This window comes from Stenotrophomonas maltophilia (genome assembly GCF_023518235.1).
GTDB lineage: Bacteria > Pseudomonadota > Gammaproteobacteria > Xanthomonadales > Xanthomonadaceae > Stenotrophomonas.
The window spans coordinates 3,762,470-3,818,326 of the sequence record NZ_CP090423.1 but is presented as its reverse complement, the minus strand read 5'-3'; the positions used below and the strand labels follow the sequence as shown (position 1 = coordinate 3,818,326).

Sequence of the window (55,857 nt, the reverse complement as noted above, 5' to 3'; positions counted from 1 at the left end):
GCCAGCGCGTCGCGGGCCAGTGCGCTACGACGCGCGTAGTGGGCGGTCAACGCGGCAAAGGCCTGGAAGCCCGCATACAGCAGCACCACCAGCAGCGGCTGGATGAAGCCGCTGCGGCGAAGCACCGCGTACAACGCCAGGTTGGCCAGCACCGCAACAACCAGCATGAAGCGCGCCGGCCAATGCTCGGCCAGCTGCGCGACCAGCACCACCAGCAGCACCGGTGCCGTGCCGGTACGCGGCTGCAGGGCGACCAGGGCGACCGCCAGTACGGCCTGCAGCAGCGCGGCGAACGCACGCGCACCGGTCGGCATGGCGGCCCAGCCATGCACCACGAACAGCAGCAGGAACGCGGCAAGCAACGCCTGGCTGAAGCCGGCGGCGGGGCCCTGCGCGCCGAACGACAGGCCCACCACCAGCACGGTGACCAGACCGGCGAGGCTGAGCGGACGCAACAGGTGGCGGAACAGGCTGGGCATGGCCAGATGCTGACGGGCGCGCCCGCAACCGGCAATGGGTCCGGCGCAGAAAGTGACTTCTGGCACGTCGAATCGATGACCACTGGCCCTGAACCCGGCACTACGCCCCGCGCAGACTGGCCCCACACCACAGCACACCACCCACTTCCGGAGCCACCGCCATGATCCGCACCGCCCTGCTCAGCACCGCCCTGACTGCCCTGGCCCTGGCCGGCAGTGCCCATGCCGCCGATCTGGCAGTGACCGTGCATGATGTCCGCGCGCAGACCGGCACCCTGCGCGTCGCCCTGGTCGACAGCGCCAGCGCCTGGGACGGCAAGGCCGCACCGGTGCAGGCGCAGCAGGCCAGGCCCAGCGGCGACAGCGCCCACTTCGTGTTCAAGAATCTGCCGGCCGGCAGCTACGCGGTGCTGCTCACCCACGACGAGAACGACAACGGCAAGCTCGACACCAACCTGGTCGGCATGCCGGTGGAAGGCTATGGCTTCAGCAACAATCCGCAGGTGATGCGCAAGCCCACCTTCGACGAAGCGCGCGTCACCGTGCCGGCTGCCGGCACTGCCATCGACATCACCCTGCGCTGATTCCTGCATCCAGACCCGAGGCCACCATGGACCGTCGCCGCTTCCTCCGTACCCTGCTCAGCAGCAGCGCCTGCCTGGCCCTGGGCGCCACCGCACTGCGCAGCGCACCGGCCTTCGCCGGTGACCCGGCGCGTTTCGCGCAGGGCCTGCAGGCGCATCCGTGGCTGCTCGGCTGGCGCAGCGTCAGCAGCGAATGCCTTGGCCCTGCAACGGTACAGCTGCAGGGGCGGCTGCCGGTCGGCCTGGCCGGCACGCTGTACCGCAACGGTCCGGCCTGGACCGAGCGCGATGGCTTCCGCTATGACCACTGGTTCGACGGCGACGGCATGGTGCATGGCTGGCGCTTCAACGGCGATGGCAGCCTGACCCACCACGGGCGCATGGTGGCCACGCCGAAGTTCAGCCGTGAACAGAAGGCCGGCCGCTTCCAGTATCCGGCGGCCGGCACCCACGTTCCCGCTGCGCTGCCCGTGCGCAACAACGATGACGCCAACGTGGCCAACACCTCGGTGACAATGATCAACGGCCGCCTGTTCGCACTGTGCGAATCCGGCTCGGCGTTCGAAGTGGATCCCGATTCGCTGCAGACCCTTGGCCCGGTCACCTGGCGCCCGGATCTGGCGGCGTTGCCATTCTCGGCCCATCCGCTGCCGGACCGCGATGGCAGCGTGTGGAACTTCGGTTCGATCAGCCTGATGGGGGGTCACGGCCTGCTGGTCTGGCACATCGGCAAGGACGGCCAGCTGCGCAGTGCCAATGTGATTGAAACGCCGGAGCATGGCTACCTGCATGCCTTTGCGATGACCGGGCAGCACCTGGTGTTCGTGCTGATGCCGTTCGACTTCACCGGCACCGGCGGCAGCTTCTTCGAGCGCATGCAGTTCGCGCCGCAGCGTCCGGCACGCATCGCGGTGGTGGCCAAGGATGCGCCGGACAAGGCGCAGTGGTTCGAGGCGCCGTTCGCCGCGATCTATCACTTCGGCGATGCCTTCACCCGCGAGGGTGGCATCGTGCTGCGCGCGGTGCGCCACAATGACATCAACGAAGCGCGCTCGCCGATGAAGGAGGCGATGGCGGGCGATGGCGCGCACGCCGCGAACAGCGGCGCCGGCCTGGTCGAACTGCATCTGGACCTGCGCCGTGGCCAGGCACGCTGGGAGTCATTGGACATCCGCGCGGTGGAGTTTCCGCTGTTCGACCGGCGTTCGGCCGACACGCGGGGGGCGCGGCTGTACGCACCCACCATCGACGGCCCGGCCACCGCACCGTACTTCAACGCGGTGGCGGCGTTCGACATCGAGCGTGGACGCCGCCAGCTGTGGCACTACGGGCCGGACATCATGGCCGAGGAACATGTGTTCGTGCCGCGCCCGGGCAGCCGCAACGCCGACGACGGCTGGTTGATCGGCACCCTGCTCGATCCGGTGAACCAGCGCAGCGGTCTGGCGGTACTCGACGCGCGCCACCTGGACGATGGCCCCCTGGCACAGGCATGGCTGCCCTACGCGGTGCCATTGGGCTTCCACGGTACGTTCGCTGCACACGGCTGAGTCCACGCGGCGCGGACGTCCACGCTGGCATGCTGGAGCTCCCCTTCCCGCGGAGCCCTGCATGTCCCTGGCCGACCATCGAAGCGCGCTGGCGCCGCAGGGATTCCTGCGCGTGGCGATCAATCTCGGTAATCCCGTGCTGGCACAGGGCGATGCACGCTCACCGCGCGGGCCGTCACTGGAACTGGCCACCGCGTTGGCGCAACGGATGGGTGTGCAGGCCCGCTTCACCTGCCACGATGCGGCGGCTTCGGTGGTTGCCGCGGCTGCCGAAGATGCCTGGGATCTGGCCTTCCTGGCCATCGATCCGGCACGCGCCGACCACATCGCCTTCAGTGCACCGTATGTGGAGATTGAAGGCACCTACCTGGTGCGCGAGCACAGCCCGGCACAGCAGGTGACCGATCTTGACCGCGACGGCCTGCGCATCGCAGTCGGCCGCGGCGCGGCCTACGATCTGTTCCTCAGCCGCGAGCTGCGCCATGCCGCGATCGAGCGCGCGGAGACTTCGGCTGCGGCCATCACCCTGTTCGACCAGCAGCACCTGGATGCCGCCGCCGGGGTGCGCCAGCCGCTGGCAGCCTGGGCGCAGGCGCATCCCGGCCACCGCGTGCTGGCCGATCGTTTCACCGCGATCCAGCAGGCGGTCGCGGCACCGGCCTCACGCCCGGCCGAGGCATTGCGCGCCTTGTTCGACGAGGTGGAAGCGATCAAGGCCGGTCCGTTGCTGGGCGAAGCGTTCGCGCGTGCGGGACAGGCGGTCACCCTGGTACGGTGAATCCGTGGCGTCGGGCGTGCTCGACTGCCCGTGCGTAGAGTCGAGCGTGCTCGACTGCTGTGCACGAAGAAAGTCGAGCACGCTCGACGCTACAGATGCACGCCGGCCATATGCCGCACATGCTCGGCCGCCTGCGCGTGCAGCCAGTCGCGGAAGGCAAGGAAACCACGGTGATGGGCCGAGCGTGGCGGGTACACCAGCCAGTGCGGCCAGTCGGTCTTCAAACGCTGCTGGGACAGCGCGACCAGCTGGCCGGAGTCGAGCAGCAGGCGCGCACGCGTGACCCGGCCCAGGGCGACGCCCACACCGTCCAGCGCGGCCCGATGATGCGCTTCGGAATCATCCAGCACCGCCACGAAGCGGGGCGGCGGGCTCTGCCCACTCAAGGCGAACCACGCGCCCCACGCACCGTCGGGATCACCCAGCAATGGCCATTGCGTGAGCGGGACACGGTCGATGCCGCCCATGCGCTCGATCAGTGCCGGGCTGGCCATCGGCAGCAGCCACTCATCGAACAGCGGCTCCACCACAAGCCCTGGCCAGTTGCCACTGCCCAGCCGCAGCGCGGCGTCGAACTGGCGCTGGCGTTCGAAATCCACCAGCCGTTCGCTGGACTGCAGATTGATCTCGATCTGCGGATGGGCGGCCACGAAGTGCCCCAGTCGTGGCACCAGCCACGCACTGGCCATCGACGGCACCGCGCTGATCGTCAGCACGTGCTCGGCACGCGCCGCATACGGCTGGAAGGCTTCGTTGATCGCATCCAGATGCGGGCCGACCTGGTCCAGCAGGCGCTGACCTTCCAGGGTGAGGGCGACGCCGCGCGCCTGGCGGACCAGCAGCGGCTGGCCCAGGCGCTCTTCCAGCTGCCGCATCTGGTGGCTGAGCGCGCTGACCGTGAGGTTCATCGACGCCGCCGCGCGCGACAGGTTGCCGAGCCGGGCGGCAGCGACGAAGCCCTGCAGGGCATGCAAGGGTGGGCGGGTCACAAGGCTTGAACCTCTTTCAAGTCAGGCTTGCGGAAATGTCGCTTTTTGCCCCTCCATGCTGCCCGTATCGTGCAATCCACTCAAGTGGAGGCACGCTCATGAACATCTTCGGCAGCCTGTTGTTCCTGCATGGCCACATCGCCAGCGCCGAGCTGGCGCGGCAGCTGGCCAGCCCCTCCCCGGCTCCGCCGCCAAGCGGCACCCCTGGTAGTGCCGGCCGCTGGCCGGCAACCTCACCGATCGGGCACCCCGCAGCTGCCGGCCAGCGGCCGGCACTCCCCTAGCGTTGCAGCGCTTGCTGCACGGCGGCTGCCACATCGGTGTTGTCGATGTAGCGGCCGTCGTTCCAGCGCACATGCTGGCGGTAGCCGGCATCAACACCCCGCACGCGCTGGCCCAGCAGCTCAGCGCCGGCGCCCTTGGCCCACAGCGGCACCAGCGCGTTGGAGTGGTTGCCGGTGGGGCGGAAGCTCATCCCCGGCATGCGGCCACGGCCGTTGTTGCGCACCGGTTCGAACGCGATGTTCTGCGCATCCGGCCCCATCGGCATGCTGTTGTCATGGTCGGTGGTGACGATCAGCAGGCTGCGTTCCCAACCGCCGTTGTGCTCGATCCATTCGACCACCGCCGCCACCGCGTCGTTGAACTCCACCGTTTCCTCGATCAGCCGCCCGTACTGCGGCTGGTCGCTGCATGAGCCGTAGTGCCATTCGGTGCCACAGGCGCTGGTGTGCGCGGCCCAGTCGGTGGCGCCGCCTTCCACCATCAGGAACAGGCCCTTGGCCGAACGCTGCTGCAGGAACCGCAGGGCGCCACGGGTCATGGTCGCCAGATCGGGCACGCTGTCGATCCTGCGCACGCCCGAAGGCGTGCTCGCATCCTGGCCCAGCACCGGCAGCTGGCGTGCCTGCTGCAGCGTATTGGCCACGCGCGGCACGCCGATCAACGGACGGTCGGTCGGCAGCCGGCCCTCCGCCAGCGCAAGGAAGTCCTCCTTGCTGCGGATCAGGCGCCACGGCCCGGCCGGGTTGCCGCCGATGGTGCTGCCCGCTTCCAGCTGCTGCCAGTCCTGCTGCGAGACCCACTCCCACGGATTGGCGCAGCCTTCGGCCGGCGCAGCCGCCGTGCCCTGGCCACAGGCGCGTCCATCCACGCTGTAACCCGGGCCGCCGGTGCCCATCACCAGGTCCATATGCCCCTGCGCCAGCATCTGGTGCGCGATCGCGTGATAGTTGTTGCGCGAGGCGTTCTGCGCAGCGAACGCGGCCGGGGTGGCGTGCGCGAACGGCACTGAGGTGACCACGCCGGTGGCCATGCCCAGGCGCTTGGCGCGCAGGGTGTTGAAGTCAACCGCCCTGCCATCGTTGTCCACGTTGATGGCGTTGTTGTAGGTCTTGATGCCCGCAGACAACGCGGTACCTGCCGCCGCGCTGTCGGTCGCCACTGCGGCCAGGTACTGGTAACCAGCGAACGGCAGGTCCAGCGCGGGAACCGCCTCGGTGTCCCACGCCCTGGCCGCGTCGTAGCCGAGGGTCTGCGCAGTGTCGCCGGTCGGCTGGCTGCTGGAATTCAGAGGGAAGGTGGTCACGGCCAGGCGCTGCGGGAACGCCGCATAGGGTGCACCCTCGCGGCTGCCGTACTGCCAGTAGGCGGCCGCATCCCAGGTGCCCCAACCGGCACCGTCGTTGATCATCACGATCACGTTGTACGGTTGGACCGCAGCCGGCGCCGATGGACCGGCGCGCAGGTTCGGCTGGCAGCCGCCGACTGCAGCCAGTGCAGCCAGCAGCAGGGCATGGCGCCCGCGACGTGGAAGGAATGAACTCATCGTGGGTCCTGTCGGGCCACCTGCGGCTGATGACCACATGTTATATAGTTTCAATGTTGCAGCTTCATGCAGTCGCTGCGCGCTACCCTGCGCAGCTACCGTTGCCATCGCTGCACCCATGCCGACTTCCTCTCCGGCGCGCGCGCCGCTCTCTGCGATCACCATTGACGCTGCAAGCCGCGCGGTGATCCACCAGCACAACGCCGACACCGTACGGCCACCGGCATCGCTGACCAAGCTGATGACTGCCTACGCGGCGTATGCGTGCATCGCAGAGACCGGGCGTTCGTGGGACGAAACGGTCACCATCGCCGGCGACGACGTGCACGCGGTCGCCGCTGATGAAACGCGGATGGGCCTGCTGCCCGGCGAAACGGTCCCCCTGGCGCGCCTGCTGGAAGGAATGATGATCGTCTCCGGCAATGACGCCGCGCTGGCGATCGCGCGCCACCTGGATGGATCGCAGGGCGCGTTTCTGCAGCGCATGAACCACCACGCACGCCAGCTTGGCCTGCGCGATACCGGGTTCGCCAGCGTATCGGGCATCACCACGCCACATCATGCATCCAGCGCGCGCGACATGGCGGTGCTGGCGGCCCATCTGCTGGCCGACCATCCACAGATCCTGGCCATTACCGCGCAGCGTGCGTTCGCGCATGGCCGCTTCAGCCGAACCAACCAGAATGCACTGCTGGGCGATGAAGGCGTGGATGGATTGAAGACCGGCTACACCCAGGCGGCCGGCTTCTGCCTGGCCGCCACCGCCTGCCGGGGGCTACCCGGGCAGGCGCAGCCGGTGCGCCTGATCACGGTCGTGCTCGGTTCGGACAGCCGCCAGGCGCGCGACGCGCGGGTGCGCGAACAGTTGGCCACCGGCTTTGCAACGCTGGCCGGCGCCGTCATCGAGGCCTGAGCCCGGTCAGCGTCGTTTGACCGTCGCCACGATCAGGCGTTGCAGCTCGGCTTCAGCTACGGCCTGGCCCAGTGCGCCGGCGGCCACGGCCTCGGACAGGCTTTCGGCCGCGCCCAGGATGGCCCAGCGGCCGGCCAGCGGCACCGTGCCGTCCGCAGCAAACCGGCCCAGCCACACCTCGCAGTTGTCGATGAAGTCCTGCTGGTAGCAGCGCCGCACCTCCTGCAGTTCCGGCGCGCCGACCAGTGCCGACAGGATGCCCTGCACCTCGCTGCCCTGGCTGAGGATGCAGTCGATGTAGCCCGAGGCGATGGCAGCGGCGCGATCGCCCAGCCGCGCCCGGGCGCGATCGATGCGCTCGTGGAATACCTGCGTCTGCCGCGCGTCGTAGTCGTGGTACAGCGCCGCCAGCAGGCCATGACGGGTCACGAAGTGATCGTAGGCCACCGGCTTGGTCACGCCCGCCGCTTCGGCCAGCCTCCCCAGCGTCAACGCGTCGGTGCCTTCCTCACCGACCAGCGCCCAGGCCACATCCAGCAGCTGGCGGGCACGTTGCTCGCGGGTCAGGCGGCGGCGCGTGGGGGCGGCGTTGGCAGGCATTGGCGGAACACGGCGATCAGTGCATCGGAGTACCGATTTTACGGCCGATTTCCACTACGGTCTGCAGATGCGCGGCGGCCGCACCGCTATCGGCATCGAGCAGCAGTTCGGACGACAACACGCGCGCGCCGCAGTAGTCGAAGATGCCCATGTCGATCTGGGTCTTCATCGCCGCGCCATAGCCGCGCCGCTCGATCATCGCCGCGCCGGCCCCGCCGACGCCGACCAGATGCACGCGCAGGCGCTGCAGCTTCTTCTGTACCTTGCCGTCGGCGCCGTCCTGGTAGGCCCAGCCCTGGGTGAACACGCGGTCGATCCACCCTTTCAACAAGGCGGGGAACGACCACCAGTACAGCGGATAGACCAGCACCAGCGTATCGGCCAGGTCCAGCCGTGCGTGCTCGGCGGCAACATCGGCCGGTACCGCACCGGTGCCGCGGAACAGCGCCTGGTCTTCGCGGTTGAAGCGCGGATCGAAGCCTTCGGCAACCAGGTCGGCATGGGTGACGGTGTTGCCAGCGTCGGTGGCCCGGATGGCGTCGCCGATGCGCTGGGCGATGGCATGGGTGAGCGATCCGGTTTCCGGATGGGTGGTGACGATGAGGCTGTGCACGGGTGAATCTCCAGGAATCATTAACTACTAATAGTAAGTAGCAATATCCGGATCACCAGCACCATCGATGGGACGCTGTTTTTGCCTTCACCGTATAGTGCGCCCCATCCCGTGGAGATCGCCGACGATGCGCCGACGCCTGTTTGCCCCTCTGCTGGCCGTGTTGCTGTGCGCGGGCGCCCCCGCCACCGCAGGCGAGCTCAGCCCCGATGATGCGGCAGCCCTGCGCGCGGAGGTGCGCGCGATGGTGGCGGCCTTCAGCCGTGGCGATGCGGCGTTCCTGATCGCGCGCACGCACCCCAGCCTGAAACGGCTGGCCGGCGGCGACGAAGCCTTCGCGCGGATCGCCGGTGATGCGGCGGCCCAGCTGCGCAGTGCGGGCGTGGAGATCGTCAGCGAGGACGTCGGCATCCCCGGCCGGACCTACGCCGCCGGCGAGGAGGAAGTGTGTTTCGTGCCGCGGCACTCACTGATGCGGGTGCGCGGAACGGCGATCCGCAGCACCACCTTCATGGTGGCGGTGCGCCGCGTTGGTCATCCGGGCTGGACCTATCTGGATGGTTCCGGGTTGCAGGACAACCCGGGCCTGCTGCGCCAGCTGCTGCCCGCACTCGAGGCCGGTGTCCCGCTGCCCAAGCGGCAGATCGAAGCGTTGTAGGCGCCAGCCGATCCCTCCGCGCAGGGGGACCTACTGGAACAGCGCGTTCAACGTCGCGCCCGGGGCCGCCTGTTGCAGTCCGTCGAAGCGACCGTCCTGCACGATCGGCCGGGTGGCCTGTATCAAGCCTCCCCACGCGGCGCGGGCCAGTGCACCGCCCAGGCTGACCCGGCGCACCCCGAGTGCGGCGATGTCCTTCAGGTTGAGCGGCGTGGGCCCACCGACCAGCAGGTTCACCGGTGTGGATCCTGCCGCGGCAACCACCGCGCGGATCTGTTCCGGCGTACTGATGCCCGGCGCATACAGCACATCGGCACCGGCCTCGGCATAGGCGCGCAGGCGCCGCAGCGTGTCGCGCAGATCCGGTACGCCGACGAAGAAGTTCTCGGCACGTCCCACCAGCAGCACCTCGCCCCCCGCCTGATCAATGGCGGCGCGCGCCGCACGCAGGCGCGCCACCGCGTCATCGATCGGGCGCAGCGGCGCGTCGGCCACGCCGCTGGCGTCCTCGATCGACAGCGCGGCGATGCCGGTGTCGATGGCCGCCGCCACCGCCTCGGCCACCTGGGACGGGGACGCACCGAAGCCATCTCCGAAATCGGCGTTCAAGGGCAGCGGCGTGGCCGCGGCCATCAGCCGCAGGTGCTCCAGCGTGGCCTGCAGCGAAACCGCGCCATCGGGCCGGCCTTCGCTCCAGGCGCAGCCGGCGCTGGTGGTGGCCAGGGCCAGGAAGCCCTGCCGCTGCAGATAGCGCGCACTGCCAACGTCCCAGGGATTGGGCAGCACGAAGCAGCCTTCGGCGTGCAGCTGGCGGAAGGTCGCGCGCTTGCGCCGGGTGTCGGCATCGGACAGGGACATGGCGGGCTCCGGGGCGGTATCCCTGCACCCTAGCCCGGCCCGTGCCCAGGCTCAATGGCATCGGCGGGAACCTGCATGAGGTGATGCCGCCTGCTTATTGGACGCCACCGGCCGGCCTGCCCGAGCGTGCCTTGTCGCCCCCCGCGCTGCCGCCACGGAACCGCTCATGCACCCTGACCTGCCTGCCCCGACCAACGTCGCCATCGACGCTGACGACGACGACGCCCAGTGGGCCGACCTGCTTTCGCCCAGTCGGCGGCGCCTGATCGCCTCGGCCGGGTTGGCGGCCGGCGGCCTGGCCAGTGCATCAACGGCGGCGGCAACGCCCCCTGGCGACGCCACCGTGAACACCACCGAGCCGGGCCGTCCCGGCTTCCGCGCCATCGTGCCGCCGGCGCCCAAGGGCCGCAGCCCCTGGGGCGAGGCGACCGCGGGCGAACCCACCCCGCGCCCGGCCAGTGTGCGCCCCGGCGAAGCCACGTTGCCCCGCACGCCGCGCCCCTACACCGACATCAAGAGCTATCACGCGCACATCTACTTCGATGAGGACAGCTTCGAGAAGGCCGCGCTGCTGCGGCGCTGGGCGGCCGAGCGCTTCCCGGTGGAGCTGGGCAACTGGAACCTCGAACCGCGCGGGCCGCACGTCACCCCCTCGTTCTACTTCGGCTTCACCAACGATCTGCTGCCGGTGCTGGTGCCGTGGCTGCAGCTCAACAGCCTGGGGTTGACCATCCTGATCCACCCGAACACCGGTGATGGCCGCGCCGATCACCTGTACTACGCGTTGTGGGTCAACCGGACCCAGCCGGTGAACGCCTACAGCTGGCCGGCGCCGGCGCCGGGCGAGCGGGAGCTGCTGGAAGAGGTGTTCCCGAACGTGGTGCCCACGCTGCCGCTGGAGACCTGACCCGCCCTTCTGGTGGGTGCATGCGCCCTCCTGGTGGGTGCGTAGCTTGCTGCGCACCGAACTCCTTCATCCACGCATGGCGCAGATCCACCGACCTGCCGCCATCATCGGTCTACGTGCACATATCCCCCGCCCACACGACGTTCAGCGCGCCTTGATCCGGCGCGCCGCATACGGCCACAAGCGCTTCGGCGAATTTCAAACGAACGATTGAAACGCGCCAAACTTCGCCGAACTGGACAGCATCCACCGCTTCCGCCAGACTGCCGCCCTTTCCCGTCTTCCGGATCCCATGGCGAAGCTGCTGGTCCTGCACGGCCCCAACCTCAACCTGCTCGGCACCCGCGAGCCGGAGGTCTACGGCCACACCACGCTGGCCGACATCGACCAGGCCCTGGCTGCCCAGGCATCGGCCGCCGGGCATGCCGTCGAAAGCCTGCAGTCCAACGCCGAGCATGTGCTGGTGGACCGCGTGCAGGCCGCGCGCAACGACGGAACCGCTTTCATCCTGATCAACCCCGCCGCCTTCACCCACACCTCGGTCGCCCTGCGCGATGCGCTGGCGGCGGTGGCGGTGCCGTTCATCGAGATCCACCTGTCCAACCCGCATACCCGCGAACCCTTCCGCCAGCACAGCTACTTCAGTGACAAGGCGGTGGGCGTGGTCTGCGGCTTCGGTGCCGACAGCTACCGCTACGCAATGGATGCGGCGCTGCTGCGGGTGTCCGTCAACTGATTGTCGACCCGGGCGCCACACGGCGCTCTCCTCACCTAGATAGATATCAAAGAGGCCCTCATGGATCTGCGCAAAATCAAGAAGCTGATCGACCTGCTGGAAGAGTCGAACCTGGCGGAAATCGAAATCAAGGAAGGCGAAGAGTCGGTGCGCCTGTCGCGCGCCCCGGTGGCCGGCTATGCCGCCCCGGTCGCCGCGCCGGTGTATGCCGCTCCGGCCGCCCCGGCGCCGCAGGCGATGCCGATGCAGTCGCCGACCGAAGCCTCCACCGGCGGCACCGCCAAGCCGGGCCCGGCGCTGCCGGAAGGCCACGTGCTGCGCTCGCCGATGGTCGGCACCTTCTATGCCTCGTCCGCTCCGGACAAGCCGGCGTTCGTCAGCGTTGGCCAGCAGGTCAAGGAAGGCGAGACCCTGGCCATCATCGAAGCGATGAAGATGTTCAACCCGATCGAAGCCGACAAGTCCGGCACCATCGTCGCCATCCTCGGCGAGAACGGCCAGCCGGTGGAGTTCGACCAGCCGCTGTTCGTGATCGGCTAAGGGGCGGACGCCATGCTCGACAAAGTCGTCATTGCCAACCGAGGGGAGATCGCGCTGCGCATCCTGCGCGCGTGCCACACCCTGGGCATCCGCACGGTGGCCGTGCATTCCACGGTCGACCGCAACCTCAAGCACGTGGCCATGGCCGACGAGTCGGTCTGCATCGGCCCGGCACCGTCGCCGCAGAGCTACCTCAACATTCCGGCGCTGATCGCCGCCGCTGAAGTCACCGACGCGCAGGCGATCCACCCGGGCTACGGCTTCCTGTCGGAAAACGCCGATTTCGCCGAGCGCGTGGAAGAATCCGGCTTCATCTTCATCGGCCCCAAGGCCGACACCATCCGCATGATGGGCGACAAGGTCGAAGCCATCCGCGCGATGAAGTCCGCCGGCGTGCCGTGCGTGCCCGGTTCCGGCGGCCCGCTGGGCGATGACATCGTGGCCAACACCAAGATTGCCCGTGAGATCGGCTACCCGGTCATCATCAAGGCGGCTGGCGGCGGTGGCGGCCGCGGCATGCGCGTGGTGCACGCCGAAGCCTCGCTGAAGACCTCGATCGAAACCACCAAGAGCGAGGCCAAGGCCGCTTTCGGCAATGGCGAGGTCTACATGGAGAAGTTCCTGGAAAATCCGCGCCATGTGGAGATCCAGGTGCTGGCCGATGGCCAGGGCAACGCCATCCACCTGGGTGAGCGCGACTGCTCCATGCAGCGCCGCCACCAGAAGGTGGTGGAAGAAGCGCCGGCGCCGGGCATCACCGCCGAACAGCGCGAGCAGATCGGCAAGGTGTGCGTGGAAGCCTGCATCCGCATCGGCTACCGCGGCGCCGGCACGTTCGAATTCCTGTACGAGGACGGCCGCTTCTACTTCATCGAAATGAACACCCGCATCCAGGTGGAACATCCGGTCACCGAAATGGTCACCGGCATCGACCTGGTGGCCGAGCAGCTGAAGATCGCCGCCGGCCAGAAGCTGTCGATCAAGCAGAGCGACGTGGTGCTCACCGGCCATGCCATCGAGTGCCGCATCAATGCCGAAGACGCTGAAACCTTCGTGCCGAGCCCGGGCACCATCACCGGCTTCCATCCGCCGGGCGGCCCCGGCGTGCGCGTGGACACCCACATCTACAGTGGCTACCGCGTGCCGTCGAACTACGACTCGATGATCGGCAAGCTGATCGTGCACGGCCCGGACCGCGAAACCGCCATCGCCCGGATGCGGGTGGCGCTGAGCGAGATGGTGGTCGACGGCATCAAGACCAACATCGCCCTGCAGCAGCGGATCATGCGTGACAAGGGCTTCCAGGCCGGTGGCCAGAACATCCACTACCTGGAAAAGCGCCTGGCCGAACGAAAGAACAAGCCGATCGCGCTGACCTGATCGGCAGCAGACGCAGGACATGAAAAGGGCGGGGATTTCCCCGCCCTTTTCTGTTGCTGTAGCGCCGAGCCCATGCTCGGCCTTACCGAAAGCACAGCCGAGCATGGCTCGGCTCTACAGCAGGCGCGTCAGCGCTTGTCGGCCGCCGTCGCCGGAATCTGCGACTTCGCCAGCGGGCGTACGCCGTTGGGTGAGCTCGGATCGACGATCACCATGGTCTCGGTCGAGCCATCCGGCCACACCACCTGGAAGGTGCTGCCCGCCGGGAGCGAGGTGAACGGCATGCCGGTCTGCGCACGATAGACCGCGGCCACCTGGCTGGCACCGGCGCGGCGTACGTCTTCTGGCGTCTTGACCGTGGTCAGTTCCACCTTCGACAGATGCCGGTAGCGGTCCTCATAGGTATCGATCATCAACAGGCCAACAGCACCGGCCGAGTAGGCCACAAACAGCGCCACCCAGAACCAGAACTTGGCCCCGTGCAGGAATCGACGGTAGTTCATCGCCCGTCCCTCTTTCCAATCAATCGCTTGATCCATTCCTTCATCTTCCCAGCACCTTGCGGTGATACCGCAGCGTCATATACGAAATCGCGGAAATCCTGCGTCCCATCCTGCGAACAGATCCCTCCGTTCGCACAAAAACTGTTGACCAGCACACTGTCGGCCCCACACGGTAGACCGAGTTCGCAGGCCGCAAGCCGCCAGGCCAGTTCGCTCAGCTGCTCGCCGGCCACCAGGCCCTCCAGTGCGCTGTCGCCGGCCGCACGCACGCCCATGCCCGGCGCGATGGCCATGTAGGCCTCCGGGTCACGCGAAGTACGCACGCGCTCGACCAGGTCACGACGGTATTCGGGAGAGTCATGCAGCGGTTCGCCTTCTGCGAACAGCGACGCCTCGGCAGCCAGGTTGCCCTGTGCGGCGGCCTTGCGACGTTCGGACAACACCAGCGCCGCCCCCAGCTTGTCGCCCGGCACGAAGCCAGCGCATCGCTGCGCGACGCGCTCGCGTGCCTCGACCATGGCCGGCGCGGCGGTCAACCCCAGTCCACTCAACACGTTGTTGTCCAGGCGGTAGCCGCCGGGGTCCAGTGCGTACTGCGCGCAGTAGTCGTACACCCGGCTGAGCATCCAGCGCGCCTCGTGATTGCCGCCATCGGCCTGGGCACGCAGGCGCTGCGCGTAGGCGTACAGGTCGTTGGCGTCTTCGATGTCGGCGCGCAGGTCCAGCGGCAGGCCCGACGGCAACGCATCGCTGCGCTCGAAGGTGGCCAGCCGGCGCGCCAGCGCCTCGGGCACCACCGGCAACGCAGCGGTGTGGTCCACCGCCGAAACCACACCCGGCGCATCCGACCGCACGGCGGACGGCGCCACCGCGTGGCCGCTGGCCCGATACCCGGCCACGCCCAGCACGGCCACCGCCGGCAGCACGAGCAACCAGGTTTTGAGGGTCGGAGCCAAGGCCATCAGCAGCGGTGATCGTTCACGGCGCACAGGAAAGCGCCGAGTTTAGCAAGGCCCGGCAGGCCTGTCTGAACCGGCCCCGTTCATCGGGCAGCAGCATCTCAGGCAATACGGAGACGCCCCGATGGTCTAGCATGGCCCCCTTTCCGCCATTGCCCCCACCGCCATGCCGTTCCTGGAACTGACCCTGCGTTGCACCGAAGCCACCCAGCCCCGCTATGAGAACGCGCTGGAGGACGTGGGCGCACTGGCGGTCACGCTGCTCGATGCCGAAGCGGACACCAGCAACGAACAGGCCATCCTCGAGCCGGGCGTGGGTGAGACGCCGCTGTGGGACACTCTGGTGCTGAGCGCACTGTTCCCCGCCGACAGCAACGCGCTGCTGCTGCTGGCCGCGCTGGAAGCGTTCGACCCGGAGCTGGACTGGAGCGGCGGCAGCTTCCGTGCCGTCGAGGACGAAGACTGGGAACGCGCCTGGCTGGACCAGTTCCAGCCGATGGATTTCGGCAGCCGTACCTGGATCGTGCCGTGGAACCATGACCTGCCGGACGCCGCGCAGACCGCCGACGCCGCCGTGGTACGGCTGGATCCGGGCCTGGCCTTCGGCTCGGGCACCCACCCCACCACCGCGCTGTGCCTGCGCTGGCTGGACCAGCTGGCCGTGGACGGCCTGCTGCAGGGCCAGCGCGTGCTCGACTTCGGCTGTGGCTCGGGCATCCTGGCGCTGGCCGCGCTGAAGCTGGGCGCGGCCGAAGCGATCGGCGTGGACAACGATCCGCAGGCCCTGGTCGCCACCGCCGACAATGCCGAACGCAACGGCGAGCAGGCACGCATGCACGTCTACCTGCCGCAGGACGAACCGGTCACCACCTATCCGATCGTGGTTGCCAACATCCTCGCCTCGGCCCTGGACGCACTGGCCGAACTGCTGGCCGCGCGCGTGGCCCCGGCAGGCCGCATCGCGCTGTCCGGCATCCTGCACGGCCAGGAAGGCGAGCTGCTGCAGCGGTATGCCGCCTGGTTCGACGACCTGCAGGCCACCCAGGATGGCGACTGGATGCGTATCACCGGCGTGCGCCGCGCCTGATCGTGGTTGAATGACCGCTGGATCCGAGCCCGCGCCCTGAGCATGTCCGAGCCGAACCCGCCGCGCCGCCCCCTGGCCACGTTCCTGCACGCCACGCCGGAGCGTACCGCCGCACCTGCCGGTGATGCACACGCACCGGACCCGGTGGCGAATGACACGCCGGCCAGCACCCCTGAGGCGTCGCCTGGGGCGTCGCTGCAGGTGGCCGACGCGCTGCACGCCGATGCGGCGGTCATCGAAGACGATACGGCGCTGGGCCCGCCCGATGTCGCGCCGACACCGGTACCGGCAGTCGTGCGCGACACCCCGAGCTTCCTCGGCACCGCGCGCCCCCGTACTCTGCCGACGCCGCGCTGGCACTGGGCACTGGTGGCCGGTCTGGCGCTGCTGCTGTTGCTGCAGAGCGTACTGGCCGATCGCGCGCGGCTGGCCGCCGACGCCGGCAACCGCGGCTGGTTGAGCGCGTTGTGTGGTGTGCTGCGTTGTGACCTGCCGGCCTGGCACGAGCCTGCCGCGTTCACCATGACCAGTCGCGAGATCCGCCCGCTGCCCGGGCAGCCCGGCGTGCTGCAGGTGCAGGCCAGCATCCGCAACGATGCACGCTGGGCACAGGCGTGGCCGGACCTGCGCCTGTCGCTGTCCGACGCCGATGGTCGGGTGATCGGCAGTGGCGTATTCGCACCGGCGCAGTATCTGGGCGAGAGCCCAGGCGCGGCCCTGTTGGAACCCGGCCAGAGCGCACGCATCGCCTTCCGCGTGCAGGAGCCGGCAGCATCCACCGTCGCATTCACCTTCGACTTCCTGTGACAGGTCAGAGACGACCGGCCGTGGCAGGTCGGGCACGCTCGCGCTAGACTGGCCGTCACCACCTCGTCCGGCCGCGCGCCCCGCGCGCACGGGCAACACAGATCGGGAACCCCCTTGAACGCTGTCCTCTCTCGTCCTGACAACAGTCGTGGCGCTCCCCGGCCACCGCTGCGTGAACACGTCGCCCAGTCCGTGCGCCGTTACCTGCGTGACCTTGATGGCTGCGACGCGGACGATGTCTACGAGATCGTGCTGCGCGAGATGGAAATCCCGTTGTTCGTGGAAGTACTCAACCACTGCGAAGGCAACCAGAGCCGCGCCGCGGCGATGCTGGGCATCCACCGTGCCACCCTGCGCAAGAAGCTGAAGGAATACGGCATCAGCGCCTGAGCGCCGCCCGCCGGGCATGGCCCGGCGCAAGCGATGCCGGGTCCACCGGGTTCCGGTAGATCCACGCCATGCGTGGATGGAAGCCCGGCCGAATCACCCGCCGCCGCCCGCCTTCCAGTAATACCGCACCACATGGAAGAACACCGGCGCGGCGAAGCACACCGAATCCAGCCGGTCGAGCATGCCGCCGTGGCCCTCGATCATGTGGCCCCAGTCCTTGATGCCACGGTCGCGCTTGATGGCCGACATCACCAGGCCGCCCCAGAATCCCATCAGGTTGATCAGCAGCGACAGGCCGAACGCCTGCAGCGGCGTGAACGGGGTGATCCACCACAACGCCGCGCCCAGCGCACTGGCACTCAGCACCCCGCCCACGAACCCCTCCACCGTCTTCGACGGCGACAGCTTCGGTGCGATCAGGTGCCGGCCCAGCAGCTTGCCCCAGATGTACTGCAGCACGTCCGAGGACTGCACCACGATCACCAGGAAGGCGAACAGCAGCACGTTGCGCGCCGGGTCGTGGCCGGGCACATGCAGGTTCAGCAGCAGCGGCACATGCGAAATGCAGAACACGCAGATCATCAGCCCCCATTGCACCTTGGCCGTACGCTCCAGGTAGTGCGTGGTATCGCCACCAATGGTGGACAGGATCGGCAGGAACAGGAACGCATAGACCGGAATCAGCAGCGTGTACATGCCATACCAGTCGATCCAGACCAGGTAGTACTGCCACGGCAGCACGATGTAGAACGCGGCCAGCAGCGCGTAGTAGTCGCCCGAGCGGGTCGGCGCCAGGGTGATGAACTCGCGCAGCGCGAACAGCGAGATGATCGCGAACAGCACGATCACGCCGGCACGGCCGAAGAACAGCGCCAGCCCGACCACGATCGCCATCACCCACCACGCGCGGATGCGTGACACCAGGTTGGCGATGACCGCGCTGGGCTGCCCGCGCTGGCGCCAGCGCAGGGTCTCGGCCACCAGCGTGGCCAGCACCAGCACCGCGCCGACACCGGCGAACAGCAGGCCGGTCTGCTGGCCCACGCTCTGGGTTGCCAGGTCGCTGGAAACATCGATCAGGAAACTCATGCACGCCCCCCATTCGGCGCCAGATCCAGCAGCGCCTGGCGGCTGCGCGCCAGGAACGCGGCCTTGTCCTCATCGGCCTGCAGGCGCAACGGCGTACCGAAGGTGGCCGTGCACAGCAGCGGCAGTGGCAGGAAGCGGCCCTTGGGCATCACCCGCTTCAGGTTGTCGATCCACACCGGCACGAACTCCAGTTCCGGCCGTTGCCGGGCCAGGTGGTAGATGCCGCTCTTGAACGGCAGCAGGGGTTCATCGCCCACGTTGCGCGTGCCTTCCGGGAACAGGATCAGCGAACAGCCTTCATCGACCGCTTCGCGCAGCGCCTGCAACGGGTCCTGCTGGCGATGCCCGGCCTCGCGCTCGACCAGCACGCCGTTGAACACCGCATCGATCAGGTAGCGGCGCAGGCCATCGCGCTGCCAGTACTCGGCCGCCGCCACCGGACGCACCTGGCGGCGCAGGGCCGGTGGCATCGACGACCAGATCAGCACGAAGTCACCGTGGCTGGCGTGGTTGCCGTAGTAGACGCGGTGCTCGCTGGACGGCGCGCAGCCGATCCACAGCGCACGCGCGCCGGTCACCACGTGGATCGCACCACTGCAGGCGCGCGCAATCAGTTCGGCGAACATCCATCCCTCCCGTTCACGTCTGCGGCCACAGCACAGCCAGCAGTACCAGCACCAACTGCACCGCCGTCAGCAGGTACTGGCGCAGCAGCAGGCGGCGCATGCCGGCCCAGCGCAGATCCCAGCCCCGCGGCGGTTCCGCGTCCGGTGCGCGGCGCAGTCCAGTGTCATGCAGCAGCCGGTCGATGCGTTGCGCCGCGGCCTCATCCTTCAAGCCTTCATCGCGCAGCAACCGCAGCAGGCTGGCATCCAGCGCCACCCGCCACGCGTGATAGGCCTGGGCGATTCCTGCCACCACGCTGAGCAGCAACAGGCCGGCGGCAAGCATCGCCAGCCCCGGCTCGATGCCGAGCAGCAGCAATGCCGCCAGCAGCAGCCCCTGCGACAGGCTTGCCGGCCAACGCCCCAGCCGCAGCAGCAGCTGCATGGCCGCAATGTCAGGCGTCGCGCTCATGCAGGGTCTCCGGCGGCAACGGTGATCGCGCGCAGGTGCGCTTGGCCCAGCACGATGCCCGGACGTGCTGCACGCACGATCGCGACGGCCGCATCGGCGTCGACGGCGCGGCCAGTAAGCAGCAACCAGGTCGCCACCGAGGCCGCACTGCGCGAGTAACCCAGCGCGCAGCACACCAGCACCGGCCCGTGCGTGCGCAGGCGCTCGATGGCCTCGGCCGCTTCGCGCAGCTGCTCCGGCTCTGGCACCACCAGATCCAGCATCGGCACGCGGAAACAGGTGGCGCCCGGTGCGTGGCAGGACAGCTCGGCGCAGGCGTCCACCACGCCTACCAGCGGCGGCGGCAATGCGCCGTGGGGAATGCGGCCCAGCCACACGCCGTCCAGCACCGGCACCGGCTGCGGCGCGCGTCGCGTCCACAACCGCGAATTGATCCATGCAGCTGCCAGATAAGGTGCCAGCAGCCAGCGCGCGGCCATGCTCAGGCGTCCATCGGCGCGTTTCTGGAACACCGCCGTGCCCAGCCCGGCATAGGCCAGCGCCACCAGCAGCAGCGACACTACCGGCCACAGCAGCCACAGCGCGGCACCGTGCAGCACCACCACCGGCACCAGCAACGCTGCGGCCCCCAGCAGGTACAGCGCGGCCAATCGCCACCGTTTGGCATCACGCACGGTGCGCCAGGCCCGCAACGGTGGCGTGCCCCGCTCCGGCCACAGCCAGACGCACAACCAACCGGCCAGCAAACCGGTCGGGATGTCGATGAAATGGTGCTGGAACGTGGTCAGCACCGAAACGCCGATCAACAGTGCCCACACGTGCAGCACCCAGCGCCACACGCCGTGCAGGTACTGCGCGAACTTCACCCACAGCACGATCAGCAGCACGATGTGCAGCGACGGTGCCTGGTTGAACGGCTTGTCGAAGCCCAGCAACACGTCGAACAGCCAGCCGAACACACCACCGATCTCCGGCCGCTGGAAACTGAAACGCAACGGCCACAGCAGGAAGCAGGTCACCGCGATCAGCTGTGCACTGAGCAGGCGCAGCGCATGCCGGTCCAGTTCCAGACGTTGCCGGCACAGGAAGAAGGAGACCGCGTAGAACAGGTCGATCGACCAGTACGGCACGATCGTCCACGGCACGAAGGGAATGCGCGTCTCCCAAGCGAACGCCATCACCGGCAGTTCGGCATGGCGACCGGCCATCCAGTTGGCGAAGCCGTAGCTGGCAAAGAAGAACGGCCCCAGCAGGGCCAGCCACAGCAGGGCGCGCCGCCAGGGGCGCCCCTCCACAGCCATCGGGGTTGCCGCCAGCGTCACCATCACGCAGCCCGACGTGCCAGCGACACGGTGAAGATGCCGAAGTCGTCGATGCGCTGGGCCACCTTCTCGAAACCAGCCAGGCGCACCAGCTCATCCATCTCCTGCTGGGTACGGCGGCGCATCACCCACGCGGCGCCACCGCGATGGCTGGTCAGCGCGCGGGCGATGAATTCCAGCTGCGGGTGCCAGGGCTGGCCGGTGTAGGCCAGGTAACCGCCCACCGGCACGGTTGCGGCAATGCCCCGCAGCGAGCGCAGCACCGCGTCGTTGTCCGGGAACAGTTCGTACAGGCCCGACACCACCGCCAGCGTCGGCGCCGGGTCCACCTGTGCCAGCTGCGCCGGATCGAACGCATCGCCCTGCTCGAAGCGGGCGATATCGGCCGCCCCCAGGCGTTCAATCAAGGCCTGGCCCTGGGTCACGTTCAGACCGCTGAAGTCACGCAGCACGATGCGCTCGGCGCGCTGTTCGCCCTGGCCCAACGCTTCCAGCACATAGCGGCCATGACCGGCGGCGACGTCCAGCACACGCACCGGCGTGCCCTGCCCGCGCAGGCGCTGGGCAGCATCGCGCAGCAGTTCCTGCAGGTGCTGGCCACGCACGCGGATGCCGCGCCAGCCGATCGCATCGAGGTAGTTGCGGTCGACCATGCGCCCCAACGGGCCCTTGCCGCGTGCCTGGTCGCGGTAGATGTAATCCAGCGTGCTGCCCGAATCGAAACCGGTCTGCAGGCCCAGCGCGATGCCTTCAGACAACGTGCCACCGAAGCGCAGGCCACCGCGCACCACGCGCCAACGCAGATCCGCCAGGCTGTTGCGTTCGGGCGGCCACGACAGAATCTCGGATTCTTCGAAGGTCGGGCCATGACGGTGCGCATCGCGCCGCGACACCTCGCGCAGCGGTTCGGCAAAACGTGCCTGGATGAAGCTGCGGATGCGCGCCAGTGCGGGCGCGCGATCACGTTCGCCCAGGGTGTCGTGGAAGAAGCCCGGCAGGTGCACGCGCTCCTTGATCGGACTCGACAGGCGTTCGTAGAAGCGATCCTGCGGGCCACGGTGCACCACGAAGTCCGAACCGGACACCAGCAGCTGCACCGGCACGCTGATCGCCTGTGCATCGGCCACGATGCGGTCGGCGGCCTCGTACAGGCCCAGCAGCACGCGCACCGAGATCGGCCGGGTGATCAACGGATCGGTGCGGTAGCTCTCCACCCGTGCCGGGTCATGGGTCAGCCACTGCGGCTTGACGTAGCTGTTGACGAAGAAATTGCCGCGCAGTTTCTGCATCAACGCCAGGCCCGGCCGTGCGAACGGCACGTACAGCTTCACCTTGAACGCCGGCGAGGCCATCACCAGCGCGCGCAGGCGCGGCGCGTAGTCATGCACCCAGGTGGCGGCAACGACCGCGCCCACGCTCTGCGCGATCACCACGATGTCGTCCACCGCGATGCCGTGCTCGGCACCGATGTGCGCGATGAAACTGTCCAGGTCACGCACCAGCGCAGGGAATCCAGGGGCATCGCCACGCACGCCCGGCGAACGCCCATTGCCGCGCGCGTCCCAGGCGAAGAAAGCCGTATCGGGCAGGTCCAGTTCATCGACCAGATGGGTGACCCGGCCGGAATGCTCGTGGCCGCGGTGCAGCAGCACGATGGCCTTGGTGGCCGGGGTTGCAGTGGTGCCCGGCCAGTACCGGTAGAACAGCGGTACCTGGTCGAAGCTGTGGAATTCCCGTTCCTGCGCCTGACGCATGCAATCTCCTGATTGTCTTGTTGTGTGTACTTGATTACTGCGGCGACGCCGCCGCTTCCTGCAGCCCGCGGCGCACGCGGTTGATCATCGTCAGCACGCACAGCGCTGCCATGGCCGCGGCCACGGCGCTGACCGTCAGTGCACCCCCCCAGCCAAACGCCAGCAGCAGGCCCAGCGCGCCGATCACGAAGGCACGGTCACTTTTCCCCATCGGGCCGTCATAGCGGCGGCTGGCACCGACCATCAGCCCCAGTACGCCGGCGTATTCGCTCAGCGCCGCCGTCCAGGCCAGCAGCCACAGGGCCTCCGGCCGCACGCCCGGCACGCTCAACAGGCTCAGGTACAGCGCCGCGTCGGCGATCACATCGCACAATTCGTTCAGATAGGCGCCCAGCCGCGACTGCTGGCCGAACTCGCGGGCCAGCATGCCGTCCACGGCGTTGAGCGCCATGCGCAGCAGCATCCACAGCGGCAGCAGCAGGTACAGCCATGGCTGCGCCGGCGCGCAGCACCACACCGCGGCGGCCACCAGCACCGAGACCACGGCGGCGGCCACGGTCACCGCATTGGCGGTGATACCTGTGCGGTACAGGCCGCGCACGGCCGGACGCAACAGGTCCTGGAAACGTCCTTTCAATGCATAGATCGACACGATCTGTCCCTGCGGATCCTTGGCAGTCCGGGCACAGCCTACCCGATCGGGGCGGTGCCGCCGCATCGGATTGCTTGCAGTCTGCGGCCCACCGGGCTGTGCCGAAGGCGGCCACAGCCCGGTGCCGGCCGCCGATTTCGCCCGGCGGCGCCCGCCACCGGCCCCCACCGCCTACAATATCGGCCCCGCTCCGCTGCCGATTCTGTCCCATGACTGCTGATCTGTTGCCCGTCCGCCGGGCCCTCCTCTCCGTTTCCGACAAGACCGGTCTGGTCGAGCTGGCCACTGCGCTGGCGGCACGCGGCGTGGAGCTGCTGTCCACCGGCGGCACCGCCAAGGCGATCCGCGATGCCGGCCTGGCGGTGAAGGACGTGGCCGAGGTCACCGGCTTCCCGGAAATGATGGACGGCCGGGTCAAGACCCTGCACCCGATGGTGCACGGTGGCCTGCTGGGTCGTTCGGGCCTGGATGATGCGGTGATGGCCGAGCATGGCATCGGCGCCATCGACCTGCTGGTGCTGAACCTGTACCCGTTCGAGGCGGTCACCGCCAAGGCCGACTGCACCCTGGCCGACGCGGTGGAGAACATCGACATCGGCGGCCCGGCCATGCTGCGCTCGGCGGCCAAGAACTTCGCCCGCGTAGCGGTGGCCACCGACCCGTCGCAGTACGCCGAACTGCTGGCCTCGCTGGACGCCAACGACGGCCAGCTGAGCGCGGCCACCCGCTTCGCATTCTCGGTGGCCGCGTTCAACCGCGTGGCCCAGTACGACGCGGCCATCAGCAACTACCTGTCGGCGGTCACCGCCACCGACGCCGCCGTACCGGCGCGTGCCGAGTACCCGGCGCAGATGAACTCCACCTTCGTGAAGGTGATGGACCTGCGCTACGGCGAGAACCCGCACCAGAGCGGCGCGTTCTACCGCGACCTGTACCCGGTGCCGGGCACGCTGGCCACCTTCCAGCAGCTGCAGGGCAAGGAGCTGAGCTACAACAACCTGGCCGATGCCGATGCGGCGTGGGAATGCGTGCGCCAGTTCGATGCACCGGCCTGCGTCATCGTCAAGCACGCCAACCCGTGCGGCGTGGCCGTGGGTGCCGGCAATGGCGATGCCTACGAGCTGGCCTACGCCACCGACCCGACCAGCGCCTTCGGCGGCATCATCGCCTTCAACACGCCGCTGGACGCCGCCACCGCCAAGGTGATCCTGGACCGCCAGTTCGTCGAAGTGCTGATCGCCCCGGACTACGAGCCGGCCGCGCTGGAATACGCGCAGAAGAAGGCCAACGTGCGCGTGCTGCGCATCCCGCACGGTGATGGCCTGAACAACTTCGACAGCAAGCGGGTCGGCTCAGGCCTGCTGCTGCAGTCCTCGGACAACCGCGGCATGACCCGCGATGAGCTGAAGGTGGTCAGCAAGCTGGCACCGACCGACAAGCAGTTCACCGACCTGCTGTTCGCCTGGAAGGTCGCCAAGTTCGTGAAGTCCAACGCGATCGTCTACGCCAAGGACAACCGCACCATCGGTGTCGGTGCCGGGCAGATGAGCCGCGTGTACTCGGCGCGCATCGCCGGCATCAAGGCCGCTGACGCGAACCTGGTGGTCGAAGGTTCGGTGATGGCCTCCGATGCGTTCTTCCCGTTCCGCGATGGCATCGATGCCGCCGCCGCCGCCGGCATCAAGGCGGTGATCCAGCCGGGCGGTTCGATGCGCGACGCCGAAGTGATCGCCGCCGCCGACGAACATGGCCTGGCCATGGTGTTCACCGGCGTACGCCACTTCCGCCACTGATGCTGGAGCGACACGGATGTCCGCAGTCTCACTGAAATCGCTGGCCGTGCTCGCCCTCGCGGGCGCCGCCATGCTGGCCGGGTGCAAGCCTGCAGCGGCCCCCGCGCCTGCGCCGCCGGCCGCCCCTGCGGCCCCTGCCGAGCCGACGGCGCAGATCAGCCGCACCGCGCGGCTGCAGGCCTTCCTGGTCCAGCGCTACGGCAAGAACGCCAGGCTCTCCGGGCAATGGCACGGCAGCTGGATCGACGACGGCGAAACCCGCCCGATGGACTGGCAGGTCTGCGCCGAGCAACCGGTGGTGAGCGGTGGCAGCTGGCAGCAGTTGCTGGCGGTCTGCGGCGCACTGTCCGAAGGCGCACACATCGACCCGGGAACGATCGACTTCTATGTGTTGCGCCCCAAGGGCGATGGCTTCGAGGTGACCAGTGAACTGACCGGCGAGCGCTTCGGCAGCGGCGGCCAGCCCGGCACCGCCAGCATCGTCCGCGCCGGCAGCGACTTCTATGGCTTCAGGGTCGAGGACGGCTGGTTCGGGCAGGGCTTCTCGCTGCTCTCGCAGTCGCTGATCCTGCCGGGCCCGAACGGCCTGGTGGCCAGTGGCAGCGTGCGCAGCCATATCGACAATGACGCCCAGTACGAATGCGACAACCTGGGTCCCGGCACCGACCCGGACACCGCCGAAGACTGCCGCACCCGCCGCTTCAGCATCGATTTCGCACTGCGTTTCGACGACAGCGACCGCAGCGCGCGCGTCTGGCCGCTGCTGATCGAGGAGACCGGCACCACCTGTGGCGGCAAGCAGGTCCGGCAGGAACACCGCTTTACCCTGGACCCGAAGACCTGGGCCTATTCCTTCCCCGAATCGCTGCGACGCGAAGGCTGCGAATGAAGCACCTGCGCCGACGGGGACATCGACCTTCCCTTCCCACGCAATCTGGAATCTCGTGATGAACGTACTTGTCATCGGCTCAGGCGGCCGCGAACACGCCCTGGCATGGAAGCTGGCCCAGTCCTCCCGTGTCACCGAAGTGATCGTGGCGCCCGGCAACGCCGGCACCGCCAGCGAAGACAAGTGCCGCAACGTGGCGGTGAAGGTCACCGACATCGACGGCCTGCTGGCGCTGGCCCAGGCCGAAGGCGTGGCGCTGACCGTGGTCGGTCCGGAAGTACCGCTGGTGGCCGGCGTGGTCGACCGCTTCCGCGCCGCCGGCATGCGCATTTTCGGGCCGACTGCCGCCGCCGCCCAGCTGGAAGGCAGCAAGGCCTACGCCAAGGATTTCCTGGCCCGCCACAACATCCCCACCGCGTTCTACGCCGTGCACACCGAGGTGGACGCGGCGCTGGCCTACATCCGCGACAAGGGCGCCCCGATCGTGGTCAAGGCCGATGGCCTGGCCGCCGGCAAGGGCGTGATCGTAGCGATGACCCTGGCCGAAGCCGAGGACGCGGTGCGTGACATGCTGTCGGGCAACGCCTTCGGCGATGCCGGTGCGCGCGTGGTGATCGAGGAGTTCCTCGACGGCGAGGAAGCCAGCTTCATTTCGATGGTGGACGGCGTGCACGCGCTGCCGATGGCCACCTCGCAGGACCACAAGCGCGTCGGCGACGGCGATACCGGCCCGAACACCGGCGGCATGGGCGCGTACTCGCCGGCCCCGGTGGTCACCGCGGAAGTGCACGCGCGAGTGATGCGCGAGGTGGTGAACCCGACCGTGCAGGGCATGATCGCCGACGGCATCCCGTTCACCGGCTTCCTCTACGCCGGCCTGATGATCGATGCCAGCGGCGCGCCGAAGGTGATCGAATTCAACGTGCGCTTCGGCGACCCGGAAACCCAGCCGGTGATGCTGCGCCTGCAGTCGGATCTGGTCGAGCTGGTGGAAGCGGCCATCGACGGCCGCCTGGACCAGGTGCAGGCGCAGTGGGATGCGCGCCCGTCGCTGGGCGTGGTACTGGCGGCCAAGCCTTATCCGGAAGCGCCGATCACCGGTGATGTGATTTCCGGCCTGGACGAGGTGCCGGCCAGTGCCAAGGTGTTCCATGCCGGCACAACGCTGGACGCGCAGGGCCAGGTGCTCAGCGCGGGCGGCCGCGTGCTGTGCGTGGCCGCGCTGGGCGACAGCGTGCGCGACGCGCAGGCCAATGCCTACGCCGGCGTAGCCAAGGTGACGTGGGCCAACGAGTTCCACCGCAACGACATCGGCTGGCGCGCGATCGCACGCGAAGAGTGACGGCCGCGCCGCAGCCACGCATGGCGTGGCTCTACTGACACTGGATAGATCCAGGCCCTGCGTGGATGAGAGCGCCGCGAAAAACAAAAAGGCCCGGCAATGCCGGGCCTTTTCATTGCTTCAACGCCACCGCGCCTTACGCGGTGAACAGCGCCTTCATCTTCTTCAGCGCGTTCGCTTCCACCTGGCGGATGCGCTCGGCCGACACGCCGTACTCGTCAGCCAGCTCCTGCAGCGTCACCTTGCTGTCGGCATCCAGCCAGCGGCGGCGGATGATGTCGCGCGAACGGGCATCCAGCTCGGCCAGGCCTTCGCGCAGCAGCTGCATCTGGTTGTCTTCGCTGTCGGCACGCTCGTAGGCCATCGACGGATCTTCGTCGTTGGCAACCAGGAACGCAGCCGGCGACGGCGGCGCGTGGTCGTTGTCCTCGTCGGTCGGCGCATCGAAACCGATATCGCGACCGGACAGGCGCGATTCCATTTCCATGACCTCGCGCTCGGACACGTTCAGGTCCTTGGCCACCGCGCTGACTTCGGCCGCGTTCATCCAGCCCAGGCGCGTCTTCGACTTGCGCAGGTTGAAGAACAGCTTGCGCTGCGCCTTGGTGGTGGCGACCTTCACGATGCGCCAGTTCTTCAGGATGAACTCGTGCATCTCGGCACGGATCCAGTGCACGGCGAAGGACACCAGGCGCACGCCCATTTCAGGGTCGAAGCGCTTGACCGCCTTCATCAGGCCGATGTTGCCTTCCTGGATCAGGTCGCCCAGCGCAAGACCGTAGCCGTTGTAGCCACGGGCCACGTGCACCACGAAGCGCAGGTGCGAATGCACCAGCTCGCGGGCGGCGTCCAGATCATTGCCGTCGCGGAAACGACGGGCCAGGTCCTGTTCGTCATCGACCGACAGCACCGGGATCTGGTGCACGGCACCGATGTAGGCGTCCAGCGAACCGAGCGCACTGGGAATCGGGAGATTGTTTGCCACAAGGGCAGTAGAGGTGTTCTGGCTCATAGGCACCCATCTTAGCAGTCCGGGATTTGGACTGCTAAAGGAGGAAAAAGTTCCAGCGTCCCATTGATGCAACACTGGTCCCAAACAGAGCCCTACCGTAGCGCGATTTGATGACAGTGGCGAGCATGCTTTTCGGGATTCACAATCCCTTGGAATTCAAGCAATTACCCGCCGGAAACCGGCCGAATCCGGTCAAGCGGAGCTGAACGGGCCGTTCCGGAGGCCCATTCAGGGCCGGAAACGTTGCCCGGTGTTCAGGCCCGGCCGCCCGCCGGCGCTCAGAGCGCCGAACGCGGCGGCAGCGACCAGTCGATCGGCGTCTGCCCGCGGCGCTGCAGGTACTCGTTGGCCATCGAGAAATGGCGGCAGCCGAGGAACCCCCGGTGCGCCGACAACGGCGACGGGTGCGGCGACTTCAGCACGCGATGGCGGCGGGTGTCGATCACCTTGCCCTTCTGCTGTGCATAGGCGCCCCAGAGCATGAACACCAGGCCTTCGCGTTCGCGGTTGAGCACATCCACCACGTGGTCGGTGAAGCCCTCCCAGCCACGGCCCTGGTGTGCACCGGCCTTGCCCTCTTCCACCGTCAACACGGCATTGAGCAGCAGCACGCCGCGTTGTGCCCATGGAATCAGGCAGCCGTGGTCCGGGCGCGGGAGACCGAGATCGCTCTCGATCTCCTTGTAGATGTTCAGCAGCGATGGCGGCACCGGCACACCCGGCGCCACCGAGAAACTCAGCCCATGCGCCTGGCCACGACCGTGGTACGGGTCCTGGCCGAGGATCACCACCTTCACCTGCTCGAACGGCGTGGCGTCGAACGCGGCGAAGATCTGCGGGCCGGGCGGGAACACCGCCGCACCACCGGCCTTGCGCTGGCGCAGGAACGCGGACAACTCACGCATCTGCGGCTGCAGCAGGTAATCGCCGACATGCTGCTTCCAGCTCGGTTCGAGCTGGATCGTCGGGGTGTCGGCTACTTCATCGATCATCGCAACACTTCATCGCAACAGGGGTCCATCGTTCAATCGGGCCAGGCGCAGCTGGAACAGCACCTTGGTGACCAGCAGCCGTTCTTCGATCGGCTTGAGCACCAGGTCGTTGGCGCCGGACTGCAGCAGCCCGGTCTGGTTGTGCGGGTTGCCGTCGCCGGTCATCACCAGCACCGGCAGGCGGCGCTTGCCGTAGCCGAAGTCCACGCGCACGCGCTGCACCACGTCGCGGCCGCTCAGTTCGCCCTTCAGGGTGACATCGGTCAGCACCAGGTCGATGCGGTGGCGGCTGCGGCCCAGCGACTCGGCGGTGAGCAGGGTGAATGCCTCCTCGGCACTGACCACGTGCAGCACGTTCAGCTGCTGGCGTTCGAGCATGCGCTTGGTGGCCTCGGCCACCACGCGGCTGTCCTCGATGTAGAGGATGGTGGCGCCGGGAATGGTCTGCGGCTGCACATAGCCGCGGATGAAGGTCGCCAGCGCCTCGTGGCCCAGCGCCTTGTCGAAGTAGTCGGTGACGTACTCGGTGAAGCGGCGCTGTTCCAGGTGCTGCTGGGCATCGCCGGACACCACGATCACCGGCACGTAGGCCTGGCCGGCGGCTTCGCGGACCATCCGCGCCAACGCCAGGCCGTCGCCATCGCGCAGGGTCAGCGAGGTCGTCACCAGGTCCACCGGCCCCTGCGCCAGCGCCTGCTGCGCGTCCTCGATGCTGTCGCAGCCGATCACCTCCACGCCCGGCAGGTCACGCTGCAGGACGTCGGCGATCAGCTTGCGCACCAGCTTCGACCCGTCGACCACCATCACCCGCGTCGCGGGCCCTTCAAGGTGCTTCAGCGCTTGCGGTTGCATGCCGGTCTCAGGTGTCGGTGGGGCGGGTCTGGCGGAGGAAGTGGCCGGTGACCAGCCACGCGCCCAGCCAGCCCAGCAGCAACGTGCCCAGCAGCACCAGGCTGCCGTGCAGCAGGTCCAGACCGTGCAGCACGAACGGGCTGCCGTAGCTGCGCGACAGCTCGGCCAGCGGCAGGCGCAGCGCGGCACCGGCCGCGCCGATCAGGGCCAGCGCCACCGCGCCGGCGCCGAGGCCGTACCAAGCACCCAGATAGAGGAACGGGCGGCGGATGAAGCCGTCGCTGGCACCGAGCAGCTGCAGCACGCCGATTTCTTCGCGACGGGCCTGGATATCCAGGCGCACGGTGTTGCCGACCACCAGCGCGGCGCCCGCGCCGAGCAGCACCGACAGCACCTGCACCAGCCGCGCACCGAACGCCAGCCAGGCGTCCAGGCGCTGGCGCCACAGCGCATCGTGCTGCACCAGGTCGGCCTCGGGCAGGCTCTCCAGCGCGCGCGCCAGGCGCGCGTCGTCCTTGCCCTGGCCCGGGGTGATCACCAGCAGCGAAGGCAGCGGATTGTCGTTGAGCGCGTCGATCGCCTCGCCGAGCCCGGCATCGCGCAGTTCCTGCAGGCCCTGCTCGGGCGTGCGCACGTTCACTTCGGCCACGTCATCGCGGTCACGCAGCTGGCCGGCCAGGCGCAGCGCAGCGGGGCCATCGACATTGCCCTTGAGGAACACATTGATGTCGCGCGACTGCTGCACGCTGCCGGCGAACTGCTTGAGGTTGTCCAGCGCGATCGACAGGCCCAGCGGCAGGGCCAGCGCCAGCGCCATGACCATCACCGTCAGCAGGGTCGCCCACGGCTTGCGGAAGGCGCGGCCGAGGCTGAACACCACGCTGTGCGCGTGGTGCTGGAACCAGACGCCCACACGCGAGGGTGCGGCGGCTTCGCTGTTTTCGTTCTTGGCCATGGGTTACTCCGCCAGGTCCTGCGGCGAGATGTCGTCCACCAGCCGGCCGTGGTCGAGGATCAGCACGCGCTTGCGCATGCGGCGCAGCAGCGGCAGATCGTGGCTGACCACCAGCACGCTGGTGCCGCGCGACGGCAGCTCGGCGAACAGCGCCATGATTTCCGCCGCCAGGGTCGGATCGAGGTTGCCGGTCGGCTCATCGGCCACCAGCAGCTTGGGTTCGCCGACGATGGCGCGGGCGATGCCGACGCGCTGCTGCTCGCCCGCGGACAGCTGCGAAGGCAACGCCTTCTCGCGGTGGCCCAGGCCCATGCGCTCGAGCACCGAGCGCACGCGTTTGCTGATATCGCCGCGACGGGTGCCGCGCAGGATCAGCGGCAGCGCCACATTCTCGGCAATCGAGCGGTCCATCAGCAGGCGGTGGTCCTGGTAGACCGCACCGACCGCGCGCCGATGGCGCGGGACGTCGCCACCGCGCACCTTCAGCAGGTTGCGCTCGTCGAACACCACCGCGCCGCGGCTGGGCCGCTCGTCGAGGTGGATCAACTTGAGCAGGGTGCTTTTGCCCGCACCGGAATGGCCGGTGACGAACAGCATCTCGCCCGGCGCGACCTCGAAGCTGACATCGATCAGGGCTTCGTGGCCACCGGCGTACTGTTTGCTGACATTGTCGAAGCGCAGGACACTCATGCCCCGATTATGCAGGAGCCGCGCGACGGCGTGGAGACGGTCGCGCTGATCGTTGCCGGCCTGGGTGGGTGCCGACCGTTGGTCGGCACACCTCTCAAGGCCGCCCGACCAACGGTCGGGCGCTACCACTTAGTTGCCCGACAGCATCCGGCGGATCTTGCGGCCGATGCGGGTCAGGAACGAATCGCCGGTATCGGCAGCGGTGCGCACCGGCTTGGCCACCACCTGCACCGGGGTCACCGGGCTGGCGCCGTTGCCGGCCGTGGCCTGCACGCCCTCGGCACCCTCGACCGGGCGCCCGTGGCGACGACGGCGGCGCTTGCGCGGCTTGCGATCGCCCTCGGCGGCACCTTCCGGTGCACCTTCGGCACGCGGCGGACGCGGCGGACGCGGGGCCTGGGCCACAGCGGCCTCGGCACCTTCGGCCGGTGCGGCGGCCGCCTGTTCGCCTTCCACGCGCGGCTTGCGCGGGCCACGCGAACGGCGCTCGCCACTGCGCTCACCGTCGCGACGCTCGCCGCGGCCACCGCCGGAGCGGCCACCACTGCGGCCACCGCCACGACGCTCTTCCTCGGCGGCGCGGGCTTCGCGCGCTTCACGGAAGATCTGGCCGACGCTCTCGTTCTCCTCGCCTTCCTCGCCAGCGGCCGGGGCCGGGCGTTCCGGGCGCGGCAGCGCGGTCAGCAATTCCTTGGTGACCGGCTCGGACGGAATCTTCTGCTCGATGTAGGCCTCGATGTCCGGCAGGCCCATCGCGTAGCGCTCGCAGGCGAAGCTGATCGCATCGCCCTCTTCACCCAGGCGCGCGGTACGGCCGATGCGGTGCACGTAGTCTTCGGCATCGAACGGCAGGTCGTAGTTGTAGACGTACTTGATGCCGTCGATGTGCAGGCCACGCGCGGCCACGTCGGTGGCCACCAGGATTTCCAGCTGGCCCTTCTGGAAGCGGTTGAGCAGGCTCTCGCGCTTCTTCTGCGGCACATCACCGGACAGCACGCCGACGCGGTAGCCGGCCTTTTCCAGCGAACGGGCCACGCGCTCGACGAACACCTTGGTGTTGACGAACACCATGGTGCGGGCGCCTTCGCTGCGCGAGAGCAGGCCCAGCAGCAGCGGAATCTTCTCGTCGTCGGCCGGGAAGTAGATGCGCTGGCGCACGCGCGCGGCGGTGATGGTTTCGGCTTCGACCACCAGCTTCTGCGGCTCGTTCATGTGCTCGTAAGCCAGCTCCAGCACACGGTGGCTGAGCGTGGCGCTGAACAGCAGGGTCTGGCGGATGGTGCGCTCGGGCATGCGGCGCAGCAGGAAGCGGATGTCCTTGATGAAGCCCAGATCGAACATGCGGTCGGCTTCGTCCAGCACGCAGATCTCGCAGGCGTGCAGCGAGACCACCTTGTGCTGCTTGACGTAGTCGATCAGGCGGCCCGGGGTGGCGATGATCACGTCCACGCCCTGCTGCAGGATCTCGCGCTGCTTGTCGTAGTCGACGCCGCCGTAGACCAGCGCGAAGCGCAGGCCCAGGTCGGAACCGAACTTCACCGCATCCTTGTGGATCTGGATGGCCAGTTCGCGGGTCGGCGCGAGGATCAGCGCGCGCGGGTCTTCCGGCTTGCGGTCGGCCAGCGCCGGCCGGCTCAGCAGGCGGTTCACGACAGCAACCAGGAAGGCCAGGGTCTTGCCGGTGCCGGTCTGGGCCTGGCCGGCAACATCACCGCCGGCCAGCGCGACCGGCAGGGTCAGTGCCTGGATCGGGGTGCAACGGGTGAATCCGGCTCCTTCAAGGCCGGCCTGCAGGGCCGGATGCAGCTCAAAGGAGGAGAAGGTCAAATCGGTCAGCGGTTTGTCGCTCATGGGTCCGTCTTGGTATGGCCGTCGGCCCGTGGGGCGGGCGGCACTTCATCGTCTAGGGGCACCGTCGCAAACTGCGGCCCCTGCGGCGGGTTGGCAGGCAGGGACCACCCGGTCCGCACGCCGCACAATGCCCCAGTTTAACGCACTCGGGCCGGCAAACCGGAATGGCGAGTCTCACCGCATTGCGAGACAAGCCCGTCTTCACCCAGCCACACCGCACTTGAACGCCCCTGCCTGTCGGCGGTGGTGTCGCCCGCTGCCATCCCCATTTCCTGGAAGACAGTGAAATCCGACACATACCGGGCTTCGAAGCGATCACGATACGCTGGGTTCCAGCCGGCGCCTGTCCCTGCCCTGCGATAGGGGTACACTGCCGGCCGTGAGCGTCCAGGCATCCCGCCGAACGCACCGCGGCAGAGCGCCGCGAGGCAACGACGAGGGTCGCGCCACCGGGCATGGCCCAGTTCACCCACCTCCGGCATGGCCGGGTGCAATCCAAGACGAGAAACCAAGATGAGCGACAAGGTTGTACATGTCGGCGACGCCGACTTTGATAGCGCAGTGCTGAATTCCAAGGAACCGGTGCTGGTCGATTTCTGGGCCGAGTGGTGTGGCCCGTGCAAGATGATCGCCCCGGCGCTGGACGAGCTGGCCGATGCCTACCAGGGCCGCGCCAAGATCGCCAAGGTCAACGTCGACCACAACCGTGCGCTGGCCGCCAAGTACCACGTGCGTTCGATTCCGTACCTGGTCGTGTTCAAGGACGGCGAGAAGGTCGGCGAGCAGATCGGTGCGGTGGGCAAGGCCCAGCTGGCCGGCCTGCTGGACAAGGCGCTGGCCTGATCCTGATGTTTCACGGCAGCCGCCGCGTGCGGCTGCCGTCGGGCGCACCGCGTCCATGATGAATGCTGTTCCCGGCGACCCTTGCACGGCGCCGCGGGCCGATGATAGTGTCGGCATATCCGGCCGCGTTCGCGTGCCGCACCCTCTGGACGCCGTTTCTTCCAGACCCATTCCCAACATTCGCCGCCCCAGCCGGGCGCTCGCACCTTCAAGCGAGGAATAACGCTCTTGTCCGATAACACTCCCGAAACCGGCAGCGCTGAAGCGCCCGCCGAAAAGCGCGTGCGCAAGGCCCGCGTAAGCAAGGCAGCCGCTCCGGCCGCCGCCGAAACCAGCGCCGCTCCGGCGCAGCCGACTCTGCCGCTGGCAGCCGCGCCCGAAGCGCCGGCGCCGGCCGCTGCGCCCCCTGCGCCCCCTGCGCCGAGCGCGCCCGCCGCCGAGGCCCCCGCCAGCAGTGGCGGCGGCGAAGGCGGTGAGGGCCGCGAATCCGGCCAGCCGCGGCAGCAGAACCACCAGGGTGGTGGTCAGAACCAGAACCAGAACCAGAATCCGTACAACCAGAACCAGCAGGGCCAGGGCCAGGGCAATCGCCGTGACCGCTTCCGCAACCGCCGCGACCGTGATCGCAATGGCGGTGGCAACGGCGGCCGCTTCCGCGATGACGGCATGCCCAACGATGGCGGCGACCAGCAGCCGTTCGTGCCGCGCCCGCACGCCAATGTGCCGGAAGGTTTCCCGGTCTACTCGCTGAGCGATCTCAAGCGCATGCCGGCGCAGAAGCTGCTGGAGATTGCCGAGCAGCTGCAGATTTCCGAAGGCGTCGCCCGCGCCCGCAAGCAGGACGTGATCTTCGCGCTGCTGAAGGTGCTGACCCGCCACGGCGATGGCGTCGCCGCCGATGGCGTGCTGGAAATCCTGCCCGACGGCTTCGGTTTCCTGCGTGCAGCCGAAGCCAGCTACCTGGCCGGCCCGGACGACACCTACATCTCGCCCAGCCAGATCCGCCGCTTCAACCTGCGCACCGGCGACCACTTGTCCGGCCGCATCCGCTTCCCGAAGGACGGCGAGCGCTACTTCGCGCTGTCGATCGTGGACACCATCAATGGTGAGCCGCTGGAAGCGTCGAAGAACAAGGTGCTGTTCGAGAACCTGACCGCGCTGTTCCCGCGACGTCGCTTCACCCTGGAGCGTGGCAACGGTTCGTCGGAAGACATCACCGGCCGCATCCTCGATCTGATGGCGCCGCAGGGCAAGGGCCAGCGCTCGCTCATCGTGTCGCAGCCGAAGGCCGGCAAGACCATGATGATGCAGCAGGTGGCCACGGCCATCACCACCAACCATCCGGACGTGCACCTGATCGTGCTGCTGATCGACGAGCGCCCGGAAGAAGTGACCGAAATGCAGCGCACCGTGCGCGGCGAGGTCATCAGCTCGACCTTCGACGAGCCGGCCGCACGCCACGTGCAGGTGGCCGAAATGGTCATCGAGCGCGCCAAGCGCCTGGTCGAGCACAAGAAGGACGTGGTGATCCTGCTGGACTCGATCACCCGCCTGGCCCGCGCCTACAACAACGTGGTGCCGAGCTCGGGCAAGGTGCTGACCGGTGGTGTGGATGCCAACGCCCTGCACCGCCCGAAGCGCTTCTTCGGTGCCGCGCGCAACGTGGAAGAAGGCGGCAGCCTGACCATCATCGCCACCGCGCTGGTCGACACCGGCTCGAAGATGGACGAGGTGATCTACGAAGAGTTCAAGGGCACCGGTAACAGTGAGGTGCACCTGAGCCGCCGCATCGCTGAAAAGCGCGTGTTCCCGGCCATCGACATCAACCGTTCCGGCACCCGCCGCGAAGACCTGCTGATCGAGCCGGAGCTGCTGCAGAAGATCTGGATCCTGCGCAAGCTGCTGCATCCGATGGATGAAATGGCCGCGATGGAATTCCTGCTGGACAAGATGAAGAACACCAAGTCCAACGACGAGTTCTTCGGTTCGATGAAGCGATAAGAAAGAAGCCCCGCATTGCGGGGCTTTTTTTGGGCTTGGGAACGCCGCATCCACGCATGGCGTGGATCTACCGGAAGCGCCGGGCCATGCCCGGCGAAATACATCCCGGGCGCGATGACGGACACGCCGGGCATGGCCCGGCGCTACCTTCGGCTTACGGGCAGGCCACGGCCCCCTCGGCATTGGCCGTGTTGGCGGTCAGCTTGACCTGGGTGAAGGCCGCCGCGAACGGCTTGTCCGCGCTCACCACGAACGGCGCCTCCACCGCGCCCAGATCCACCCCCTGCCTGGCGAAGCACGCCAGCGGCACGGTCACCGTCTGTTTCTGGCCGGGAGAGAGCTTGCCCAGCAGCGGGGCGATATCCACCCCGCCCTCGCAACCGGTACCGCACTGCATGGTCACCCTCACCGCCGACGCCGGGCGCTTCACCAGCTGCACGTCGAACTGCAGCGCGCCGTTGCTGCGTGCCAGTGCGCCGAGATTGCGACGTGAGGTGCTGCGCGCAATCAGCTGCGCGGGCGCCAGCCAGGTCACCTCCCTGGCATCCTGCTGGGTGTTCACCTGCACGGTACGCACCTGCACCACCGGCTTGCCGGCAGGCCAGCGCAGCGTGGCATTCAGATCATTGCCCAGCGGCTGGGTGGCACCGCCGACGGCCACGTGCAGCGCGAACGGCGGCGTGTCGGCGCGGTTGAAGATCGGCAGCACGGTCACTTCGCCACAGCTGTCCGGGGTGGCCTCGTCGAGCCGCGCGACCTTGCCGCCCTTGGCGTAACTCAGGCCATAGCCGAGCGCGAACAGCGCAGGCTTGCCCGCATCGGGTCGGTCGATCGGCGCCGGGCACGGCGCGCCCGGCCACGGGAAGCTCAGGCGGCCACGGAAGTCGTGCGCGGGCTTGCCATCCTTGCCGACCACCAGCACATCGGTCACGCCCTTGCCTTCGGTACCGGGCAGCCACGCCGCCACGAAGGCGCTGGACAGGTTGAGCAGGTCGTTGGTGTACATCGGCCGCCCGGACAGGTAGACCGTCACCACCGGCTTGCCGGTGGCTGCGGCGGCCTTCAGCACCGCCAGGTCCTGCGGGTAGGCGCGGCTGTGGCTGACCGTGTCGGAGGGCAGGATGTCGCCGTTGGTCTCGGCGTAGGGCGTTTCACCGATCACCGCCAGCACCACGTCGAAGGCCTTCGGGTCAATGCCCTGGCCATCGGCGCTGAAGCTGATCTTGTCTGCGCCGAGTTCCGCTCGCAGTGCCGCCAGCACCGAATCGGCGTTGGGGAAGTCGGCGTTCCTGTTCTCGGTACCCTGCCAGGTCAGCGACCAGCCCCCGGACTGGTCGCCGATGTTGTCGGCCCCCTTGCCCACCACCAGCACGCGCGCGTCGCGGCGCAGCGGCAGGGCCTGGCCTTCGTTCTTCAGCAGCACCAGCGATTCGCGCACCGCGCGCCGGGCCAGCGCGCGGTGCTGCACGGCATCGGGATCGCCGGCATAGCGGCTGTCGGACGGCTTGTGCTCGAACAGGCCGGCGCGCAGCTTCACCCGAAGGATGCGCGTCACTGCATCATCGATGCGCGCCATCGGAATCTCGCCGCTCTGCACCTGCGCGGTGGTGTTGGCGATGAACGCCTTCCAGTCATCGGGCACCATCACCATGTCGATGCCGGCATTGATCGCCTGTGCGCAGCTGTCGTTGCGGCAGCCCGGCACCTGGGCGATGCCGTTCCAGTCGGAGACGACGAAGCCGTCGAAGCCCATCTTGTCCTTCAGCGCATCGGTCAGCAGCGCCTTGCTGCCATGCATTTTTCCGTAGTCGATCCCCGCCGCGCGGTCGTTCCAGCTGTTGAACGAGGCCATCACCGTCTGTGCGCCTTCGCCCAGTGCGCCGTAGTAGCCCTGCGCGTGAACATTGATCATGGTGGCCTTGTCGACCAGCGCCTCGCCCTGGTCGCGGCCATTGTCGGTGGCGCCATCTCCCAGATAGTGCTTGGCCGTGGTGATCACGTTGCCGTCATCCTTGAACGTACCCTGCGCGCCCTTGACGTAGGCGTGGGCGAAGCGACGGATCACGCTGGGGTCGGACGAATAGCTTTCATAGGTGCGGCCCCAACGCGGATCGTGGGCGACTGCCAGGGTCGGCGCGAACACCCAGCCGATACCGGTGGCGCGCACCGAGCGCGCAGTCGCCTCGCCGATGCGCTCGATCAGTTCGGCATCGCCGGCCGCGCCCAGGCCGATGTTGTGCGGGAACAGAGTGGCGCCAAGGACGTTGTTGTGGCCGTGCACCGCATCGGTACCCCAGATCACCGGCACCGGCGTCTTTGCGTCGGTGGCCAGCGACGCAGCGTGGTAGGCATCGGCCAGCGTCAGCCAGGCCTGCACGCCGGCGTGCTTGTCCATGCCCGGCCAGGAACCGCCGCCGTTGAGCACCGAGCCGATGTAGTACTGGCGTACCTGTTCCGGCGTGATCGTCTTGATCTCGGCCTGGGTCATCTGCCCGATCTTCTGCGCCAGCGTCATCTGCGCAAGGATGGTCTGCACGCGGCGTTCGATGTCCGCGTCGGTGGCGATCGCGCTGTGCACGCGCGGCCAGTCCTGCAGGTGTTCGCCACTGGCCGGTGCGGCACCGGCGGGGACGGCAAGGGCAGCCAGCAGACAACTGGCAAGAAGGGTCTGGGTGGGGCGATTCACTGGGCTCTACCTCCGTGGATGATGTTCCTGGCGTGCGGGCCTGCAGCAGCACGACAGCGCGGACATTCGCGCAACGTTCCTGACAGCGCTGTCATATAAGTCTGCCTGCGCACTGTCAATCGTTGTTCGAGCGCAGGGCGGTGGCGGTCGCGCAACCACGGGCCCTGGCGCGTTGCAGGCGCGCTACAGTGGTGCCCGGGTGCTGCATCGCGACAAGGAATCGGGACGTGCCAGCGCACCGCATGTCGTGGCAACATCCGCCTGCTTCGGCAACACCGACCGGGCCGCCACGCACTACCATCGCCGCGTGCCCGCCGCCTTCCAGGAGGATCCATCGCACCATGCGCAGTCGAATCGAGGATGTGGCCGCCGTTGCCGGGGTTTCGATCAAGACCGTGTCCCGCGTGCTCAACCATGAGCCCAACGTGCGCGAACAGACGCGCGAGCGGGTGCTGGCGGCCGTGGCACGGCTGGGCTACAAGCCCAACCCGTCGGCGCGCAGCCTGGCCGGCCAGCGTTCGTACGCGTTGGCGCTGGTCTACAACAATCCCTCGCGCAACTACCTGATGGAGATCCAGAGCGGCATGCTGGAAGCCTGCCATGCGCAGCACTACAACCTGATCCTGGGGCCGGTCGGCACCGGCCGCCGCACCCAGCCCGACCTGGCAGCATTGTTCGAGAACTCGCGCCCGGATGGGGTAGTGCTGATCCCGCCGCTGACCGATGACGAGGTGGTGCTGTCGTACCTGGAAGAGCACGGGATTCCGTTCGCCTGCATTGCACCGCGGCACCCTGAAGGCCGCATCGGCGTGCGCATGGATGAAACCACCGCCGTGGTTGAACTGATCGGCCATCTGGTCGCGCAGGGCCACCGCCGCATCGGCCACATCAAGGGCCCGCGTGCGCACGGCGCCTGCCAGTGGCGCCATGCCGGCTACCGCCAGGCACTGCGTGATGCCGGCATCGCCTACGACCCGCAGCTGGTGGTCAACGGCCAGTTCTCGTTCGAGTCCGGCGTGGATGCCGCCAATGCCCTGCTCGACCTGGACCCTCCGCCGACGGCGATCTTCGCCGCCAACGATGACATGGCCGCAGCCGTGTACCGAGTTGCCGGCGAGCGCGGGTTGCGCGTCCCGCGCGACCTGTCGGTGTGCGGCTTCGACGATACGCCGATCGCCGGCCACATCTACCCGGCACTGACCACCGTGCGGCAGCCGACCTCGCACATGGGCCGGTTGGCCACCGAACAACTGATCGAGCACATCCGTGTCGACCTGGCCGGGCGCATGATCACCGTCGAGCACACCGTGCTCGAGCGCGAATCCACCGCGCCGCCACGCCGGCGCTGAGGTGGTCTGGGGGTGGCTCATGGCGCCCGCAGCCGTGAGCCATTCCACGCGTAGAAGGCGATGTACAGATAGCACAGCGCCGGCAGCAGGAACGACAGCTGCAGGCCATGATGATCGGCCAGCCAGCCCATCGCCAGCGGAATGACCGCGCCGCCGACGATGGCCATCACCAGCAGGCTCGAGGCCTGGCCGGTGAGCGCGCCGAGGCGGGCGATGGCCAGGGCGAAGAGGGTGGGGAACATGATCGAGTTGAACAGACCGATGCTCACTACGGCCCACGTCGCCAGCCCGCCACCCGTGGTTGCGGTGATGCCCAGCAGAAGCACCACCACCAGCGCGAACCCGCCCAGCAGATGGCGGGCGTCCAGCCGCGCCAGCAAGGCTGCGCCCAGCAGGCGTCCGACCAGCGCGCCACCCCAGTACAGCGATACGTAGCCGGTGGCTTCCTGTTCGCTCATGCCCTGGCCGATGCCCGGCGAGGACAGGAAATTGACCAGCACGCTGCCGATGGAAACTTCAGCCCCCACATAGAAGAAGATGGCCAGCACGCCCAGCCGCAGATGACGGTGGTGCAGCGCGTCCCAGACGCGGCCCTGGGTGCCGCGGCTGTCTTCAACACCGGCGATGGTGGGCAGGCGGAACATCCAGATCGCCGCCGCCAGCAGGAACAGCACCACCGCCAGGCCAAAGTACGGCAGCTGGACCGATTGCGCCTCGGCGGCGCGGTAGGCCAGTGCGTCGGCCGTGGGCAGCAGCGCCAGCTGTTGCTCGCTGCGCGGCTGCGCCGACAGGATCAGCAGTCCGCCGAACAGCGGCGCCAGAGTGGTTCCCAGCGAGTTCATCGATTGCGCCAGGGTCAGCCGACTGGAGCTGGTGCGCTCGTCGCCCAGCAGCGCAACGTAGGGATTGGCCGCCACCTGCAGCACGGTGATGCCGGTGGCCAGCACGAACAGTGCCGTCAGGAACAGGCCGTAGACATGCGCGGCCGCCGCCGGCCAGAACAGCAGTGCGCCGATACCGGCGATGGCCAGCCCGGCCACGATGCCACGCTTGTAGCCCACTGCCGCGACCAGCCGCCCTGCCGGCAGGGACATCAGGAAGTAGGCACCGAAGAAGGTGAACTGGACCAGCATCGCCTGCACCCAGGTCAGCGCGAACGCGGCTTTCAGGTGCGGAATGAGGATGTCGTTGAGGCAGGTGAGAAATCCCCACATGAAGAATATCGCGGTGACCACCGCCAGTGCGCGCGTGTTGCCCTGGATGTGGTGTCCGCGAACGGTCGTTGCTGTGTCCAATGCCTGTCCTCCCGGTCAGTGTTCGAAGCCATCAAAGGGTCACGCAGGACATGCATGGGTCATCGGCACTGTCCAGCGCTGTCAGACTGCCGGATCCTGCGCTGTGTCCCCACCTGCACCCGCTCCGCGCAGTTTCGTTTTGCACCGCACAACGATTTTCCGCATTCGGATTGGCAGCGCTGTCATGCCGCAAAAACAGCTGCGAATGCCGTCAAACAAGGCAATTCACTGCTGCAGGCACGTTCATGGCAACGGTTACATGCGGACCTGCGCGGCCGCCTGCGTGGCGCTCTTGATGGCAGTTTGTTGACAACGCTGTCAACCGTGGCTCCAATCCGGCCACACGCAGTGACCCGTGATTGAGACGACGCAGGATCGCCACCACCGAATTCCCTGGGGAGGGAGCTTCCATGAAGACGTACAAGGCTGTACCTCGCAAGACGATGCTCACGTCCGCCCTGCTCGCTGTGCTGTCGGCGCCGGCCTGGGCACAGCAGGCCACCGGCACCGCGCCGGCCGATCCCACCACGCTCGATGCGGTGCAGGTCACCGGCATCCGCGGCAGCCTGCAGTCTTCGATGAACCTCAAGCGCGACAGCCAGGGCGTGGTCGATGGCATCGTCGCCGAGGACATCGGCAAGTTCCCCGATACCAACCTGGCCGAGTCGCTGCAACGCATCAGCGGCGTATCGATCGACCGCACCTCCAGCGGCGAAGGCTCGAAGGTGACGGTGCGCGGCATCGGTCCCGACTACAACCTGGTGCTGTTGAATGGCCGCCAGATGCCGGCGTCGAACCTGGGCAACGGCGGCGGCGGCCTGTCCGGCTCGCGTTCGTTCGATTTCGCCAATCTGGCATCCGAGTCGGTGTCTGCGGTGGAGGTCTACAAGACCAGCCGCGCCGACAATCCGGCCGGTGGCATCGGCGCCACCATCAACATCAAGACCCTGCGCCCGCTGGAATCGGAACCGGTGATCAGCCTGGGGCTGAAAGCGGTCAACGATTCCTCCAACGACAACCTGCCGCGCACGCTGCAGGGCTCGAACATCACCGGCGAGCTGTCGGGCATCTTCAGCCAGCGCTACGCCGATGACCGCTTCGGCGTGGCCTTCAGTGCCAGCCACCAGGAACGTGACTCAGGCTTCAACCAGGCCACCGTGGCCGAGGGCTGGGCCACGTTCAAGGGCAATGAGCGCGAGGACTGGCGCGCCCTGCCACAGCCGGGCCAGGGCTATGCCAACCGCATCACCAACCGCCCTGGCCCGGACGATGTCTACGGCCGGCCACAGAACACCGCCTACAACGTCAATGGCGTGCAGCGCCAACGCACCAATGCGCAGGCTACGTTCCAGTGGAAGCCGGCCGACAATGTCACCACGACGCTGGACTACACCTATGTCGAGAACAAGGTGCAGCAGCAACGCAGCGAACTGTCGGTGTGGTTCAACTACGGCCCCGGTGACAGCACCTGGACCAACGGCCCGGTGGCCGCGCCGATCATCTACAGCGAAGACATGACCAATTCGGACGTGTCGATGGGCGGCGCCAAGCTGGCCACCAAGACCGGCATGCATTCGCTGGGCTTCAACGTGGACTGGGAAGTGAACGACGCGCTGGACCTGTCCTTCGATGCGCACAACTCCACCGCCGAATCGCAGCCGGACAGCCCCTATGGATCGGCCGGCGTGCTGGGCGTGGCCGCCTTCGTGCGCGGCACCACCACCGTCGACTACAGCGGCGATCTGCCCATCATCAACATCGCCCTGCCTCCCGGTGGCGTGCAGGCCTCCGATGCACTGGTCACCGGCTCGGTGTTCCAGAACAGCTACAACAAGTCCAAGGTGCAGCAGTACCAGGGCCGCGGTACCTTCCGCTTCGCCGACTACTCGGCACTGGATTTCGGCATCGGCCACACCCAGGTGGAGAACCGCTCGGCGTCGGCCATCATGCAGCGCAACACCTGGGGCGGGCTGGGCACGCCCTCGGACTACGCCGACGACATCTGGTACGCCGACAACATGGCCCGGTACTTCAAGGCCTTCAGCGGCCATAACGATCCACGCCTGACCGGCCAGTTCCTGGTGTTCGACTTCGACCGCCTCATCGACCGTGCCGCGCAGGTGGGTAGCGCGTCCGATCCGGCCTGCCCGAGCTGCTATTACGCACCCACCGAGTACTCCGAAGACATCCGCACCACCGAGAAGACCCGCAGCGCCTACCTGCAGTACCGCACCACCTTCGACTGGTCGATGCCGTTGCATGTGGCCGTGGGCGCGCGTTACGAGCAGACCGAGGTGGAGTCCAACGCACTGGTGCGTGTTCCCACCGGCATCAGCTGGAGCTCGGCCAACGAGTTCAACATCGACTATGCCGCCGACCGCGGCTTCGTCGCTGGCAAGGGCAAGTACGACTACGTGCTGCCGAACCTGGATCTGAAGCTGGACCTGAGCGAATCGCTGGCGCTGCGCGGCAGCTACAGTCGTACGCTGGGGCGGCCCAGCTGGACGCAGATCCAGAGCGGGCAGTCGCTGGCCGACATCGTACGCACCCAGGGCGGCAGCGGCTCGCGCGGCAATCCCGGCCTGGAACCGTTGATCTCGGACAACTTCGATCTGTCGCTGGAGTGGTACTACGGCGAGGCCAGCTACGCTTCGGTGGGCTTCTTCCGCAAGAACATCAAGAATTTCATCAGCGATACCATCGTGCGCGAGAACGCCGGCACGCTGCATACGCCGGTGGGTGGTGCCTACTGGAACGAAGCGCTGGCTTCCGGCTGCGGCACCACCGACATGCCCTGCATCCGCGATTACATCTTCACCAACCACGCCGGTGCCCCGGGTGTGACCTATACCGGAACCAACTCGGCCGGGCAGAAGACCGGCACCATCGTCGGCCAGCCGGGCGACCCGGTGGCCGGCTTCGACATCACCGTGCCTGCCAACCAGCATTCGGATCACCTCGATGGCTGGGAGGTGGCGGTGCAGCACCTGTTCGGGCAATCCGGGTTCGGCGTGGCCGCCAACTACACCAAGGTCAAGTCGGGGCTGACCTTCAACAACCTCAGCCTGGGTGACCAGTACCCGATGATCGGCCTGAGCGACTCGGCCAACGTGGTGGCCTTCTATGACCGCAACGCCTGGCAGATCCGCGCCGCCTACAACTGGCGCGACAAGTTCCTCAACGGCATCGGCGGCCAGGGCCCGAACCCGAACTACACCGCCGCGTACGGCCAGCTGGATCTGAACATCAGCTACGCGGTGAACGATCAGCTGACACTGAGCCTGGAAGCGATCAACCTGACCGATGAGACCATGCGCACGTACTCGCGGCATACCAACATGCTGCGCTATGCCACCCAGACCGGGCCGCGCTACATGTTCGGCGTGCGCTACAAGTTCTGATCCCGCTGCGGGCCCTGCCGCGCCGCGCGCACACGCGGCGCGGCCGGCGCAGGTGCATGATGGCGGCACCGACAGCGGCCGGGCGTGGGCCCGGCGCTCCCTGCCCTGCTGGATGTCCACGCATGCTTCCTGCTCCCCGTCCCATCGAAGAAGTGACCGGCCTAGATCCGGCGGATCTGGCCGCGCAGCTGCCCGGGTGGACCACGCCCCGGGTGATACGCGGGCTGGTCTCGCACTGGCCGGTGGTGGCGGCCGCGCGCGTGTCTCCTGCCGCCGTGGCGGCCCACCTGGCCCACTTCGACCACGGCCAGATGCCGGTCACGGCGACCACCGCGGCGCCCGAGGCGGGCGGCCGGCTGTTCTACAACGAAGACATGAGCGGTTTCAATTTCCGCCGCGAGCAGGTCCCGCTGAAAGTGCTGCTGGCGACCCTGCTGAAGTACGCCGCGGTGGCCTCGCCGCCGTCCATCTACGTGGCCTCGACCACGCTGGACAGCTTCCTGCCCGGCTTCTCCGCCAGCAACGGGCTGCAGCTGGGGGTGACCGACCCGCTCACCAGCATCTGGATCGGAAACCGCTCGCGCATTGCCGCCCATCAGGATGTGCCGGACAACCTGGCCTGCGTGGCGGCCGGACGCCGCCGCGTCACCCTGTTCGCTCCCGAACAGGTGCGCAACCTGTACATCGGTCCACTGGACTTCACCCCGGCGGGGCAGCCGATCAGCCTGGTTGACTTCCACGCACCGGACTTCGAGCGCTTTCCACGCTTCCGCCAGGCGTTGGCGCAGGCGCAGGTGGCCGAACTGGCGCCGGGCGACGCCGTCTACATCCCCTCGCTGTGGTGGCACCACATGGAGGGGCTGGAGGCGTTCAACGTGCTGGTCAACAGCTGGTGGCGGCCGGTACCGGCATGGATGGATTCGCCGATGAACGCGTTGATGCTGTCGATCCTGGCGCTGCGCGACCTCCCCGAGGCCCAGCGCGCGCAGTGGCGCGTCCTGTTCAATCACTACGTGTTCGATGCCGATCTGTCGACCAGCGCACACATTCCAGCGCAGGTACAGGGCGTGCTGGCCCCGCTGACAGCCGACAGTGCCACGCAGATCCGGCAGACCCTGCGCCAACGCCTGCAGCGCTGAGCCGGGCAGCGGCCTCTGCTTCACCCGCAGCGGTTGCGTTTGTGGCGATAATGCAGCCCCGCACCCGGCGGCGCCCGCCGGCGCTGCACGCCCTTCGCTTCATGTAGCTCTGCATGCGCCTGATTTCGCCCCGCCTCAACCTGGGCAAGCTGATCCTTGCCCTGGCCCTGCTCAGCGCCATCATCGCCCTGGCCAACACGTTGCTGGCCAGCTACCGCGTGCAGCGCGACCAGCTGGTCGGCAATACCCTGGAAGCCAACCGCGTCTACGCCACCAAGCTGGCCGAGACCACCCAGAACTTCCTGCTGGGGGCCCAGCAGGAACTGGCCTACGCCGCGACCCGGCTGGGCCAGAGCGATCTCGACCCGGCCCAGGCCCAGGACGAGGCCAGCCGCCTGCAGCTGCAGACCAACAGCTTCAACTCCTCGCTGGTGGTCGATGACGATGGCCTGGTGATCGCCACCTCGCCGCAGACGCTGCAGTTGCAGGGCGAAATCCTGCACAGCGTCGGCAACAATGCGGCCCTGGCGGCGCGCCAGCCGATGATCAGCGATCCGTACCAGTCGGCCACCGGCAAGCTGCTGGTTTCCCTGTCACATCCGATCTTCGACCGCCAGGGACGCTACCGCGGCTATGTCAGCGGCACGCTGTACCTGCGCCAGCGCAGTGCGCTGCACACGCTGCTGGGCAAGCACTACTACCGCGATGGGTCCTACCTGTACGTGGTCGACCGCCACGGGCGCCTGCTGTACCACGCCGATGGCAAGCGGGTGGGCGACTACGTGGTCGGCAACCCGGCAGTGAAAGCGGTGATGCGCGGCGAGCGCGGCGCGCAGCAGGTACGCAATCATCTGGGCGTGGCGATGCTGGCCGGCTACGCGCCGGTCACCGCCACCGGCTGGGGCATCATTGCCCAGCGCCCGACCGAGGCGACGCTGCAGCCGCTGTCGCGGCTGATGACCGCGGTGATCTGGAACGCGATCCCGCTGGGACTTCTGTCGCTGCTGATCACCTGGTGGTTTGCCCGCCGCATCTCGCTGCCGTTGTGGCAACTGGCGCGCAATGTGCAGGAGGGCGAGGACACCGGCAACGCGATCAACCACGTCAGTGGCATCCGCGCCTGGTACTTCGAGGTGGCCCAGCTCAAGCACGCGGTGCTGCACAGCTTCAATGCGCTGCAGGATCGCATCGGCACGCTCAACCGCGCCAACCGCACCGACCCGCTGACCGGGCTGCTTAACCGCCGCGGCCTGCAGCAGGCACTGGATGCGTTGCAGGTGCAGGGCATCCCCTTCGCGATCCTGGCGCTGGACATCGACCGCTTCAAGGCGATCAACGATGGCCATGGCCACGACGTCGGCGATGCGGCCATCGTCCACATCGCCGACCAGATGCGCCGCTATTCGCGCGACAGCGATTTCCTGTGCCGCGCCGGCGGCGAGGAATTCCTGCTGCTGCTGCCCGGCATCGGGGTCGAGCAGGCACGGCAGGCCGCCGAACGCCTGCGCCAGCATATTGCCGATCATCCGTTCGCAGCGGTCGGCAGCATCACGGTCTCGCTGGGCGTGGCCCATTTCCCCAGCTTCCACGTCGATGCCGAGCAGGCGCTGCGGCTGGCCGACAAGGCCCTGTACATGGCCAAGGAGCAGGGCCGCAACCGGGTGGTGGTGTACCCGTACGCGGACTGAAACGACGACGGCGGTCTGCGCCGACGGCGATCACGCCAGGCGGTGGCTGGCCGCATAGGGCGGCGTGTCGGGATAATCGCCCCGCGCGAAGCGTTCCTGCAGCCCTTGCCACCACGCCGGATCGAACAGATGCCGATAGTGCTCGCGCACGGCGGCCAGCTCGCCGGCAGGCAGGCCCATGAACGGGCCGAAGCGCTCGGGGAACACATCGCGCGCGCCCACGTGGAACCAGGGTTCGTCGGCCAGCGCCTCTTCGGGCGTGCGCGGCTGTGGCCAGGCGCGGAACACGCAGTCACTGACCAGGCACAGTTCATCGTAGTCGTAGAACACGGCACGGCCATGCCGCGACACACCGAAGTTCTTCGGCAGCATGTCGCCGGGGAAGATGTTGTTACGCGCCATGTCGGTGATCGCCTGCGCGTAGTCGAGCACCGCCGCCCGCACCGCCTCCGCCCCCTGCTCGCGCAGGTACAGGTTCAACGGACGGAACCGGCGCTGCACGTAGCACAGCGCGATCTCCACCTCATCGCCATCGAGGCGGACGCTCTGCGCGCATTGCTGCAGCAGTTCATCCAGCAGCGCCGGCGCGAAGCGCGCACGCGGGAAGCGCAGATGCCGGTACGGCTGCGCGTCGAGCAGGCGGCCGACGCGATCCAGGTTGAACACCAGTGCGTACTTCTCTTCCACTTGCTGGCGCGACATGGCCTTTGGCCACGCGAAACGGTCACGGATCAGCTTGAACACCAGCGGGTAGCTGGGCAGGGTGAACACTGCCATGACCATGCCCGGGGTGCCTTCGGCAGGCACCAGGCGCTCCTGCGGATGCTCGTTGAAGTGGCGGAAGAAGGTGCGGTAGCGCTCGGTCTTGCCCTGCTTGGCACGCCCCAGCACCGTGTAGATCTCGTCGATGGGCTTGCCCGGCAGCAGGCTGCGCAGGAACACCACCGCGTCACCGACCGTGGCCAGGTCGGCCTGGAAGTAGCTGCGTGACACACCGAACAGGTGGGCGACATCGCGGCGTCGGGTCAGCACCGCGTCGGCACGCAGGCCACGCTCATCGTTGACCAGGGCGATCACGCAGGGCGAGAAGCGGTGCTCGCCAAACACACGACCGACCAGGTAGGCGCGACGCTCGCGATAGAACACCGTGTCGAGCAGTTCAATGCTGCGCACCGGTGTATCGCCCCAGTGTGCGAGATCATCCTGCAGACGCACCACGATCGCCGCTGCGCAGCGCAGCTGGTGCACATAGGGGATGTCGAAGCGGTAGTCGGCCAGCACCCGCTGCAGGGCTTCCACTGGACGCGTTGGCGAAACGGCATAGGTATGCCGCGCAACCGGGTGGGTGATCGCATCGGACGGCTCGACATCGAAGGCGATGAACTCCAGCGCCGGGTCCACGCCGCGGGTGGCGAACAGGCGACGCGACAGCGTGTTGTAGTAGGTCTTGTACAACTCGGCGTCGATCAGCCCCTGCAGCAGCGCGCTGTAACGTGCATGCACCTGCAGCCACAGCGCGCGCTCACCCACCCGCTCGCCGGCCAGGCGGCGCAGGGCATCCATCTGTCCGGCGATGCACAGGTCGTACAACGCGATGCGCTCGACCGCGTCCTGGCGCGCGCCGGCCCAGTCACGCTGTTCGAAGCGCTGGCGTGCACGCGCGGTAATGGTTGCGAAGCGGGCGTGGTAATCCTCGAATCCATCGGCGATGGCCACCGCAATGCGCGGTGCCAGGTCGGCGGCAATGTCAGGCTGGGACATGCACGGCTCGGCAGGAGGACGGGCATCCACCATACGCCGCCGTGGGGTGGCTTGTGTAGCGTCGAGCTTGCTCGACGGCTTCTTGGCCTCCCGTAGCGTCGAGCTTGCTCGACGCTACGCCGGCTTGCCATGAAAAACACAACGATTCCTACAGACCCGGGGCCACGGCGTTGCCTACCCTTTCAGGCCCACAACGGCACGAGGTGACGCATGCAGCAAATGACCCTGATCCCACGCATGGAGGAAGGCACCGTGATCCCGCAGCGCGCCCGTGACGGCTACATCAGCGCCACCGCGCTGTGCCAGTCCGTCAACAAGCGCTGGTCGGACTACCGGGCATTGAAATCGACGGAGGAGTTCCTGCACGAGCTGACCGTCCAGACCGGGTTGGCCGAGCACGAACTGATCCACGTGGTCTCCGGTGGCAAACCGACCCTGCAGGGCACCTGGATCCATCCCTACCTGGCCATCAACCTGGGCCAGTGGCTGTCGCGCAAGTTCTCGGTGAAGGTTGCGCAGTGGGTGGTGGAATGGCAGCAGGGGCGTGCCAACGCGGTGATGCCCGCGCATATCGAGCGCTACCTGCAGAACCGGGCCAAGGTGCCGTACACCCATTTCTCGATGCTCAATGAGCTGACGTTGAATCTGATCGCGCCGCTTGAAGACGCCGGTTACACCCTGCCGCAGGCGCTGGTGCCGGACATCTCCGAAGGACGCCTGTTCTGCAAGTGGCTGAGGGACCAGCGGGGCGTCGACACCAACGCACTGCCCACCTATGACCACACCTACCCGGATGGGCGCACGGTGCCGGCCAAGCTGTATCCCAACGAGTTCTACGAGGACTTCCGCCGCCACTTCAACGAAGTATGGCTGCCGGAAAAAGCGCCTGCCTATTTTGCCGCGCGCGACAGCAAGGCGCTTTCATTCGTGACCACGCTGCTGCTTCCGGCACCGTGAGGGTGGCGTCGCGCGGGCCCAGCAGCCGCTGACGCTCCCGTAGAGTCGAGCTTGCTCGACTGCGCCATGTGGAAGCAGTCGAGCAAGCTCGACTCTACGGGGAGCCAAAGCCGTCGAGCGAGCTCGACGCTACAGACGTCGGTGATTCAGATCGCCAGTTCCGCCTCGACGTCCTGCACCTTGCGCCGCGCAAGCGCCAGGTTGGACTTGGTCCGGTCCAGCACGATGTAGAAGAACAGGCCCTTCTTCTTCGCCACTGGGCGCATGATGTGATACGCCTTGCCCAGCGAAATGAGGATGTCCTCGATGGTGTCGTTGAGGTTCAGCGATGCGGCGGTCTTCATCTTGGCGCGGATCACTTCGGTGTTGCCGGCGGCGGCCACTTCCATGTCCATGCCGGTGCCGGCTTCGCCCAGCAGCATGCCACTTTCGTAGTCGACCAGCGCCACTGCCTGCGCGCCGTCGATGCCCATCAGTGCGTTCAACGATTCAGTCAATCCAGCCACGTCGCTCCCCTCTCAATGTTGGTTCGAGCCCCTCGGTCCCCTGCGGATGGGCTCACGCTCCGCCGAGTTCGGCCAGGATCGCCTGGCCACATTCCCTGCTCTGCCACAGCACCTGGCCGATCACGCTGCGCTGGTCGCAGGCCGCCATCAGCAGCAGCGGTGCGCGCCCTTCGGCCTGGATGGCCAGCATCAACACCTTGCCGCCGGCGGCCTCCAGCATCAGCGTCTGCAGATCACCCAGCACCAGTTCCCGCCCCACTGCTGCGGCCAGCGCCAGCATCGCGCTGGTCATCGCCGCCAGCCGTTCGCCGCGTCCTTCGGCGCCGGCGCTGACCAGGGCGAAGCCATCCACGCTGGCCAGCACCACCGTGCGTACCCCCTCCACCCGCTGCCGCAGATCCTGCAACAGCGGTTGCAGGCGCTCGCGCTGACCGGCATCGGGCAGCACCGCCACCTGCCCGTCAGCCATGCGCAGCCACCAGCGCGTGCGCTTCCATCTCACCCATCAGCACATCCATCAGCAGCAACCCCTGTTCGCGGTCACGGGCGTCCACGGCCAGCAGCGGCAGTGGTTGCCCATCCAGGCAGGCGCGTGCGGCCCAGTCGTCGGGTGCGGCGTGCGGCGCCTGGTCGAGGTGGGTGACGGCCACCACCAGTGCCAGCGCCGGCGCGAAGGGGCGCAGCACCTGCAGGTAGTCCTCCAGTTCGGCCGCCACGCCCGCGCGGCGCGCATCCAGCAGCAGCACGGCGCCACGCGCGCCCTGCAGCAGGATCGGCCACAGGAAATCGAAGCGCTGCTGGCCCGGCGTGCCATACAGACGCAGCCGCTCGCCGTTGGGTAGATCGATGTCGGCATAGTCCAGTGCGACGGTCGTCGATGCCTTGTCAGCGCCGAGGCGGTCACTGTTGGCCACATCGGTGTCGATCACCGCACCGGCCGCGATGCTGCGCACCAGCGTTGATTTGCCACTGCCCATTCCGCCCAGCACCACCACCTTGTGCTCACGCATTGCGCTCGCTCCCGCGCAGGTGCCGCCACAGACGGGCGAGCAGGCCGCTGTCGGTACCGGTGCCAGCCCCACCTGTCATCAGGCGGGGCGTGGCCGGGGCCGCCTGCAGTTGGGCGTAGCCGCACAGGTAGGCGGCATGGATGAAATCGCGGACCGCCGCCGCAGGAAGTTCCAGCAGCGTCGCGCATTCTTCAACCGTGCAGGCACGCTTGAGCAGCAGCGAGCACAGGCGGAAGCCATCGTGATCGTGGCCGAGCACGCGGAAGTCGGGCCAGCGCAGCAGCTTCACCGGGGCACCGCGCAGGCGTTCGTCCAGCGCCTGCCAGTGGCGGCTGCGTTGCGCCCACTGCCACAACAGCGGCCGCAGCGGCTGGCGTGGCCGGTTGCCCGCCAGCATCTGCTGGCGCTGCGGCGTCAGCGCGTCCAGCTGCAGTCGCTCGAACGCATCGGCCAGGCGCTCCACCAGCGCCGCCGCCGGTTCCTGCAGCAGCACGCCGTGGTCGTGCTCCAGGTCCATCAGCAGCAGAGGTTCACCGGCATCGCTGAGCAGCACCTGGCCCTGGCGCAGCGGCAGCCGCTCACGCAGCAGGCGGGTGATGGCGTGCGCGCCATCGGCCAGGCGGATCGGTGCAGGCGTGTGCATGGGCAAGGGCTCCGGTGCCAGCTGCATGCCACGCAGCGCGCGGCCGATGGCGCCATCGTCGAGTACATCCTGGTGGCCATCGCCGTCGCGCAGCTGGCCGCCGATGTCCTCGATCCAGCAGTGCAGGCGCGGGCGCTGCTGGCGCATGCGCTGGGCCGCATTGCGCAGCGCGGGCGTATCGCGGATGACCAGCAGATCGCAGTCATCCAGATCCTGGCTGCGACGGATCTGGCCATCCGGCAGGGCCGAGGCCAGGCGCAGCCGCTGCAGCAGGGCGTGCTCGCCCTGGATGTCGGTTCCCACTACCAGCACGCGTGCCATCCGTGTTCCCCGAGCGACCACCTCCCCGGTGGTCTCGCGTCGCCAAGGCTAGGGCATTGCCGGCGAATTTCGTCGTGATCGACTGCTCAGATTGAGGGCCATTGCGAACCCACTCATATCCGTTCTGCGACAGCCATCATGGGCAAGTTTCATGCCGTCTTGACGAGACTGCGACAGCCGACCGATGTCACGGTTCTGGCCACTGGGGAATGGGGTCAGATTCCTCTGCGCGCAGAAGGGATCTGACCCCGGAGGCAAAAAGAAACCCGCGCCGAAGCGCGGGTTCCGAAGTCACACGCGGACGGCGATGGATCAGCCGCGCAGCTGCTCCAGCGCGGCGCTGAAGGTCGCGCTCGGACGCATCGCCTTGCTCGCCTTGGCCACGTCCGGACGGTAGTAGCCACCGATGTCCACGGCCTTGCCCTGCACCGCGATCAGCTCTTCAACGATCTTCTGCTCGTTGTCGGTCAGTGCCTTGGCCAGCGGCGCGAAGCGTGCCTTCAGGGCAGCATCTTCGTCCTGCGCGGCCAGCGCCTGCGCCCAGTACAGCGCGATGTAGAAGTGGCTGCCGCGGTTGTCGATGCCACCGAGCTTGCGCGACGGCGACTTGTCGTTGTCCAGGAACTGGCCGTTGGCTTCGTCCAGCGCCTTGGCCAGCACGCGGGCGGCGGCGTTGTCGTAGCGGTTGCCCAGGTGTTCCAGCGACGCGGCCAGGGCCAGGAACTCACCCAGCGAATCCCAGCGCAGGTAGTCCTCTTCCACGAACTGCTGCACGTGCTTCGGGGCCGAACCACCGGCGCCGGTCTCGAACAGGCCACCACCGGCCATCAGCGGCACGATCGACAGCATTTTGGCGCTGGTGCCCAGCTCCATGATCGGGAACAGGTCGGTCAGGTAGTCGCGCAGCACGTTGCCGGTCACCGAGATGGTGTCCTCGCCCTTGCGGATGCGGGCCAGCGAGAACGCGGTCGCTTCCACCGGCGGCAGGATGCGGATGTCCAGGCCGGTGGTGTCGTGGTTCTTCAGGTAGGTCTCGACCTTGGCGATGACCTGCGCGTCGTGGGCGCGGGCGGCATCCAGCCAGAACACCGCCGGGGTGCTGCTCAGGCGCGCACGTTCGACGGCCAGCTTCACCCAGTCCTGGATCGGCGCGTCCTTGGTCTGGCACATGCGCCAGATGTCACCGGCTTCCACTGCGTGTTCGAACACCACGTTGCCGGCATCGTCGGTGACCTTGACCACGCCGTCGGCGGCGATCTGGAAGGTCTTGTCGTGCGAGCCATATTCCTCGGCCTTCTGCGCCATCAGTCCGACGTTCGGCACCGAGCCCATGGTGGCCGGGTCGAAGGCACCGTGCGCCTTGCAGTCGTCGATGACAGCCTGGTACACACCGGCGTAGCAGCGGTCCGGAATGACCGCCTTGGTGTCCTGCAGCTTGCCTTCGGCATTCCACATCTTGCCGGAGTCGCGGATCATCGCCGGCATCGAGGCGTCAACGATCACGTCGCTCGGCACGTGCAGGTTGGTGATGCCCTTGTCCGAATTGACCATGGCCACGCCCGGACGCTGTGCGTACTCGGCGGCCAGATCGGCTTCGATCGCGGCGCGGGTGGCTTCGGGCAGCGACGGCAGGCGTGCGGCCAGGTCACCGATGCCGTTGTTGGCATCGAAACCGGCCTGCTTGAGCACGTCGGCGTGCTTGGTCAGCACGTCCTTGTAGAACTCGTTGACCGCCACACCGAACATGATCGGGTCGGAGACCTTCATCATGGTCGCCTTCAGGTGCAGCGAGAACAGCACGCCCTGCGCCTTGGCATCGGCGATCTGCTCACCGATGAACGCGGCCAGCGCCTTGCGGCTCATCACCGCGGCATCGACGATCTCACCGGCCTTGACCGCGGTCTTTTCCTTCAGCACGACGGTGCTGCCGTCGTTGCCGTGGAAGGTGATCTTCAGCGAACCGGCATTGGCCAGGGTGGCCGACTTCTCGCTGCCGTAGAAATCACCGGCGGCCATGTGCGCGACGTGCGACTTCGAATCCGACGCCCAGGCGCCCATGCGGTGCGGGTGCTTGCGCGCGTAGTTCTTCACCGACAGCGGTGCGCGGCGGTCGGAGTTGCCTTCGCGCAGCACCGGGTTCACCGCGCTGCCCTTGACCTTGTCGTAGCGCGCCTTGTAGTCGCGCTGCTGGTCGTCGGCCGGGGTTTCCGGGTAATCCGGCAGCGGGTAACCCTGGTCCTGCAGTTCCTTGATGGCCGCCTTCAGCTGCGGCACCGAGGCGGAGATGTTCGGCAGCTTGATGATGTTGGCGTCCGGCGTGGTCGCCAGCTGGCCCAGCTCGGCCAGGTCGTCGCTGACCTTCTGTGCATCGGACAGCAGTTCCGGGAACTGCGAGAGGATGCGGCCGGACAGCGAGATGTCACGGGTTTCCACCACGATGCCGGCGGTGGCGGTGTAGGCGTCGACGATCGGCAGCAGCGACTGGGTCGCCAGGAACGGGGCTTCGTCGGTCAGCGTGTAGAGAATCTTGGACATGGGGGACTTGGACTCTGTAGCAATGCTCAGGGGAAGGCCGGCGCCAGCGCCGGGCCACGTGCAACCGTGTCGCTTTCCCCCGCCGCGGTCAGGGTGGGCGCGCGGCGGGGAAACCCCTGCATTGTCGCGTTTTCAGCCGCGCGGGGCAAAGCCGCGCCATACGCGGCGGTACTGCACGGCGGCAACGCTGTGATCCATCCACGCGTGGCGCGGATCTACGCAGGCGGCCTGGTGTGCATCCACCTGCCATGCCCGGGTAGATCCACGCCATGCGTGGATGGGCCTGGCCATCG

At 67.8% G+C, this 55,857-nt stretch carries 51 protein-coding genes (1 of these 51 running past the window's edge); 23 read left to right on the top strand and 28 right to left on the bottom strand.

Translation table 11 applies throughout. The annotated features are described in order from the left end of the window. On the bottom strand, positions 1-479 hold the 5' end (the start) of the coding sequence (locus LZ605_RS17810; RefSeq protein WP_249842709.1) for a sensor histidine kinase. Its footprint begins 622 nt before the window's first position; the window shows 479 of its 1,101 coding nt (coding positions 1-479); it begins with the start codon at positions 477-479; its stop codon lies beyond the left edge, outside the window. Between the two features lie 161 nt (positions 480-640). Between LZ605_RS17810 and LZ605_RS17805 the strand changes: the two genes are divergently transcribed. The 3 genes from LZ605_RS17805 (at position 641) to LZ605_RS17795 (ending at position 3,391) form a co-directional block, all read left to right on the top strand. After that, on the top strand, positions 641-1,063 hold the full coding sequence (locus LZ605_RS17805; protein WP_249842708.1) for a DUF2141 domain-containing protein: 423 nt from the start codon (positions 641-643) through the stop codon (positions 1,061-1,063). Between the two features lie 26 nt (positions 1,064-1,089). Next, positions 1,090-2,613 (top strand): carotenoid oxygenase family protein, encoded by a 1,524-nt coding sequence (locus tag LZ605_RS17800; protein WP_249842707.1) that lies wholly within the window; start codon positions 1,090-1,092, stop codon positions 2,611-2,613. A gap of 61 nt (positions 2,614-2,674) precedes the next feature. Further along, positions 2,675-3,391, top strand: coding sequence for a transporter substrate-binding domain-containing protein (locus LZ605_RS17795; protein WP_249842706.1), 717 nt, complete (start codon positions 2,675-2,677; stop codon positions 3,389-3,391). 89 nt (positions 3,392-3,480) lie between these two features. Here LZ605_RS17795 and LZ605_RS17790 read toward each other — a convergent pair whose 3' ends face one another. Further along, positions 3,481-4,380, bottom strand: coding sequence for a LysR substrate-binding domain-containing protein (locus LZ605_RS17790; protein ID WP_249842705.1), 900 nt, complete (start codon positions 4,378-4,380; stop codon positions 3,481-3,483). A gap of 98 nt (positions 4,381-4,478) precedes the next feature. Between LZ605_RS17790 and LZ605_RS17785 the strand changes: the two genes are divergently transcribed. Continuing rightward, positions 4,479-4,664, top strand: coding sequence for a hypothetical protein (locus LZ605_RS17785; RefSeq protein ID WP_249842704.1), 186 nt, complete (start codon positions 4,479-4,481; stop codon positions 4,662-4,664). Here the strand turns inward: LZ605_RS17785 and LZ605_RS17780 are convergent. Next, a complete protein-coding gene (locus LZ605_RS17780) occupies positions 4,661-6,208 on the bottom strand; it encodes an alkaline phosphatase (RefSeq protein WP_249842703.1) in 1,548 nt (515 codons plus the stop codon). The two genes, LZ605_RS17785 and LZ605_RS17780, sit on opposite strands and share 4 nt — an antisense overlap. A 118-nt stretch (positions 6,209-6,326) precedes the next feature. Between LZ605_RS17780 and LZ605_RS17775 the strand changes: the two genes are divergently transcribed. Beyond that, complete coding sequence (locus tag LZ605_RS17775; protein WP_249842702.1) at positions 6,327-7,121, top strand: D-alanyl-D-alanine carboxypeptidase family protein; 795 nt, start codon at positions 6,327-6,329, stop codon at positions 7,119-7,121. A gap of 6 nt (positions 7,122-7,127) precedes the next feature. Here the strand turns inward: LZ605_RS17775 and LZ605_RS17770 are convergent, their stop codons facing one another. Together LZ605_RS17770 and LZ605_RS17765 are read right to left on the bottom strand one after the other, a co-directional pair. After that, entirely contained in the window at positions 7,128-7,721 is a 594-nt protein-coding gene (locus tag LZ605_RS17770) for a TetR/AcrR family transcriptional regulator (protein ID WP_249842701.1), read from the bottom strand. 16 nt (positions 7,722-7,737) lie between these two features. After that, positions 7,738-8,334, bottom strand: a complete 597-nt coding sequence (locus tag LZ605_RS17765; RefSeq protein WP_249842700.1) for an NAD(P)H-dependent oxidoreductase — start codon at positions 8,332-8,334, stop codon at positions 7,738-7,740. 127 nt (positions 8,335-8,461) lie between these two features. On the opposite strand from LZ605_RS17765, the gene LZ605_RS17760 reads away from it, so the two are divergent. After that, positions 8,462-8,992: a hypothetical protein gene (locus tag LZ605_RS17760; RefSeq protein ID WP_249842699.1), complete on the top strand. Its 531-nt coding sequence runs from the start codon at positions 8,462-8,464 to the stop codon at positions 8,990-8,992. Positions 8,993-9,022: 30 nt separating this feature from the next. Here the strand turns inward: LZ605_RS17760 and LZ605_RS17755 are convergent, their stop codons facing one another. Further along, positions 9,023-9,850 carry an isocitrate lyase/PEP mutase family protein gene (locus tag LZ605_RS17755; protein WP_249842698.1) on the bottom strand — a complete coding sequence of 276 codons (828 nt, stop codon included), beginning with the start codon at positions 9,848-9,850 and terminating at the stop codon, positions 9,023-9,025. Positions 9,851-10,016: 166 nt separating this feature from the next. Here LZ605_RS17755 and LZ605_RS17750 point away from each other — a divergent pair, with 166 nt between their 5' ends. The 4 genes from LZ605_RS17750 (at position 10,017) to accC (ending at position 13,413) form a co-directional block, all read left to right on the top strand. Next, complete coding sequence (locus LZ605_RS17750; protein WP_249842697.1) at positions 10,017-10,757, top strand: DOPA 4,5-dioxygenase family protein; 741 nt, start codon at positions 10,017-10,019, stop codon at positions 10,755-10,757. A 292-nt stretch (positions 10,758-11,049) separates the two neighbouring features. Then, on the top strand, positions 11,050-11,493 hold the full coding sequence (aroQ, locus tag LZ605_RS17745) for a type II 3-dehydroquinate dehydratase (RefSeq protein ID WP_249842696.1): 444 nt from the start codon (positions 11,050-11,052) through the stop codon (positions 11,491-11,493). Positions 11,494-11,553: 60 nt separating this feature from the next. Next, a complete protein-coding gene (gene accB, locus LZ605_RS17740) occupies positions 11,554-12,033 on the top strand; it encodes an acetyl-CoA carboxylase biotin carboxyl carrier protein (protein WP_032129560.1) in 480 nt (159 codons plus the stop codon). Between the two features lie 12 nt (positions 12,034-12,045). Further along, complete coding sequence (gene accC / locus LZ605_RS17735; RefSeq protein WP_249842695.1) at positions 12,046-13,413, top strand: acetyl-CoA carboxylase biotin carboxylase subunit; 1,368 nt, start codon at positions 12,046-12,048, stop codon at positions 13,411-13,413. 128 nt (positions 13,414-13,541) lie between these two features. Here accC and LZ605_RS17730 read toward each other — a convergent pair whose 3' ends face one another. Beyond that, positions 13,542-13,916, bottom strand: coding sequence for a hypothetical protein (locus LZ605_RS17730; protein WP_107231834.1), 375 nt, complete (start codon positions 13,914-13,916; stop codon positions 13,542-13,544). Further along, on the bottom strand, positions 13,913-14,878 hold the full coding sequence (locus LZ605_RS17725; protein ID WP_249842694.1) for a hypothetical protein: 966 nt from the start codon (positions 14,876-14,878) through the stop codon (positions 13,913-13,915). The genes LZ605_RS17730 and LZ605_RS17725 overlap by 4 nt, the downstream gene beginning before the upstream one ends. Positions 14,879-15,041: 163 nt before the next feature. Here LZ605_RS17725 and prmA point away from each other — a divergent pair, with 163 nt between their 5' ends. The 3 genes from prmA to fis all read left to right on the top strand — a co-directional run bounded on the left by prmA (position 15,042) and on the right by fis (position 17,159). Then, entirely contained in the window at positions 15,042-15,962 is a 921-nt protein-coding gene (gene prmA / locus LZ605_RS17720; protein ID WP_249842693.1) for a 50S ribosomal protein L11 methyltransferase, read from the top strand. A gap of 42 nt (positions 15,963-16,004) precedes the next feature. After that, entirely contained in the window at positions 16,005-16,769 is a 765-nt protein-coding gene (locus tag LZ605_RS17715) for a DUF3426 domain-containing protein (protein ID WP_249842692.1), read from the top strand. Positions 16,770-16,883: 114 nt separating this feature from the next. After that, positions 16,884-17,159, top strand: a complete 276-nt coding sequence (fis, locus tag LZ605_RS17710) for a DNA-binding transcriptional regulator Fis (protein WP_005419706.1) — start codon at positions 16,884-16,886, stop codon at positions 17,157-17,159. Positions 17,160-17,252: 93 nt separating this feature from the next. On the opposite strand, the gene LZ605_RS17705 is transcribed toward fis, so the two are convergent. The 6 genes from LZ605_RS17705 to LZ605_RS17680 are packed head-to-tail and all read right to left on the bottom strand — an operon-like array spanning position 17,253 to position 23,053. Further along, a complete protein-coding gene (locus LZ605_RS17705; protein ID WP_249842691.1) occupies positions 17,253-18,248 on the bottom strand; it encodes a phosphatidate cytidylyltransferase in 996 nt (331 codons plus the stop codon). Beyond that, positions 18,245-18,874, bottom strand: coding sequence for a lysophospholipid acyltransferase family protein (locus tag LZ605_RS17700; protein WP_249842690.1), 630 nt, complete (start codon positions 18,872-18,874; stop codon positions 18,245-18,247). The genes LZ605_RS17705 and LZ605_RS17700 overlap by 4 nt, the downstream gene beginning before the upstream one ends. Positions 18,875-18,887: 13 nt before the next feature. Beyond that, positions 18,888-19,325 (bottom strand): hypothetical protein, encoded by a 438-nt coding sequence (locus LZ605_RS17695; RefSeq protein WP_249842689.1) that lies wholly within the window; start codon positions 19,323-19,325, stop codon positions 18,888-18,890. Next, entirely contained in the window at positions 19,322-20,626 is a 1,305-nt protein-coding gene (locus LZ605_RS17690; RefSeq protein WP_249842688.1) for a phosphatase PAP2/dual specificity phosphatase family protein, read from the bottom strand. Before LZ605_RS17690 ends, LZ605_RS17695 begins: the two co-directional genes overlap by 4 nt. A gap of 23 nt (positions 20,627-20,649) precedes the next feature. After that, a complete protein-coding gene (locus tag LZ605_RS17685; protein ID WP_249842687.1) occupies positions 20,650-22,401 on the bottom strand; it encodes a bifunctional alpha/beta hydrolase/class I SAM-dependent methyltransferase in 1,752 nt (583 codons plus the stop codon). 34 nt (positions 22,402-22,435) lie between these two features. After that, positions 22,436-23,053 (bottom strand): CDP-alcohol phosphatidyltransferase family protein, encoded by a 618-nt coding sequence (locus tag LZ605_RS17680; RefSeq protein ID WP_249842686.1) that lies wholly within the window; start codon positions 23,051-23,053, stop codon positions 22,436-22,438. A 209-nt stretch (positions 23,054-23,262) separates the two neighbouring features. On the opposite strand from LZ605_RS17680, the gene purH reads away from it, so the two are divergent. The 3 genes from purH to purD are packed head-to-tail and all read left to right on the top strand — an operon-like array spanning position 23,263 to position 27,077. Next, complete coding sequence (purH, locus tag LZ605_RS17675) at positions 23,263-24,846, top strand: bifunctional phosphoribosylaminoimidazolecarboxamide formyltransferase/IMP cyclohydrolase (protein ID WP_249842685.1); 1,584 nt, start codon at positions 23,263-23,265, stop codon at positions 24,844-24,846. Between the two features lie 16 nt (positions 24,847-24,862). Then, positions 24,863-25,735, top strand: coding sequence for a hypothetical protein (locus LZ605_RS17670; RefSeq protein ID WP_249842684.1), 873 nt, complete (start codon positions 24,863-24,865; stop codon positions 25,733-25,735). Between the two features lie 58 nt (positions 25,736-25,793). Continuing rightward, the gene (gene purD / locus LZ605_RS17665) at positions 25,794-27,077 is read left to right on the top strand and encodes a phosphoribosylamine--glycine ligase (protein ID WP_249842683.1); all 1,284 of its coding nucleotides are present in this window, start codon (positions 25,794-25,796) and stop codon (positions 27,075-27,077) included. Between the two features lie 136 nt (positions 27,078-27,213). On the opposite strand, the gene rpoH is transcribed toward purD, so the two are convergent. The 6 genes from rpoH to rhlB form a co-directional block, all read right to left on the bottom strand. Further along, the gene (gene rpoH / locus LZ605_RS17660; RefSeq protein ID WP_249842682.1) at positions 27,214-28,089 is read right to left on the bottom strand and encodes an RNA polymerase sigma factor RpoH; all 876 of its coding nucleotides are present in this window, start codon (positions 28,087-28,089) and stop codon (positions 27,214-27,216) included. Positions 28,090-28,367: 278 nt separating this feature from the next. Beyond that, positions 28,368-29,081, bottom strand: a complete 714-nt coding sequence (gene ung, locus LZ605_RS17655) for a uracil-DNA glycosylase (RefSeq protein WP_249842681.1) — start codon at positions 29,079-29,081, stop codon at positions 28,368-28,370. Between the two features lie 9 nt (positions 29,082-29,090). After that, the gene (locus tag LZ605_RS17650) at positions 29,091-29,933 is read right to left on the bottom strand and encodes a response regulator (protein ID WP_049424094.1); all 843 of its coding nucleotides are present in this window, start codon (positions 29,931-29,933) and stop codon (positions 29,091-29,093) included. Positions 29,934-29,940: 7 nt separating this feature from the next. Continuing rightward, a complete protein-coding gene (ftsX, locus tag LZ605_RS17645; protein WP_107233234.1) occupies positions 29,941-30,888 on the bottom strand; it encodes a permease-like cell division protein FtsX in 948 nt (315 codons plus the stop codon). A 3-nt stretch (positions 30,889-30,891) separates the two neighbouring features. Next, on the bottom strand, positions 30,892-31,578 hold the full coding sequence (gene ftsE, locus LZ605_RS17640; protein ID WP_014648630.1) for a cell division ATP-binding protein FtsE: 687 nt from the start codon (positions 31,576-31,578) through the stop codon (positions 30,892-30,894). Between the two features lie 129 nt (positions 31,579-31,707). After that, complete coding sequence (gene rhlB / locus LZ605_RS17635; RefSeq protein WP_107233235.1) at positions 31,708-33,429, bottom strand: ATP-dependent RNA helicase RhlB; 1,722 nt, start codon at positions 33,427-33,429, stop codon at positions 31,708-31,710. A gap of 513 nt (positions 33,430-33,942) precedes the next feature. On the opposite strand from rhlB, the gene trxA reads away from it, so the two are divergent. Continuing rightward, positions 33,943-34,272, top strand: a complete 330-nt coding sequence (gene trxA, locus LZ605_RS17630; protein WP_005411275.1) for a thioredoxin — start codon at positions 33,943-33,945, stop codon at positions 34,270-34,272. Positions 34,273-34,500: 228 nt separating this feature from the next. Continuing rightward, positions 34,501-36,273 (top strand): transcription termination factor Rho, encoded by a 1,773-nt coding sequence (gene rho / locus LZ605_RS17625; protein ID WP_249842680.1) that lies wholly within the window; start codon positions 34,501-34,503, stop codon positions 36,271-36,273. A gap of 154 nt (positions 36,274-36,427) precedes the next feature. Here rho and LZ605_RS17620 read toward each other — a convergent pair whose 3' ends face one another. Beyond that, positions 36,428-38,959, bottom strand: coding sequence for a glycoside hydrolase family 3 protein (locus LZ605_RS17620; protein ID WP_249842679.1), 2,532 nt, complete (start codon positions 38,957-38,959; stop codon positions 36,428-36,430). Positions 38,960-39,300: 341 nt separating this feature from the next. On the opposite strand from LZ605_RS17620, the gene LZ605_RS17615 reads away from it, so the two are divergent. Further along, entirely contained in the window at positions 39,301-40,308 is a 1,008-nt protein-coding gene (locus tag LZ605_RS17615; RefSeq protein WP_249842678.1) for a LacI family DNA-binding transcriptional regulator, read from the top strand. Between the two features lie 17 nt (positions 40,309-40,325). On the opposite strand, the gene LZ605_RS17610 is transcribed toward LZ605_RS17615, so the two are convergent. Next, a complete protein-coding gene (locus tag LZ605_RS17610; protein WP_249844942.1) occupies positions 40,326-41,522 on the bottom strand; it encodes a sugar MFS transporter in 1,197 nt (398 codons plus the stop codon). 491 nt (positions 41,523-42,013) lie between these two features. On the opposite strand from LZ605_RS17610, the gene LZ605_RS17605 reads away from it, so the two are divergent. The 3 genes from LZ605_RS17605 (at position 42,014) to LZ605_RS17595 (ending at position 47,831) form a co-directional block, all read left to right on the top strand. Next, positions 42,014-45,004: a TonB-dependent receptor gene (locus LZ605_RS17605; RefSeq protein WP_249842677.1), complete on the top strand. Its 2,991-nt coding sequence runs from the start codon at positions 42,014-42,016 to the stop codon at positions 45,002-45,004. A gap of 122 nt (positions 45,005-45,126) precedes the next feature. Next, positions 45,127-46,143, top strand: a complete 1,017-nt coding sequence (locus tag LZ605_RS17600; RefSeq protein WP_249842676.1) for a cupin-like domain-containing protein — start codon at positions 45,127-45,129, stop codon at positions 46,141-46,143. 113 nt (positions 46,144-46,256) lie between these two features. Then, positions 46,257-47,831, top strand: coding sequence for a sensor domain-containing diguanylate cyclase (locus LZ605_RS17595; protein ID WP_249842675.1), 1,575 nt, complete (start codon positions 46,257-46,259; stop codon positions 47,829-47,831). A gap of 30 nt (positions 47,832-47,861) precedes the next feature. Here LZ605_RS17595 and aceK read toward each other — a convergent pair whose 3' ends face one another. After that, positions 47,862-49,592 carry a bifunctional isocitrate dehydrogenase kinase/phosphatase gene (gene aceK, locus LZ605_RS17590; RefSeq protein WP_249842674.1) on the bottom strand — a complete coding sequence of 577 codons (1,731 nt, stop codon included), beginning with the start codon at positions 49,590-49,592 and terminating at the stop codon, positions 47,862-47,864. A gap of 219 nt (positions 49,593-49,811) precedes the next feature. Between aceK and LZ605_RS17585 the strand changes: the two genes are divergently transcribed. Then, entirely contained in the window at positions 49,812-50,549 is a 738-nt protein-coding gene (locus LZ605_RS17585) for a KilA-N domain-containing protein (protein ID WP_249842673.1), read from the top strand. Positions 50,550-50,695: 146 nt separating this feature from the next. Here LZ605_RS17585 and LZ605_RS17580 read toward each other — a convergent pair whose 3' ends face one another. The 5 genes from LZ605_RS17580 to LZ605_RS17560 form a co-directional block, all read right to left on the bottom strand. Then, positions 50,696-51,055: a hypothetical protein gene (locus LZ605_RS17580; protein WP_107233246.1), complete on the bottom strand. Its 360-nt coding sequence runs from the start codon at positions 51,053-51,055 to the stop codon at positions 50,696-50,698. A gap of 52 nt (positions 51,056-51,107) precedes the next feature. Next, complete coding sequence (locus LZ605_RS17575; RefSeq protein ID WP_107233247.1) at positions 51,108-51,524, bottom strand: roadblock/LC7 domain-containing protein; 417 nt, start codon at positions 51,522-51,524, stop codon at positions 51,108-51,110. Next, positions 51,517-52,065: a GTP-binding protein gene (locus tag LZ605_RS17570; protein ID WP_249842672.1), complete on the bottom strand. Its 549-nt coding sequence runs from the start codon at positions 52,063-52,065 to the stop codon at positions 51,517-51,519. The genes LZ605_RS17575 and LZ605_RS17570 overlap by 8 nt, the downstream gene beginning before the upstream one ends. After that, positions 52,058-53,029 (bottom strand): hypothetical protein, encoded by a 972-nt coding sequence (locus tag LZ605_RS17565; protein ID WP_249842671.1) that lies wholly within the window; start codon positions 53,027-53,029, stop codon positions 52,058-52,060. Before LZ605_RS17565 ends, LZ605_RS17570 begins: the two co-directional genes overlap by 8 nt. A 312-nt stretch (positions 53,030-53,341) precedes the next feature. After that, complete coding sequence (locus tag LZ605_RS17560) at positions 53,342-55,564, bottom strand: NADP-dependent isocitrate dehydrogenase (protein WP_249842670.1); 2,223 nt, start codon at positions 55,562-55,564, stop codon at positions 53,342-53,344. Positions 55,565-55,857 lie beyond the last annotated feature (293 nt).

What these genes read in the sequence shown, in the direction of transcription:
- LZ605_RS17690 (WP_249842688.1), bottom strand. Translation starts at nt 20,626, where the DNA reads ATGGCTGTGGAGGGGCGCCCCTGGCGGCGCGCCCTGCTGTGGCTGGCC.
- accC (WP_249842695.1), top strand. Translation starts at nt 12,046, where the DNA reads ATGCTCGACAAAGTCGTCATTGCCAACCGAGGGGAGATCGCGCTGCGC.
- LZ605_RS17615 (WP_249842678.1), top strand. Translation starts at nt 39,301, where the DNA reads ATGCGCAGTCGAATCGAGGATGTGGCCGCCGTTGCCGGGGTTTCGATC.
- LZ605_RS17685 (WP_249842687.1), bottom strand. Translation starts at nt 22,401, where the DNA reads ATGCGTCAGGCGCAGGAACGGGAATTCCACAGCTTCGACCAGGTACCG.
- LZ605_RS17725 (WP_249842694.1), bottom strand. Translation starts at nt 14,878, where the DNA reads ATGGCCTTGGCTCCGACCCTCAAAACCTGGTTGCTCGTGCTGCCGGCG.
- LZ605_RS17715 (WP_249842692.1), top strand. Translation starts at nt 16,005, where the DNA reads ATGTCCGAGCCGAACCCGCCGCGCCGCCCCCTGGCCACGTTCCTGCAC.
- LZ605_RS17600 (WP_249842676.1), top strand. Translation starts at nt 45,127, where the DNA reads ATGCTTCCTGCTCCCCGTCCCATCGAAGAAGTGACCGGCCTAGATCCG.
- LZ605_RS17770 (WP_249842701.1), bottom strand. Translation starts at nt 7,721, where the DNA reads ATGCCTGCCAACGCCGCCCCCACGCGCCGCCGCCTGACCCGCGAGCAA.
- ftsX (WP_107233234.1), bottom strand. Translation starts at nt 30,888, where the DNA reads ATGGCCAAGAACGAAAACAGCGAAGCCGCCGCACCCTCGCGTGTGGGC.
- prmA (WP_249842693.1), top strand. Translation starts at nt 15,042, where the DNA reads ATGCCGTTCCTGGAACTGACCCTGCGTTGCACCGAAGCCACCCAGCCC.
- LZ605_RS17755 (WP_249842698.1), bottom strand. Translation starts at nt 9,850, where the DNA reads ATGTCCCTGTCCGATGCCGACACCCGGCGCAAGCGCGCGACCTTCCGC.
- LZ605_RS17785 (WP_249842704.1), top strand. Translation starts at nt 4,479, where the DNA reads ATGAACATCTTCGGCAGCCTGTTGTTCCTGCATGGCCACATCGCCAGC.
- LZ605_RS17565 (WP_249842671.1), bottom strand. Translation starts at nt 53,029, where the DNA reads ATGGCACGCGTGCTGGTAGTGGGAACCGACATCCAGGGCGAGCACGCC.
- LZ605_RS17670 (WP_249842684.1), top strand. Translation starts at nt 24,863, where the DNA reads ATGTCCGCAGTCTCACTGAAATCGCTGGCCGTGCTCGCCCTCGCGGGC.
- LZ605_RS17750 (WP_249842697.1), top strand. Translation starts at nt 10,017, where the DNA reads ATGCACCCTGACCTGCCTGCCCCGACCAACGTCGCCATCGACGCTGAC.
- LZ605_RS17610 (WP_249844942.1), bottom strand. Translation starts at nt 41,522, where the DNA reads ATGTGGGGATTTCTCACCTGCCTCAACGACATCCTCATTCCGCACCTG.
- LZ605_RS17570 (WP_249842672.1), bottom strand. Translation starts at nt 52,065, where the DNA reads ATGCGTGAGCACAAGGTGGTGGTGCTGGGCGGAATGGGCAGTGGCAAA.
- ung (WP_249842681.1), bottom strand. Translation starts at nt 29,081, where the DNA reads ATGATCGATGAAGTAGCCGACACCCCGACGATCCAGCTCGAACCGAGC.
- purH (WP_249842685.1), top strand. Translation starts at nt 23,263, where the DNA reads ATGACTGCTGATCTGTTGCCCGTCCGCCGGGCCCTCCTCTCCGTTTCC.
- accB (WP_032129560.1), top strand. Translation starts at nt 11,554, where the DNA reads ATGGATCTGCGCAAAATCAAGAAGCTGATCGACCTGCTGGAAGAGTCG.
- ftsE (WP_014648630.1), bottom strand. Translation starts at nt 31,578, where the DNA reads ATGAGTGTCCTGCGCTTCGACAATGTCAGCAAACAGTACGCCGGTGGC.
- LZ605_RS17605 (WP_249842677.1), top strand. Translation starts at nt 42,014, where the DNA reads ATGAAGACGTACAAGGCTGTACCTCGCAAGACGATGCTCACGTCCGCC.
- LZ605_RS17585 (WP_249842673.1), top strand. Translation starts at nt 49,812, where the DNA reads ATGACCCTGATCCCACGCATGGAGGAAGGCACCGTGATCCCGCAGCGC.
- LZ605_RS17760 (WP_249842699.1), top strand. Translation starts at nt 8,462, where the DNA reads ATGCGCCGACGCCTGTTTGCCCCTCTGCTGGCCGTGTTGCTGTGCGCG.
- LZ605_RS17805 (WP_249842708.1), top strand. Translation starts at nt 641, where the DNA reads ATGATCCGCACCGCCCTGCTCAGCACCGCCCTGACTGCCCTGGCCCTG.
- rhlB (WP_107233235.1), bottom strand. Translation starts at nt 33,429, where the DNA reads ATGAGCGACAAACCGCTGACCGATTTGACCTTCTCCTCCTTTGAGCTG.
- LZ605_RS17730 (WP_107231834.1), bottom strand. Translation starts at nt 13,916, where the DNA reads ATGAACTACCGTCGATTCCTGCACGGGGCCAAGTTCTGGTTCTGGGTG.
- LZ605_RS17705 (WP_249842691.1), bottom strand. Translation starts at nt 18,248, where the DNA reads ATGAGTTTCCTGATCGATGTTTCCAGCGACCTGGCAACCCAGAGCGTG.
- aroQ (WP_249842696.1), top strand. Translation starts at nt 11,050, where the DNA reads ATGGCGAAGCTGCTGGTCCTGCACGGCCCCAACCTCAACCTGCTCGGC.
- LZ605_RS17560 (WP_249842670.1), bottom strand. Translation starts at nt 55,564, where the DNA reads ATGTCCAAGATTCTCTACACGCTGACCGACGAAGCCCCGTTCCTGGCG.
- LZ605_RS17780 (WP_249842703.1), bottom strand. Translation starts at nt 6,208, where the DNA reads ATGAGTTCATTCCTTCCACGTCGCGGGCGCCATGCCCTGCTGCTGGCT.
- LZ605_RS17695 (WP_249842689.1), bottom strand. Translation starts at nt 19,325, where the DNA reads ATGAGCGCGACGCCTGACATTGCGGCCATGCAGCTGCTGCTGCGGCTG.
- LZ605_RS17700 (WP_249842690.1), bottom strand. Translation starts at nt 18,874, where the DNA reads ATGTTCGCCGAACTGATTGCGCGCGCCTGCAGTGGTGCGATCCACGTG.
- purD (WP_249842683.1), top strand. Translation starts at nt 25,794, where the DNA reads ATGAACGTACTTGTCATCGGCTCAGGCGGCCGCGAACACGCCCTGGCA.
- LZ605_RS17595 (WP_249842675.1), top strand. Translation starts at nt 46,257, where the DNA reads ATGCGCCTGATTTCGCCCCGCCTCAACCTGGGCAAGCTGATCCTTGCC.
- trxA (WP_005411275.1), top strand. Translation starts at nt 33,943, where the DNA reads ATGAGCGACAAGGTTGTACATGTCGGCGACGCCGACTTTGATAGCGCA.
- LZ605_RS17795 (WP_249842706.1), top strand. Translation starts at nt 2,675, where the DNA reads ATGTCCCTGGCCGACCATCGAAGCGCGCTGGCGCCGCAGGGATTCCTG.
- aceK (WP_249842674.1), bottom strand. Translation starts at nt 49,592, where the DNA reads ATGTCCCAGCCTGACATTGCCGCCGACCTGGCACCGCGCATTGCGGTG.
- rpoH (WP_249842682.1), bottom strand. Translation starts at nt 28,089, where the DNA reads ATGAGCCAGAACACCTCTACTGCCCTTGTGGCAAACAATCTCCCGATT.
- LZ605_RS17775 (WP_249842702.1), top strand. Translation starts at nt 6,327, where the DNA reads ATGCCGACTTCCTCTCCGGCGCGCGCGCCGCTCTCTGCGATCACCATT.
- LZ605_RS17575 (WP_107233247.1), bottom strand. Translation starts at nt 51,524, where the DNA reads ATGGCTGACGGGCAGGTGGCGGTGCTGCCCGATGCCGGTCAGCGCGAG.
- LZ605_RS17650 (WP_049424094.1), bottom strand. Translation starts at nt 29,933, where the DNA reads ATGCAACCGCAAGCGCTGAAGCACCTTGAAGGGCCCGCGACGCGGGTG.
- LZ605_RS17800 (WP_249842707.1), top strand. Translation starts at nt 1,090, where the DNA reads ATGGACCGTCGCCGCTTCCTCCGTACCCTGCTCAGCAGCAGCGCCTGC.